The 57127-nt window shown below is 45.5% G+C and carries 61 protein-coding genes (1 of these 61 cut by a window edge); 35 read left to right on the top strand and 26 right to left on the bottom strand.

Features of this window, described 5'->3' with window-relative positions:
* The 3 genes in view from M3I01_RS00305 to M3I01_RS00295 are tightly spaced (at most 56 nt apart) and all read left to right on the top strand, a layout consistent with a single transcriptional unit that may run on beyond the window.
* Window positions 1–340: the 3' end of a putative 2-aminoethylphosphonate ABC transporter permease subunit gene (locus tag M3I01_RS00305; RefSeq protein WP_255893531.1), read on the top strand. The gene continues 1376 nt to the left of window position 1, outside the view; 340 of the gene's 1716 nt are visible here — the last part of the coding sequence; the start codon falls outside the window, past its left edge; it ends in the stop codon at window positions 338–340.
* A gap of 13 nt (window positions 341–353) precedes the next feature.
* On the top strand, window positions 354–1274 hold the full coding sequence (locus M3I01_RS00300) for an EamA family transporter (protein ID WP_255893529.1): 921 nt from the start codon (window positions 354–356) through the stop codon (window positions 1272–1274).
* A gap of 56 nt (window positions 1275–1330) precedes the next feature.
* A complete protein-coding gene (locus tag M3I01_RS00295; protein ID WP_255893528.1) occupies window positions 1331–1984 on the top strand; it encodes an HAD family hydrolase in 654 nt (217 codons plus the stop codon).
* A 50-nt stretch (window positions 1985–2034) separates the two neighbouring features.
* Here the strand turns inward: M3I01_RS00295 and M3I01_RS00290 are convergent, their stop codons facing one another.
* Window positions 2035–2898: a LysR family transcriptional regulator gene (locus tag M3I01_RS00290; protein WP_255893527.1), complete on the bottom strand. Its 864-nt coding sequence runs from the start codon at window positions 2896–2898 to the stop codon at window positions 2035–2037.
* A 141-nt stretch (window positions 2899–3039) separates the two neighbouring features.
* Here M3I01_RS00290 and M3I01_RS00285 point away from each other — a divergent pair, with 141 nt between their 5' ends.
* Window positions 3040–3693: a glutathione S-transferase family protein gene (locus M3I01_RS00285; protein ID WP_255893526.1), complete on the top strand. Its 654-nt coding sequence runs from the start codon at window positions 3040–3042 to the stop codon at window positions 3691–3693.
* A 105-nt stretch (window positions 3694–3798) separates the two neighbouring features.
* Window positions 3799–4137, top strand: coding sequence for a hypothetical protein (locus M3I01_RS00280; protein WP_255893525.1), 339 nt, complete (start codon window positions 3799–3801; stop codon window positions 4135–4137).
* Here M3I01_RS00280 and M3I01_RS00275 read toward each other — a convergent pair.
* From M3I01_RS00275 to M3I01_RS00260, 4 genes are all read right to left on the bottom strand, one after another.
* Entirely contained in the window at window positions 4134–4925 is a 792-nt protein-coding gene (locus M3I01_RS00275; RefSeq protein ID WP_255893524.1) for a DODA-type extradiol aromatic ring-opening family dioxygenase, read from the bottom strand. The genes M3I01_RS00280 and M3I01_RS00275 overlap by 4 nt on opposite strands.
* A gap of 226 nt (window positions 4926–5151) precedes the next feature.
* A complete protein-coding gene (locus M3I01_RS00270; protein WP_255893522.1) occupies window positions 5152–5529 on the bottom strand; it encodes a VOC family protein in 378 nt (125 codons plus the stop codon).
* A gap of 112 nt (window positions 5530–5641) precedes the next feature.
* Window positions 5642–6343, bottom strand: a complete 702-nt coding sequence (locus M3I01_RS00265) for a helix-turn-helix transcriptional regulator (protein ID WP_255893521.1) — start codon at window positions 6341–6343, stop codon at window positions 5642–5644.
* Window positions 6344–6347: 4 nt separating this feature from the next.
* Window positions 6348–6794 carry an RrF2 family transcriptional regulator gene (locus M3I01_RS00260; RefSeq protein WP_255893520.1) on the bottom strand — a complete coding sequence of 149 codons (447 nt, stop codon included), beginning with the start codon at window positions 6792–6794 and terminating at the stop codon, window positions 6348–6350.
* Window positions 6795–6942: 148 nt separating this feature from the next.
* Here M3I01_RS00260 and M3I01_RS00255 point away from each other — a divergent pair, with 148 nt between their 5' ends.
* The 4 genes from M3I01_RS00255 to M3I01_RS00240 all read left to right on the top strand — a co-directional run bounded on the left by M3I01_RS00255 (window position 6943) and on the right by M3I01_RS00240 (window position 11627).
* Window positions 6943–7839, top strand: coding sequence for an NAD(P)/FAD-dependent oxidoreductase (locus M3I01_RS00255; RefSeq protein ID WP_275564852.1), 897 nt, complete (start codon window positions 6943–6945; stop codon window positions 7837–7839).
* Between the two features lie 300 nt (window positions 7840–8139).
* Window positions 8140–9258: an OmpA family protein gene (locus M3I01_RS00250; RefSeq protein ID WP_255893517.1), complete on the top strand. Its 1119-nt coding sequence runs from the start codon at window positions 8140–8142 to the stop codon at window positions 9256–9258.
* A gap of 278 nt (window positions 9259–9536) precedes the next feature.
* Window positions 9537–10739, top strand: coding sequence for an OmpA family protein (locus tag M3I01_RS00245; protein WP_255893516.1), 1203 nt, complete (start codon window positions 9537–9539; stop codon window positions 10737–10739).
* Window positions 10740–11081: 342 nt separating this feature from the next.
* The gene (locus M3I01_RS00240; protein ID WP_255893515.1) at window positions 11082–11627 is read left to right on the top strand and encodes a porin family protein; all 546 of its coding nucleotides are present in this window, start codon (window positions 11082–11084) and stop codon (window positions 11625–11627) included.
* A gap of 102 nt (window positions 11628–11729) precedes the next feature.
* Here M3I01_RS00240 and M3I01_RS00235 read toward each other — a convergent pair whose 3' ends face one another.
* Both M3I01_RS00235 and M3I01_RS00230 read right to left on the bottom strand, forming a co-directional pair.
* On the bottom strand, window positions 11730–12980 hold the full coding sequence (locus M3I01_RS00235; RefSeq protein ID WP_255893514.1) for a TIGR03862 family flavoprotein: 1251 nt from the start codon (window positions 12978–12980) through the stop codon (window positions 11730–11732).
* Window positions 12981–13062: 82 nt separating this feature from the next.
* Window positions 13063–13647, bottom strand: a complete 585-nt coding sequence (locus tag M3I01_RS00230; RefSeq protein ID WP_255893512.1) for a DUF502 domain-containing protein — start codon at window positions 13645–13647, stop codon at window positions 13063–13065.
* 167 nt (window positions 13648–13814) lie between these two features.
* On the opposite strand from M3I01_RS00230, the gene M3I01_RS00225 reads away from it, so the two are divergent.
* A complete protein-coding gene (locus tag M3I01_RS00225) occupies window positions 13815–14723 on the top strand; it encodes a LysR family transcriptional regulator (RefSeq protein WP_255893511.1) in 909 nt (302 codons plus the stop codon).
* A 79-nt stretch (window positions 14724–14802) separates the two neighbouring features.
* Here the strand turns inward: M3I01_RS00225 and M3I01_RS00220 are convergent, their stop codons facing one another.
* A complete protein-coding gene (locus M3I01_RS00220; RefSeq protein ID WP_275564851.1) occupies window positions 14803–16098 on the bottom strand; it encodes an amidase family protein in 1296 nt (431 codons plus the stop codon).
* 233 nt (window positions 16099–16331) lie between these two features.
* On the opposite strand from M3I01_RS00220, the gene M3I01_RS00215 reads away from it, so the two are divergent.
* The 10 genes from M3I01_RS00215 to M3I01_RS00170 all read left to right on the top strand — a co-directional run bounded on the left by M3I01_RS00215 (window position 16332) and on the right by M3I01_RS00170 (window position 26539).
* On the top strand, window positions 16332–17132 hold the full coding sequence (locus tag M3I01_RS00215) for a putative hydro-lyase (RefSeq protein ID WP_255893510.1): 801 nt from the start codon (window positions 16332–16334) through the stop codon (window positions 17130–17132).
* Window positions 17133–17223: 91 nt separating this feature from the next.
* Window positions 17224–18192: a TRAP transporter substrate-binding protein gene (locus tag M3I01_RS00210; protein ID WP_255893509.1), complete on the top strand. Its 969-nt coding sequence runs from the start codon at window positions 17224–17226 to the stop codon at window positions 18190–18192.
* Window positions 18193–18372: 180 nt separating this feature from the next.
* Window positions 18373–18891 carry a TRAP transporter small permease gene (locus M3I01_RS00205; RefSeq protein ID WP_255893508.1) on the top strand — a complete coding sequence of 173 codons (519 nt, stop codon included), beginning with the start codon at window positions 18373–18375 and terminating at the stop codon, window positions 18889–18891.
* Window positions 18891–20198 carry a TRAP transporter large permease gene (locus tag M3I01_RS00200; protein WP_255893507.1) on the top strand — a complete coding sequence of 436 codons (1308 nt, stop codon included), beginning with the start codon at window positions 18891–18893 and terminating at the stop codon, window positions 20196–20198. The genes M3I01_RS00205 and M3I01_RS00200 overlap by 1 nt, the downstream gene beginning before the upstream one ends.
* 36 nt (window positions 20199–20234) lie before the next feature.
* Complete coding sequence (locus M3I01_RS00195; RefSeq protein WP_255893506.1) at window positions 20235–21002, top strand: 5-oxoprolinase subunit PxpA; 768 nt, start codon at window positions 20235–20237, stop codon at window positions 21000–21002.
* A gap of 3 nt (window positions 21003–21005) precedes the next feature.
* A complete protein-coding gene (gene pxpB, locus M3I01_RS00190; RefSeq protein ID WP_255893505.1) occupies window positions 21006–21710 on the top strand; it encodes a 5-oxoprolinase subunit PxpB in 705 nt (234 codons plus the stop codon).
* Window positions 21700–22623, top strand: coding sequence for a 5-oxoprolinase subunit C family protein (locus M3I01_RS00185; protein WP_255893504.1), 924 nt, complete (start codon window positions 21700–21702; stop codon window positions 22621–22623). Before pxpB ends, M3I01_RS00185 begins: the two co-directional genes overlap by 11 nt.
* A gap of 224 nt (window positions 22624–22847) precedes the next feature.
* Window positions 22848–23405, top strand: coding sequence for an alkyl hydroperoxide reductase subunit C (ahpC, locus tag M3I01_RS00180; protein WP_255893503.1), 558 nt, complete (start codon window positions 22848–22850; stop codon window positions 23403–23405).
* Window positions 23406–23531: 126 nt separating this feature from the next.
* On the top strand, window positions 23532–25079 hold the full coding sequence (gene ahpF / locus M3I01_RS00175; RefSeq protein ID WP_255893502.1) for an alkyl hydroperoxide reductase subunit F: 1548 nt from the start codon (window positions 23532–23534) through the stop codon (window positions 25077–25079).
* Between the two features lie 329 nt (window positions 25080–25408).
* A complete protein-coding gene (locus tag M3I01_RS00170; RefSeq protein ID WP_255893501.1) occupies window positions 25409–26539 on the top strand; it encodes an ankyrin repeat domain-containing protein in 1131 nt (376 codons plus the stop codon).
* Window positions 26540–26758: 219 nt separating this feature from the next.
* Here M3I01_RS00170 and M3I01_RS00165 read toward each other — a convergent pair whose 3' ends face one another.
* The 3 genes from M3I01_RS00165 to M3I01_RS00155 form a co-directional block, all read right to left on the bottom strand.
* Window positions 26759–27100 carry a zinc ribbon domain-containing protein YjdM gene (locus M3I01_RS00165; RefSeq protein WP_112135616.1) on the bottom strand — a complete coding sequence of 114 codons (342 nt, stop codon included), beginning with the start codon at window positions 27098–27100 and terminating at the stop codon, window positions 26759–26761.
* A gap of 113 nt (window positions 27101–27213) precedes the next feature.
* Complete coding sequence (locus M3I01_RS00160) at window positions 27214–27639, bottom strand: VOC family protein (protein WP_255893500.1); 426 nt, start codon at window positions 27637–27639, stop codon at window positions 27214–27216.
* A gap of 87 nt (window positions 27640–27726) precedes the next feature.
* A complete protein-coding gene (locus M3I01_RS00155) occupies window positions 27727–28917 on the bottom strand; it encodes an FAD-dependent monooxygenase (RefSeq protein WP_275564850.1) in 1191 nt (396 codons plus the stop codon).
* 104 nt (window positions 28918–29021) lie between these two features.
* On the opposite strand from M3I01_RS00155, the gene M3I01_RS00150 reads away from it, so the two are divergent.
* From M3I01_RS00150 to M3I01_RS00140, 3 genes are all read left to right on the top strand, one after another.
* On the top strand, window positions 29022–29918 hold the full coding sequence (locus tag M3I01_RS00150; protein ID WP_255893497.1) for a LysR family transcriptional regulator: 897 nt from the start codon (window positions 29022–29024) through the stop codon (window positions 29916–29918).
* A 69-nt stretch (window positions 29919–29987) separates the two neighbouring features.
* The gene (locus M3I01_RS00145) at window positions 29988–31334 is read left to right on the top strand and encodes a DASH family cryptochrome (RefSeq protein WP_255893496.1); all 1347 of its coding nucleotides are present in this window, start codon (window positions 29988–29990) and stop codon (window positions 31332–31334) included.
* Window positions 31331–32896, top strand: a complete 1566-nt coding sequence (locus M3I01_RS00140) for a cryptochrome/photolyase family protein (RefSeq protein WP_255893495.1) — start codon at window positions 31331–31333, stop codon at window positions 32894–32896. The genes M3I01_RS00145 and M3I01_RS00140 overlap by 4 nt, the downstream gene beginning before the upstream one ends.
* 12 nt (window positions 32897–32908) lie before the next feature.
* Here the strand turns inward: M3I01_RS00140 and M3I01_RS00135 are convergent, their stop codons facing one another.
* Window positions 32909–33850 (bottom strand): DMT family transporter, encoded by a 942-nt coding sequence (locus M3I01_RS00135; RefSeq protein WP_255893494.1) that lies wholly within the window; start codon window positions 33848–33850, stop codon window positions 32909–32911.
* 98 nt (window positions 33851–33948) lie between these two features.
* Between M3I01_RS00135 and M3I01_RS00130 the strand changes: the two genes are divergently transcribed.
* Entirely contained in the window at window positions 33949–34854 is a 906-nt protein-coding gene (locus M3I01_RS00130; RefSeq protein WP_255893493.1) for a LysR family transcriptional regulator, read from the top strand.
* Window positions 34855–34882: 28 nt separating this feature from the next.
* On the opposite strand, the gene M3I01_RS00125 is transcribed toward M3I01_RS00130, so the two are convergent.
* Both M3I01_RS00125 and M3I01_RS00120 read right to left on the bottom strand, forming a co-directional pair.
* A complete protein-coding gene (locus M3I01_RS00125; protein ID WP_255893492.1) occupies window positions 34883–35401 on the bottom strand; it encodes a glycine cleavage system protein R in 519 nt (172 codons plus the stop codon).
* Window positions 35402–35514: 113 nt separating this feature from the next.
* A complete protein-coding gene (locus M3I01_RS00120; RefSeq protein WP_255893491.1) occupies window positions 35515–36753 on the bottom strand; it encodes an MFS transporter in 1239 nt (412 codons plus the stop codon).
* Window positions 36754–36966: 213 nt separating this feature from the next.
* Between M3I01_RS00120 and M3I01_RS00115 the strand changes: the two genes are divergently transcribed.
* Entirely contained in the window at window positions 36967–38616 is a 1650-nt protein-coding gene (locus M3I01_RS00115; protein ID WP_255893489.1) for a methyl-accepting chemotaxis protein, read from the top strand.
* Between the two features lie 75 nt (window positions 38617–38691).
* Here M3I01_RS00115 and sstT read toward each other — a convergent pair whose 3' ends face one another.
* A complete protein-coding gene (gene sstT, locus M3I01_RS00110; RefSeq protein ID WP_255893488.1) occupies window positions 38692–39921 on the bottom strand; it encodes a serine/threonine transporter SstT in 1230 nt (409 codons plus the stop codon).
* 268 nt (window positions 39922–40189) lie between these two features.
* On the opposite strand from sstT, the gene M3I01_RS00105 reads away from it, so the two are divergent.
* On the top strand, window positions 40190–40828 hold the full coding sequence (locus M3I01_RS00105) for an NAD(P)H-dependent oxidoreductase (RefSeq protein WP_255893487.1): 639 nt from the start codon (window positions 40190–40192) through the stop codon (window positions 40826–40828).
* A gap of 112 nt (window positions 40829–40940) precedes the next feature.
* Window positions 40941–41480, top strand: coding sequence for a DUF3750 domain-containing protein (locus M3I01_RS00100; RefSeq protein ID WP_255893486.1), 540 nt, complete (start codon window positions 40941–40943; stop codon window positions 41478–41480).
* A gap of 60 nt (window positions 41481–41540) precedes the next feature.
* On the opposite strand, the gene M3I01_RS00095 is transcribed toward M3I01_RS00100, so the two are convergent.
* Window positions 41541–41801, bottom strand: a complete 261-nt coding sequence (locus M3I01_RS00095) for a YheV family putative zinc ribbon protein (protein ID WP_112135639.1) — start codon at window positions 41799–41801, stop codon at window positions 41541–41543.
* Window positions 41802–41822: 21 nt separating this feature from the next.
* Complete coding sequence (gene prlC / locus M3I01_RS00090; RefSeq protein ID WP_255893485.1) at window positions 41823–43853, bottom strand: oligopeptidase A; 2031 nt, start codon at window positions 43851–43853, stop codon at window positions 41823–41825.
* A gap of 210 nt (window positions 43854–44063) precedes the next feature.
* Between prlC and M3I01_RS00085 the strand changes: the two genes are divergently transcribed.
* The 7 genes from M3I01_RS00085 (at window position 44064) to M3I01_RS00055 (ending at window position 48068) form a co-directional block, all read left to right on the top strand.
* Window positions 44064–44621 carry a gamma carbonic anhydrase family protein gene (locus M3I01_RS00085; RefSeq protein ID WP_112135646.1) on the top strand — a complete coding sequence of 186 codons (558 nt, stop codon included), beginning with the start codon at window positions 44064–44066 and terminating at the stop codon, window positions 44619–44621.
* A gap of 86 nt (window positions 44622–44707) precedes the next feature.
* A complete protein-coding gene (locus M3I01_RS00080; RefSeq protein ID WP_255893484.1) occupies window positions 44708–45337 on the top strand; it encodes an RNA polymerase factor sigma-70 in 630 nt (209 codons plus the stop codon).
* Window position 45338: 1 nt separating this feature from the next.
* Window positions 45339–45530 (top strand): zf-HC2 domain-containing protein, encoded by a 192-nt coding sequence (locus tag M3I01_RS00075; RefSeq protein WP_112135649.1) that lies wholly within the window; start codon window positions 45339–45341, stop codon window positions 45528–45530.
* A 98-nt stretch (window positions 45531–45628) separates the two neighbouring features.
* The gene (locus tag M3I01_RS00070) at window positions 45629–45904 is read left to right on the top strand and encodes a BufA1 family periplasmic bufferin-type metallophore (RefSeq protein WP_112135650.1); all 276 of its coding nucleotides are present in this window, start codon (window positions 45629–45631) and stop codon (window positions 45902–45904) included.
* Between the two features lie 16 nt (window positions 45905–45920).
* A complete protein-coding gene (gene bufB, locus M3I01_RS00065; protein WP_255893481.1) occupies window positions 45921–46847 on the top strand; it encodes an MNIO family bufferin maturase in 927 nt (308 codons plus the stop codon).
* The gene (locus M3I01_RS00060; RefSeq protein ID WP_255893479.1) at window positions 46831–47574 is read left to right on the top strand and encodes an HvfC/BufC N-terminal domain-containing protein; all 744 of its coding nucleotides are present in this window, start codon (window positions 46831–46833) and stop codon (window positions 47572–47574) included. The genes bufB and M3I01_RS00060 overlap by 17 nt, the downstream gene beginning before the upstream one ends.
* 23 nt (window positions 47575–47597) lie before the next feature.
* The gene (locus M3I01_RS00055) at window positions 47598–48068 is read left to right on the top strand and encodes a DoxX family protein (RefSeq protein WP_255893478.1); all 471 of its coding nucleotides are present in this window, start codon (window positions 47598–47600) and stop codon (window positions 48066–48068) included.
* A gap of 46 nt (window positions 48069–48114) precedes the next feature.
* On the opposite strand, the gene M3I01_RS00050 is transcribed toward M3I01_RS00055, so the two are convergent.
* The 9 genes from M3I01_RS00050 to M3I01_RS00010 all read right to left on the bottom strand — a co-directional run bounded on the left by M3I01_RS00050 (window position 48115) and on the right by M3I01_RS00010 (window position 55988).
* Window positions 48115–49746, bottom strand: coding sequence for a methyl-accepting chemotaxis protein (locus M3I01_RS00050; protein WP_275564849.1), 1632 nt, complete (start codon window positions 49744–49746; stop codon window positions 48115–48117).
* Window positions 49747–49915: 169 nt separating this feature from the next.
* A complete protein-coding gene (gene znuB, locus M3I01_RS00045) occupies window positions 49916–50707 on the bottom strand; it encodes a zinc ABC transporter permease subunit ZnuB (protein ID WP_255893474.1) in 792 nt (263 codons plus the stop codon).
* A 39-nt stretch (window positions 50708–50746) separates the two neighbouring features.
* The gene (gene znuC, locus M3I01_RS00040) at window positions 50747–51526 is read right to left on the bottom strand and encodes a zinc ABC transporter ATP-binding protein ZnuC (protein WP_255893472.1); all 780 of its coding nucleotides are present in this window, start codon (window positions 51524–51526) and stop codon (window positions 50747–50749) included.
* A complete protein-coding gene (locus M3I01_RS00035) occupies window positions 51523–52029 on the bottom strand; it encodes a Fur family transcriptional regulator (RefSeq protein WP_255893471.1) in 507 nt (168 codons plus the stop codon). Before M3I01_RS00035 ends, znuC begins: the two co-directional genes overlap by 4 nt.
* Window positions 52029–52988: a nickel/cobalt transporter gene (locus M3I01_RS00030; protein WP_255893469.1), complete on the bottom strand. Its 960-nt coding sequence runs from the start codon at window positions 52986–52988 to the stop codon at window positions 52029–52031. The genes M3I01_RS00035 and M3I01_RS00030 overlap by 1 nt, the downstream gene beginning before the upstream one ends.
* 122 nt (window positions 52989–53110) lie before the next feature.
* The gene (locus M3I01_RS00025; RefSeq protein ID WP_255893468.1) at window positions 53111–53722 is read right to left on the bottom strand and encodes a MarC family protein; all 612 of its coding nucleotides are present in this window, start codon (window positions 53720–53722) and stop codon (window positions 53111–53113) included.
* Window positions 53723–53757: 35 nt separating this feature from the next.
* The gene (locus M3I01_RS00020; protein WP_255893467.1) at window positions 53758–54393 is read right to left on the bottom strand and encodes a LysE family translocator; all 636 of its coding nucleotides are present in this window, start codon (window positions 54391–54393) and stop codon (window positions 53758–53760) included.
* Window positions 54394–54448: 55 nt separating this feature from the next.
* Entirely contained in the window at window positions 54449–55030 is a 582-nt protein-coding gene (locus tag M3I01_RS00015; RefSeq protein ID WP_255893466.1) for a DUF1007 family protein, read from the bottom strand.
* Between the two features lie 4 nt (window positions 55031–55034).
* The gene (locus tag M3I01_RS00010; RefSeq protein ID WP_255893465.1) at window positions 55035–55988 is read right to left on the bottom strand and encodes a homoserine kinase; all 954 of its coding nucleotides are present in this window, start codon (window positions 55986–55988) and stop codon (window positions 55035–55037) included.
* Window positions 55989–56233: 245 nt separating this feature from the next.
* Between M3I01_RS00010 and M3I01_RS00005 the strand changes: the two genes are divergently transcribed.
* Window positions 56234–57127 (top strand): GGDEF domain-containing protein (locus M3I01_RS00005; RefSeq protein WP_255893464.1); only part of this gene is annotated, 894 nt, incomplete at its 3' end.

Below are 57127 nucleotides of genomic sequence, written 5' to 3'. Positions count from 1 at the left end.
AATTGATTCCGAATTTGAATCGGTCTCGGCGTCGTTAAAAGTCCCACAAATCATTACCTTCTGGCGTGTATCATTGCCCGTTTGTATGCCTGCGGTGTTAGACATTGCCAGTTATTTGTTTGTGAATGCCATGACCACTGTTTCTGCCGTCGTTTTTTTGTATTCTTATAACACCACCTTGGCCTCGGTAGCGGTATTGAATATGGACGATGCCGGTGATATCGCACCCGCCGCCGCTATGGCGGTCATGATCATGGCGACCTGTATGGTCGCGCGCTTTGTTCATTGGTTATTAGGCAATGTCATCTTAAAACACACCCAACATTGGCGTCAGTGCTAGGAGCCTACACTCGATGAGCCTCACCGCCATTGTTCTCATACTCATGTCCGCCGTCATGCACGCGGGTTGGAACTTCTTTGGTAAGAAAACCAGCCCAACCTTAGGGTTTTTCTTCCTAACCATGGTGGCAGGCGCGGTATTATTTTCGCCCTTTGTATTCTGGCATTGGAATTTGGTTCAAGCCCTTAATCGCGATATTTTTCTTCTTCTGCTGATGACAGGGTTTTTCCAGTCGGTGTATTTATGGGGGTTGGCAGAAGCCTATCGCGCTGGTGACATGTCTATTGCGTACCCCATTGCACGCTCGTCACCGTTGATAATAGTGTGTCTATCAAGCATTTTACTTGGGCAACAAGGCGATGTTTCGACACAAGCCGTGGTCGGTATTGTGATGATTGTTTTAGGCTGCTTGTTTATTCCCTTACAAAGCTTCCGAGACTTTAAATTTGCCAACTACCATAATCGCACCACCACCTTTGCCATCGTGGCCGCCTTTGCGACGGCGGGTTATTCCTTGGTAGACGACCAAGCCACACAGCTCATGCGAGCGCTAACCGATCACTCAGGAAAATCCATTGCCAGCGCGGGGGAAGTAGCACTGGTTTATGTGGCGTTGCAAAGTGCTTTCGCTGTGATTTGGATGAGTTGGTTTGTTTTAAGCACAAATCAACTAAGGCATGACTTTACATCGCTGTTCCAAAAACAATGGCGTATTGGATTGCTCACTGCCGCACTGATGCTCGGCACCTATTCACTGGTGATCTTGAGCATGGCCTTTGTGGATAATGTCAGTTATGTGGTGGCGCTGCGTCAATTCAGCATTCCACTCGGCGTTTTATTTGCCGTCATAGGATTCGGAGAGTCCTTAAAAGCCCCCAAAATATTTGGGGTTAGTATCACCTTTATTGGATTAATCGCTGTGGCTCTAGGATGAGTTTCAATCGATTTTTCACATTGATTATCTATTCTTTTTTTAGGTAAGGAGCCTTCATGGCACTGGCATTTTTTGATCTTGATAACACCTTAGTCGCAGGTGATACCGCACACGCATTTTCTGAATACATGGCAGCAAACGCATTACCCACACCCACCGACTTCCTTGCGGTCAATCAGGCTCACATGGAAGACTACGACAACGGCGTGATGGATTTAGATGTTTACATGCGATACACCTTGTCACCATTGTTTGACCTAAACGAAACGCAAATAGACGCCTTCATTCACCAGTTTATTGACGATATCATCGTTTCCATGACATTGCCCAAAGCCAATACACTGCTGAAAAAACATCATGATGCCGGCGATGAAGTGGTGATTATTTCCGCCACAGGCATACATTTGGTCGCGCCGATTGCGCGCTATCTTGGCGTAAAACACGCGCTTGGCATCGATATAGAAATAAAAGAAGGACATATTACAGGCGAGTTAATCGGCATACCCACCTTCCGTGAAGGCAAGGTAATCCGAGCCGAACAATGGGCCAAAGAAAACGGCTTTCCAATAGAGGGCAGCTACTTTTACAGCGACTCACACAACGATTTGCCACTGCTCGAAAAAGTCCAATACCCAATTGCCGTTGACCCAGATTCTGTCTTGGAAAAAACCGCCAAAAGTAACGGCTGGCCGATTATCAGCTTGCGTTAAGCACTCAGAAAAACGAAAGCCTACCATGGCTTTCGTGATTCGATTCTCTGTTAAAGATTTTTGCTTTTCTGAAAAAAACGCTGGCTCAATTTGGCCGCCAAATGCGATCCAAATACAGGATGAGGAACAGGTGCCACCGCGAGCACGATATCGACAGACGGTAAGGCTGGCAGGTTCGAGCTTTCAATAATGTCCAAACCATAGGAAACACTGGAAACCGCCATCGCGCTGATACCTTGACCACGTCGTAATAAACTTTTTATTGCCGTTGCGCTGGAACTGCTGCACACCAACCGATATTCTCGACCTTGTTTTTCCAAACCATCAATGGCCGTGCTGTGGAACTTGCAATCCGGCTCGTACAAGAGCAACGAAAGCGGCGTTTGGTTTTCTATTTCTGCGTAGGTTGCATCGTCTCCTTTCACCCAAACGCCTGTATCATGCTTGAGTAAATACCCTTCTTCAGCGTCTGGTGAACGAGTCAAAATTGCGATGTCTATCTTTCCTTGATCCAACATCAAACGCAATTGTGTGCTGCAATCACAAATAACGCGCAGACTTTGTTGAGGAAGCTCCTGTCGAATGAAATCTACCATAGACGGTAAAATCGATTCGGCGTAGTCGTCTGGGCAACCAATGGTTAAAGGCGGATGCTGTAAATGCGCCGAAAAATGCCCGAGCGCTTCATCGTGCAATGACACAAGCCGTCTGGCATAGCTCACCAACTGCTGACCTTGCTCCGTCAACGCGAGGTTTCGCCCTTCCTTCACAAACAAACTATGGCCGGTGTCTTCTTCGAGCCGTTTCATTTGCATGCTGATGGCGCTTTGAGTACGAAAAGTTTGCTTGGCCGCACGCGTAAAACTGCCCGTGTCGACAAACGCAATGAAACTACGAAGTGCATCAATATCCATGACAAAAACCATTTATCACTATTTAGAATGGGAACCATCAAAACTATTCGTTAGTCATCACAAAAACAAGCTGTAACAATGACTCCATCAAAAAAACATCGAACAGAAACTTTAGAAAGACATCAAAAAGGAGCACGGCGAATGCAACTCATCATCGGCAACAAAAATTATTCCTCTTGGTCGCTACGCGGTTGGCTGGCGCTAAAAGCCTTCAACCTTCCATTTGAAGAGATCAAACTGGTGCTTTTCAGCGACACATTCCACAGCGAACTCGCCAAATATTCGCCCGTAGGCAAAGTACCCGTCTTGGTCGATAGCGACTTGAGCGTGTGGGATTCGCTGTCCATTTGTGAATATCTGAACGAAAACTATCTTGATGGAAAAGGCTGGCCAGCGGACAAGAGCAAACGCGCCGTAGCACGCTCTGTTGTGGCGGATATGCATTCTGGACTGTTTGGTATTCGTAATGAAATGCCGATGAATTGCCGAGCCCGACGTCATGTCGAACTGAGTAATCAAGCCAAAAAAGAAGTCGCCACGCTGGATGCGCTTTGGACAAAATTACGCGCCGAAAACGCACAAAACGGCGGCTATTTGTTTGGCGAGTTCAGCTTAGCCGATGCCTTCTTCGCGCCTGTTATCTTTCGTTTTAAAACGTATGGCATCGCCTTGTCAGCAGCGGCAAGTGACTACCAAACTACCATGCTCGCGCACCCAGCGATGCAAGAATGGCTGAACGATGCCATCGCTGAAACAGACGTCTACGCCGCAAGTGAAACAGGCGAAGCCGTTTAACCTCCTCTACACTGCATCTTTATTCAGACGATGAATAAAGATGCAGTCACTGTAATTTCCCCGTAAAATCAGCCGTCATTCAACTCCACCCTTCCTAAGGTTTTCATGACGACACTGACACGCAACGACGAACAGACAGATCAACCCGATGAGACATTAGACAATGCGAGAAACGCGTTTGAAATCAGCTTGTCCAACTTTGCGACAGATCACACAGAAGTCGTTGCTGATATGCAAAAAGTGGTTGAAGTATTGCTGACTAAAAAGCAGTTCGCTGAGGCATTAAAAGAGATAGAGCAATTAAAAAAGTTAGCCGCTTCGAATAAGAAGATCAAAATCGCGATGCTAGAAATGAAAAGCCGTATCAAACAAGTGGGCGCTAGATCTGGTTTTCGATCTAGAGCCACAAAGAAGTTTACAACACGAAAACCTAAAAACGTCTAATCAAACCGAAAGCTTGATGCGGTCGTGCCACCAAAGAGGCCTTTTTCATGATAAACACAGGTGGCTTGTGCGTTTTCTGCGGCACCAACCGCGACCATAAGCGGTATTAAGTGATCTTCTCTTGGATGACAAACTCGCGCGTAAGGCGCCTGTTCCCAGTCAACTAATAATTGTGTTCGTTGCTCTGGCGCCGTGTGTATCAAGGCGTTTTGTAACCAGGCATCAAATGCTGTCGATGGTACTTTGGCTTGCGGCCCCATCATGCGTAGGTTGTGATAACTCAAACCGCTACCGACGATCAATACACCTTCTTCACGCAATGGTGCCAGTGCACGACCAAGTGCCAAATGCTCCTCTGGATCAAGGTTAGATTTGAGCGACAATTGCACCAAAGGGACATCCGCTTTTGGGTACATGACTTCCATCGGCGTGAACGCACCATGGTCAAAGCCTTTCTCATCATCAAGGTCCACTGCAAAGCCAGCGTTCTTTATCAACTCAGCCACTCTCGAAGCCACTTGTGGCGAACCCGCTGCTGCGTATTTAATCTCGTAAGTATGTGCCGGAAAACCGGAATAATCGTATTCCATACTCGGCGCTGGATTGGATTGAACACCAAAGGTTTTACGTTCCCAATGACCAGAAATCATCAGAACGGCTTTGGGTTTTTCTTTCAGCTGGTTGGGCATATCCGCGAGCGCCGTTTCAAGATTAGCAAACATGGCACGCATGTCTGGAATGTAAGGCCAAGGGCCGCCGCCGTGGGAAATAAAGTAAGTCGGTAACATCGTGGTAAACCTCTGAAATAGCATGATTGGCCGTCGAGCAAATCGCTCCATCGGCTCAAGGTAATGCCATTCAGTCTAGGCTTGCCTCTACCCTTGATCAATACGCATCCGGTTAATCTACTGTTTCTAAATACGAAATAAAATCCACCAACCTATTACTTACATTTCTTTTTAGTGCGATAAAAAAGAACTCATTAGTCACCTAATAAGTTCTTAATATGGTCAGTTATTGGCTTTTTTCATTACAAAAAACACGCAGTCGATGACCGTCTGGATCAAGTGCCGTAAAGGTAGTTCCAAAGTCTAACTCTGTGGGTTCTTGAATAATTTGCACACCTAATTCACGCCATTTGGCGTAATGAACTTCTAACGTACTAATAGCATCAACGGTTAACGCCACCTCCATGGCTCCTGCTTTCACATTTTCTACTTTAGGGATCACGTCATCTTTCGCCCACAGCGCAAATTTGTTGCCTGTTTCGGAGACAAACATGGCAAAACCGTCCATAGATTCCACTGGCTCACGATCGAATAATGGACGATAAAAGTCCACGCTACGCTGAACATTGTCGACATACAAAATAATAAAATTTGAAAGATCCATGCTGTTTTCCTATTCAATGTTTTGCTTATAAAAAAGCGTCGTTGCTGTCACCGAGTTTTGCCTCGATGACGATAGAATAAACAGCAGGCGTGTCAGTTTCTGTCAGCAGTAATCAGTTGGTTTTTGTGGTGCTGGTGTCATGAAGTGTCGTTCGCCAACGCTTTAACAAAGCATGACGAGGTGTTGGATAACGCGTCTTTTCTAGCTCACACGTCAGGAGTCGATCGGTACGAAAATTTCGAATTTCTTGTCGTAATTCACACCATGCCACCAGCACACGGACTTCATCAAAATAACCCAATGCAAACGGCCAAATACGGCGCGTGGTTTTGTTGTCTTTTAAATCACGATAAGTAATAGAAAGAATTTTTTCATCTCGGATCGCTAGGCGAACTTCAGGCATATTAACCGAATCAATCACGGTATCTTTACTAGGGCCAATCAGCAAAGAAGTGTCGTCCAGTGTGTTCCTGAGTTCTGGTGGTAACACAGCAGCGATTTTATTCAGCGCGTTTTTTGCACCGTCGCTTAATTGGCTGTCAGTACGTTGCGCCACCCAACGAGCGCCTAATACCAAGGCCTCTATTTCCTCATCGTTGAACATCAAAGGCGGCAATAAAAAACCGGGTCGCAAGACATACCCCATTCCCGCTTCGCCTTCAATATTAGCACCTTGCTCTTGTAAGGTAGCAATATCGCGGTACAAGGTTCTTAAGCTAATGCCGAGGGTTTCAGCAAGCAGTTTACCTGCCACCGGATAACGATGGCTGCGCAATAAATCAATCAAAGTCAGTAAGCGTTGGGAGCGAGACAAGTCGTTACTCTCCTAAAGAGGTCTTCATATTAGGCGGATAATCGGTAAATCCGAGTGCCAACACATCCAAGGTAACGTCTTTAAAGCGCGCTAATAACAATGCTTCCGCTTCAACTAACACATCGCTGATCGCTTTATTAACCGCAATTTCAATCGGGCACGAGGTGTGTTCATCAGACAGTCCTATGGTGAAAACTGAACTGTCTCCCAGCGCATCATGAATGTCGAATAAGGTAATCTTGGATAGAGCGATCTCCAGCGACCAACCACCGCCGTGACCTTTAACCGAAGTAACGTAACCTTTATCTCTCAAACCTGCCATGGTACGGCGCACCACCACGGGATTGGTATTCAACATACTGGCAATTTTGTCGGACGTTGCCGGAGCATCAAGCTGATCCATGTGAATCAATACGTGCAACATACGCGATAAACGACTGTCTTTTCTCATCAAACATCTCATCAACCTTGGTGGTGCCGTTATTCTAACTCAGTTTTTCACGAAACATTTAAAGTGTCGTGAGTTGACTTTATTATTTCACGTAACTTATGATGTTTCTTAATATGATTATTCAAACTTACAAATGAGGAACGAGAGAATGCAACAAGATGTCATCGTAATCGGCGGGAGTTTTGCAGGCTTATCCGCCGCTATGCAGCTAGTAAGAGGACAAAGAAGCGTGACGGTGATTGACGCGGGCGAACCCAGAAACCGCTTTGCCGACCAGTCACACGGATTTTTTGGATTAGATGGCGCATCACCGCTGGCTATTCAGCAGGAAACATACCGCCAATTACTAAAATATCCAACGGCCAGCATTGTTGAAGACAAAGCGAGCGCAGTAGAAAAAAGTGCGGCAGGGTTCAATGTCAAACTGGAAGACGGTAGTACGCTTCACAGTAAAAAACTCATTTTAGCCACGGGTCTAAGAGACGAACTGCCCAATATTCCGGGGTTAAAAGAGCGCTGGGGGACGACCGTCATTCATTGCCCTTATTGCCATGGTTATGAAGTGCGTAATCAACCACTTGGTGTCATCGCAAGCAGTGTGTTATCCGCTCATCAGGCGGGCATGATTCCTGATTGGGGGCCGACCACTTACTTTACTCAAGGTCTATACGAACCGGATGACGAACAACGTGCGTTTCTAATGAAACGCGGTGTGACCATTGAAAGCACGCCGGTATTAGAAGTGCTCGGAAGGCCACCAAAAATTTCCAGTGTGTATCTTGCCGATGGCCGAACCCTTTATATGGCGGCATTGTTTGTCGCTCCCAAAACACACATGTCGAGTCCCTTTGCAGAACAACTAGGCTGTGAGTTTGAAGAGGGTCCGCTGGGGCTTGTCATTAAGACGGATGACTTTAAACAAACCAGTGTAGAAGGCCTTTTTGCCGCTGGCGATGTGTCTAATCCGATGCAGAATGCCACGCTCGCGTCGGCGTCTGGCGTTATGGCTGGTGTCGGAGCTCATAGATCATTAATGCACGATTAAAAAACACCACCATCACCTTTATCATGCCATTCAGAGGTAGAAAGCCAATATTCACCTCTGTTTTGGCTCACTGGAATGCAAAACTCGTGTAATTAATATCTCCTTTGCTACGCTTTTTTTCGCCTCTACGCTGCCCACTCTGTGTTGAAAGCGCTTGTTAAGTAAACTCTACGTCATGAATATGAAATCCCAGATGACATAAGGGTTTCAGCGTATTTTCATGGAATTTTTAAGGCCCATAAAACAGGCTATGATGGGGAAAAGAACGACACAACACAGATATTTATCAGGAGATAAAACATGTCTTTCAACATAGCAAAGCGCACTATTTTAAGCAGCATTATTGCTGCATCATCGGTTTCAACCTTGGCGCTAGCGCAACAAGAAGAAGGTTTCACCGTAACGCCAAGCATTGGCTACTACAACATGGATAGCGACCGAGACGTCAAGGATGACAAAGCCTACTCATTGGGCCTAGGTTACCAATTCAATAACCCTTGGGCGGTGGAGTTTGTTTACCTAAACGCCGATACAGAACAATCAAGCAGTGGCAGTAACGTCGATGTAGATCAGTATCGACTAGACGGTTTGTACCACTTACCAACGATCCGTTCGGCCAATCTCACACCGTATTTGGCCGCTGGGGTGGGAACGACTGATTTTGGCAATTCGTCGAGCCATAACAACGTACAATTAAACGCCGGTGGCGGCTTGAAATACGCGGTCAATGACACGGTTTCCCTTCGTGCTGATTTCCGTTTGGTTGATGATGTAGAAGATCATCACCTCGATAACATCACCTCGCTTGGTGTTCAAATGACCTTTGGTCGACCCGCGACAAGAACGACTTCCGACGACAGCGGCTACACGCCGGTTGAAGCAACAACCTACACACAAGCCGAGCCGGAACCTGTTCCCGTCGCTGAATCACAGCAAGCCATTGAGCCAGAAGTCGTCAATGCGGAACCTATGCCAGCCGAAGACGCCATGCAAGACGAACCTGTGATGATAGCGCCCGTTGTGGCTCAAAACGAAGAACCAGAACTAACGGAGCAAGCACCAAAAGTTGCTGCATTACCTCCGGTTAAATTAAACGTTCTATTCGGTAACAACAAAACCGATGTGGAGCAAAAGTACTACCCTGAAATAGAGAAGCTTGCCATGTTCCTTAAAGAACACCCACAAAGCACCGTATTAATCGAAGGTCATACCGACGACACAGGTGCCGCAAGCTACAATCAAACGGTTTCTGAAAAACGCGCGAAAGCCATTGCGGATGTGTTGATTAGAACTTTTGAAGTATCCGAAGAACGTGTCAGCGCCATTGGTTACGGTGAAGATACGCCTTTGTTTGACAATGACACCGCAGAACACCGCAAAGCCAACCGCCGTGTTGTTGCGGTAATCTCTTCACAATAAAAGACGTTACCTATACGTTTTAAAAAATGCTCAGGAACTTGGTTCCTGAGCATTTTTTTTGCTTTTTTTCGCGCCCCCTCCCTCTAAAAAATCGCTACGCTTCATTACCTAACACCACCTTTACGTAACTAATTTGTAACGCATTTTATATATGTTTTGAATTGTATCCCTTTGCGTTTTTTCCTTTCACATTACGTCATAATCCACACTTTCTAGCGTGACTGAATGTATTAACTATACTCAGGTAGCAATGTCTCAAACTTACCAGGGAATCACCCATGTCTTTTTTATTGAATAAACGCGCCCTTTTTGTTGGCCTAATCGCAGCGTCTTCTGTCGCACAAGCGACGCCAGAAGAAGGTTTTACTATTGCACCGAGCATCGGTTACTACAACATGGACAACCACCGAGGTGTTGATAACACTACTGCCTTGTCACTTGGCTTAGGCTATCAGTTTGGCAACCCGTGGGCAGTTGAATTTGTTTACCTAAATGCAGACAGTGAAGCATCTGTTGGCGGTAGCGATGTCGACGCTGATCAATATCGTCTAGATGCGTTGTATCACTTAGCAGAGCAAGGTAATTGGACGCCGTACTTGGCTGCGGGTGTTGGCACAACAGATTTTAGTCCTGGCGAAAACAATGCCCTTATCAACGCAGGCGGCGGTGTGAAATACGCCTTAAACCAAGATTTGTCACTGCGCGCTGATTTTCGCCTAATCAACGACGTTGAAGATCACGAATTAGACAACCTAACCATGGTTGGTCTTCATTATGTCTTCGGTGCAAAATCTGCACCTGCAGAAGCCGAAGAAGAACCAGTAAAAGCCATAGCTCAGCCAGCAAAGCCCACTGATGCCGACAACGACGGTGTGATCGATGCGAACGACCTATGTCAAAACACGCCAGCAGGTGTTTCTGTCGACATAAAAGGTTGTGCGTTGGATTCTGATAAAGACGGCGTTGCGGATCACAAAGACCAGTGTTTGAACACACCGATGGGCGTTTCTGTCGACATGAAAGGTTGTGCATTGGATTCTGACAAAGACGGCGTAGCCGATCACCTTGATGCTTGTGCAAATTCAGCCGCAGGATCAAAAGTGAACGCGAAAGGTTGTTACCTTGTATTAAAAGAAGCGAAGTCCATTCGTTTAGACGTTCAGTTTGCAAGCAACTCTTCTGTTGTTAACGCGAAATACTTTCCTCAAATCAAGAAAGTGGCCGCGTTCCTAAAAGAGTACCCTAAAACAAGCGTCGTGATTGAAGGCCACACAGACGACAGCGGTTCTGCAGCATACAACCAAGCGTTATCTGAAAAACGTGCGAAAGCCATCGCGACGGTTTTGACAAAGGAGCTTGGCGTCGCGGCTAACCGTGTTACTGCAATTGGTTACGGCGAAGAAAAACCAATGGTTAACAATAATACTGCGGCAAATCGCGAAGCGAACCGCCGTGTTGTGGCCATTATTTCATCAAAATAAAACCGCTCTAAAACCACACAACGCCCGCTGGAAACATCGGGCGTTTTTTTTGCGAAATTGCCACTTTATGAACGCCTTGTACTTACTTCCACCACAATCAAATTTCGTCATTCTCAAGTGAAAATTTACTGTAATAAGAAACGTATTTCCTACACTTTTTTACGCACTTTTTTAGCGTCTAATCGCTCCAAAACAACCTCGTTGGTAAAGCTTACGTCATGATTGAGTAGCGGTGGTTCACGTCCTATTTTTTGCGCTTTTTAGCGGGGCTTTTCAATGAAAATATTTGGCGTAACCTAAGTAGCGAACAACATAACACTATGTTCATTAGGAGAAATTTACATGTCTACCTCTTTTAAAAAACGTACTCTTTTTAGTGGTGTCCTGATTGCTTCATCCATCGCGACCATGACCTATGCAGCAACGCCAAAAGAAGGCATCACAGTAACGCCAAGCATCGGCTATTACAATACAGATGGCGATAGACAAGCTGGCAATGATACGTCTTACTCCATTGGTGTCGGTTATCAAACTAATAGTCCGCTGGCTCTAGAAGCCGTGTATCTTCATTCTGATGCCAATAAGCATGGTCGCAACAACGATTTAGACCAGTACCGAGTTGATGGCCTATACAGCCTACCTGAGTTCACCACAGTGAACTTAACGCCTTACGTGGCCGCTGGTGTTGGTATAACCGATGTTGATGGCGACTCAAACAACTTATTGGTCAACGCGGGCGGTGGCGTAAAATACGCCATTAATAGCGATGTCGATCTTCGTGCCGACTTCCGCTTAGTGAAAGACATAGAAGACAACCATTTGGATAACGTCACCTCGGTTGGTGTGCAATACAGTTTCGGTATGCCAGGCCAAAAAGCGTCTAACTAAACGCTCGTAAGAACACGACTAGCCGAAAAAAAACCCATCAAAACAAAAATGCCCAATGTTTCCATTGGGCATTTTTTATGCGTACTGTCCGTAAGCCAAATCTTATGTCGCGCCGCGATCCGCTAAAAAATCGCACACGCCTTTGGCCGCTAAACGCCCTGTGGCAAAACACGCCGTTAGCAAATACCCACCGGTTGGCGCTTCCCAATCTAACATTTCACCGGCACAAAAAACGCCCGGAACAGCGTTCAACATCAAGACGGAATCGACGCTGCTTTCGCACACGCCACCGGCACTGGAAATCGCCTCATCAATCGACTTGGTTTTATAAAAACTCACCGGTACCGCTTTCAAACAACGCGCTAACGTTTCCGGCGTATGAAACGCTTCTTTCGGGAAAAACTCATGCAGTAAAGCCGCTTTTACACCACTAATACCTAGCGTACGTTTTAAATATTTACCAAATGATTCCTTCGGTTTGGTATTACGCAGTTTTTTAATCACTTGCTCTTCGCTTTGCAGAGGCAAAAAGTCCATCAACAAAGACGATTGTCCGGAATCATTAATACCATCACGTAAGTACTTAGAAAAAGCATAAACCAGACTGCCTTCCATGCCGTCTTTGGTGACAATGCATTCGCCTTTTTTCGTCACCACGTGACCATCGTTTAAGGTGAAAGAAAACGCGACGTCTTTCAGAGGACTGCCTGCGAACTTCGTTTGTAAATGCTCACTCCACTCACTGTAAAAACCACAGTTAGCACTTTGCAGTGGTGCAAGCACAACACCGTTATTATGTAGAGTAGACTGCCAAGCACCGTCAGAACCCAGCTTAGGCCAGCTGGCTCCACCCATTGCCAGCACAATCGCATCCGCCTGAACGACAACGTCCTCGCCATTGTGATCAAACGTCACTCGATTATTCTCCAATGCAGTCATTTTATGACGCATATGGAATACCACACCCGACTCACGCAAACGCGTCAACCAATGACGCAGCAACGGCGCGGCTTTCATGTCTTTAGGAAACACTCGACCAGACGTGCCCACAAAAGTGTCAATGCCCAAACCATGAATCCAGTCACATAACGCATCGGCGTCAAACTGACTAATCGCCGAATCGAGCCAATTGGCTTTGTCGTAATAACGTTGAATAAACTCAGGGTATGCTTCGGAATGAGTAATGTTCATGCCACCCACACCAGCCAATAAAAACTTACGGCACGCGCTGGGTTTAGCATCGTAGACATGAACCTGATGACCGGCGGCACAAATACCTTCAGCCGCCATCAAGCCCGCTGGGCCTGCACCGACAACAATAACTGTTTTTTGCGTTTGCACCACTTCTCGCATACTGACCAACACTGCCTAAAAAAGAGAATGATAAAGAAAATTGCTCCGACCACCAATGGCTTGAAGCAAAATAGTCACGATCTTATGCTTTAGGCTTAGTGCTTTGCACCCCTGCCGTTACCGCAAGTCGCATCGCCTCTTCAACGCCAATGTCGAGCGTCGTTAAACGATCTCGAGAAATATACAAAGTAATGCCGCCAATTTGATAACTTAACGGCACATACACGCCGACCAAATCCTGCTCACCAAACAGCCGTTTTCCCGTTTGTTCTCCAGTCACAAAGCCAATCACTTGAGCGCCGTTCCATTCCAGCGAGACCACGTTTTTCATTTCTTTCTTTTCAGCCAGATTAAACACCATCATCATGTCTTTAATCGCACCATAAATGGACTTCACCAAAGGAATGCGTTCAAAAATATTATGACTGAGCTTCACCAAATAACGCACACCATAAAGATTGACTAAGAAACCAATCAACACCAAGGTGCCTAATGTGGCAAGAAGCCCCAATCCAGGGAAATACAAAATATCGGGGATCAGAAACAGCAAAATCGGCTGAGCAAGCTCTTCTCCTGTGGCCAATAACCAATAAATCAAATACACCGTCAAGCCTATCGGCAAAACCGCAACCAAGCCTTTTAACAATAAAGAAATCAGTTTGTTCATTTTATGAATGATCCTATGAATTTGTTCACAGCATAACGCAAGCTTTGTGCCACACCTATGACTCTCGCACCACTTAACGAAAAGATTGCCGAAACCTCATAGGCCTTATACTCTTTTGCTCAATATCTACTTATTTACTGTCTCTTATTACTCAACGGAGTAAAAACGTGAATTACAAACGTCTAGAAACCTTTGTTTGGGTTGCCTCATTAGGTAATTTTCGCAAAGCAGCAGAACGACTTCACACCACACAACCCGCGATTTCGGCTCGAATTGCGGGATTAGAAGCAGAATTAGGCGTCAAACTCTTTGAACGAGAAGGTGGCTCCAGTCCAATAATGCTGACGTCAAAAGGCAAAGAACTGTTGCCCTATATTGAAAAAATTCTCTATCAAACGGAACAATTACGAAAACGTGCGGGCATTTCCAACGCATACTCTGGCGTACTCCGTTTAGGCGTATCAGAAACCATCGTCAACACGTGGCTGCCCGATTTTCTATCGCGTCTGCACAAAGACATGCCCAACCTAGATGTTGAAATGACCGTGGATGTCACTGCGAACCTAACCACGGGCATTAAAGATAGAAGCTTGGATTTGGGGCTATTAATGGGGCCGATTTCTGAGCCTAATATCGTCAATCAGGAACTGTGTACGTTTTCACTCTCGTGGGCCGCCAGCCCAAAGCTGGACTTACCAGATCGACTGCTTTACTTGGAAGAGTTGGCGAAGTGGCCGATTATTACCTATGCACGAGCCACCAAACCTTATGTTGAAATAAACCAAAAGTTCCGTGAATTAGATGGTCCACCAGCGCATTTTTTTGCCTCAACATCCTTAGCGGCTTGTCGCAGTTTAGCGATTGACGCGGTTGGCATTTCTACCTTACCGAACATTATGATCGCTAAAGAATTAGCAGCCGGAAGTTTACGCAAAATTCGAGCGGTCTGGACGCCGAGCGACCTCACCTTTACCGCGTCCTATTCCGATGTTCCCTTTAATCCGTTAGCAGAAATAGCGACCAATATCGCGGTTATTGCTGCTAAGGAATACAATAAACAGCAGAATTTAGCCTGATCTTTTTTAATAAGCACATCATAAAAAAAGCGTGACGCGTTAAGCGCCACGCTTCCAATGCATCAGGCAAAAACACGTTTTATGCTTTCACAATGGACGCCAGCGTTTTCGCTAAATCGAGTATCTGCTGATCCATGCCATTGCCTGCAGTGAGCATGAAGCCCATTGGCTCGTTTTGAAAACGAAACGGCAGCGATACGCTACAACCATCTAACACATTCGCTAAAGACGTATTACGCAGACACAGTAGATTTACACGATCATATTCTGCATTTTCTTCAAGATCGGTCAATTTGGGCGCGACAACCGCCACCGTCGGCAATAAGAAAATAGTGTTAGGTTCATCGGCGGCCATTCGTTGAATAAATGCCTTTCGAGCTAATTTTGTTTGCTCGAAATCTTCGACGCTGATGGTTTTGGCGCGTGCGATACGAGACGCAACTCTTGGGTCTAAATCCTCCTTTGCCAAGTCGTATTGCTCACCATACGAGTTTTTTGTGAAGTAATAGTCCCGACATTCAAACGCTGAGAACTGCCAGACAGGCAGTGCTTTGTAGTCTTCTAACGCGTCAATAATACGTCGCTCAACGATAACACCAGCAGCCTCTAGACGCGCTAATGCTGCTGTAAAACCTTGTTCAACCAGCGCATCCAGACCATTCATACCAAAATTGCTTGGTACGACTAACGTCAATTGAGGAAAAATTTGCTTAGCTGGCGACACAGACGTTTCAGACGACGATCCTGCCGATAAAATATGCCAAAGCAATTCACATTCTTCTACCGTATTAGCAATCGCTCCAATCGAATCTAACGACACCGACAAAGGCAGACACCCTTTCCTTGATACCGTTTGCTGAGATGGTTTAAACCCTACCAAATAACAAAACGCCGCAGGAATACGCAATGAACCTCCCGTGTCCGTACCCAACGCGGCATCGGCCACGCCTAACGCAACGGATGCTGCACCACCGCTGGTCGAACCTCCGGTAATACGACCCGGGTTTAGCGGATTATCCGGCGTACCATAATGCGGATTTAAGCCCAATCCAGAATAGGCCAACGCCGTCATATTAGTGTGGCCCAAGAAACTCGCTCCGGCTTTTCTTAACAAGGCAACAGCCGCTGCGTCATGCTCAGCCGGTTGCTTGTTAATAAAAACCGATCCCGCTTGGGTTTTATAGCCTTCCACTTGAAACAGGTCTTTTATCGAAATAATCGCACCGGTCAATGGCCCTTGCTGAGGCGCCACATAATCAAAAAGCTCTGTGAAAACGCTGTGACCTTTTACGTCCAATATTTCCTGCGCTTGTTTCCACTGGGTCATCAACTCTCGGCCTTGCCAAGCAAAGTTCGATTGCTTTGATTTCGTCATACATTCGCTCACTATTGACCATAATTTGGTGATGCCTTCATACAGAATAACACCACACATTTGTCTGGAAAATTACCGCTATTAAGCCATTCCGTCAAAGAGAGAATAACTGACATCACCCTCTTGATAGAAAAAATTGATCAAATAGGTCAAAAAAACACGATTAGACTTTTAAGGTAAGCTAGATCTACTCTTAGTAACACCAAATTGTGGCAAGAATAAGGAAAACGTTAATGAAGCAAGCACCATTACCCTTACTGCAACAAACCTCTGATTTACGCTATGCAATCCGCAATAAAACACACACTGGCGTGACTAGTGGCCTAGCACAAGGCGCGATGCAAGGTAATGTAGTGATTTTGCCTGCGGATTGGGCAAGTGAGTTCTTGCTTTATTGCCAGAAAAACCCTGTCTCTTGCCCTTTGATTGGCGTGTCTGAGGTCGGCAGTTTCGCTATGCCAGAACTTGGTCATGACATCGATATGCGCCATGATATTCCAGAGTATTATGTTTATCGCAATGGCGTGAAAGTCGAAAGCCGCTCCGATATTGAAGATTTATGGCAAGATGACATGGTGGCATTTGTATTAGGCTGCTCTTTTTCTTTTGAACATGCCTTGTCACAAGCAGGTCTTACGCCTAGAAATATACAAGAAGATGTCAACGTTTCTATGTTTGAAACCTCGATTGCTACCGTACCAGCAGGACGTTTTTTTGGTAACACCGTAGTAACCATGCGCCCATACACACCAAAAGATGCAATCCGAGCGATTCAAATCACCACACGCTTTCCAAAAGCACACGGTGCACCACTACACTTTGGTTCACCACAAGACATTGGCATTACAGACTTAAACAAACCCGAATACGGTGACGCCGTCACAGTAAAAGAAGGCGAAGTCCCTGTTTTTTGGGCGTGTGGGGTTACGCCGCAAGTGGCAATCCGTAACGCTAAACCCCCGATTTGCATTACGCATGCTCCAGGCAAAATGCTTGTGACAGATATTTTAGATACCGATCTCGCTGTTCTTTAGTGGATAAAAAGCGAAAGAACAGTGCCTCCACACAGGGCTTAAAACTGTGTAATACATAACAACAACGACATGTAAAAAAGGAACGAGAACTATGTTGAAATTAACCAGCGCGTTACTTATTGGTGGGCTTGCGTCTACTGCCAGCTTTGCAGAGAAATGGCATATGCCAACGCCTTACGGAGACGGCAATCTGCCAACTCAAATCGCTTATACTTTTGCTCAAGAAATCAAAGACAACACCAAAGGTGAACTTGATATTACGGTTCACTCCGGTGGTTCATTGGTCAAACACACTGAAATTCCTCGCTCTGTTAAATCAGGACAAGTACAAATAGGTGAAGTGTTTCTTGGTATTCTAGGCAATGAAAACCCTGTTTATAAACATGACAACATTCCCTTTCTAGCCACGTCTTTTGAAGACGCAAAAAGACTGTGGGAAGCCGCTAAACCAGAAGTGTCAAAACAACTGGATAAAGACGGCATGATGCTACTTTACGCCGTAGCGTGGCCAGCCCAAAGCCTTTACAGCAAAGAGCCCGTTAATACCTTAGCCGATTTAGCAGGCACGAAAATGCGTGCTTACAGCCCATCCACATCACGCCTTGCGGACTTGATGGGGACGACGCCAACAACAATTCAAGTGCCAGACATTCCTCAAGCGTTTAGCACAGGCATCATTCAAGCAATGATCACGTCACCGTCTACTGGTGTCGACAGCCAAGCATGGGATTATGTTAATAACTACACGGATATCCAAGCTTGGATTCCGAAAAACATCGTTGTGGTGAACAAACGCTCTTTTCGTCGTTTAGATAAAGCCACTCAGCAAGTCATACTGGATGCAGCAAAACACGCAGAAGCAGCAGGTTGGACCAAAGTGGCGGCACGTGCAGCGAAAGACAAAGCAACCTTGATTGAAAACGGCATCATGGCATCAGATCCTTCTCCTGCGTTGCTAAAAGAGCTGCAAGCCATTGGTAAAACCATGACAGAAGAATGGAAAGCAGAAGCGCCTAAAGACGTCGGCGCGATTTTGTCTCGTTACCAGAACGGAATGTAAAGAGAACAACCCCTCCCTAGCCCTCTCCTTCCAAGACATAAGGGAAGGGGGCAAGTACTAAAGCCTGACCCTTTGAAATATGAAAGGTGGAGGCAAAGCACTAAGCTCCTCCCCCTGACAAGGGGGAGGTTGGGAGGGGTTCCATAAACCTGCCTCAATTCTCTTCAAAAAGTGAACACTATGAGCCAAATAAAAGAAAAACTTTACCAATGCTCTGGCCTGTTGTCCGGTTTGTGTATCGTCATCATCACCTTGTTATTGTTAGCACAAATCGTTGGCCGCTTATTCGGTTTCATTGTGCCGTCTGCAGAGGATTTTGCAGGCTATGCTCTGGCATCCTCTACCTTTTTAGGGCTGGCTTATACCTTCCGTGAAGGTGGGCATATTCGTGTCACTCTGCTGATACAACGCTTCTCACCTGTGCCTCGTAAAATACAGGAAGGTATTATCCTCCTATTGTCTCTCGGATTGCTGTGTTACTTGTCTTACGCTTGTTCTTATATGGTGTACGAATCTTATATTTATGACGAAGTCTCTTACGGCTACGTCCCTGTTCCACTGTGGATACCACAAATGCCCGTTGCTATTGGGGTGATCGCTCTCACTCTCGCTATTTTAGATGCACTCGTCATGGTACTTCGTGGCAAAAAACCGACTTACAGTGAACAAGAAGACGCGCTGTCTTTGGAGGAAATCTAATGGATATGATGTGGATTTCTATCCTGCTGGCATTTGCCATGCTCGCTCTTTTATCTCTTGGGGTTTGGGTCTCGTTTACCCTTATCGCGATTGGCGGTTTAGGCTTAATTCTTTCTGAAAATTATCAAGTCGATTTGCTCTTTGCGACGTCTAGTTGGGGCGCCAGTACGGCGTGGTCGCTGACAGCGTTACCGTTATTCATTTGGATGGGGGAAGTGCTTTTTAGGACCCGTCTGTCAGAAGATTTATTCAAAGGTTTGTCACCTTGGTTGGGGAATGTACCGGGTAAATTGTTGCACGTGAATATTCTTAGCTGCGGTATTTTTGCAGCGGTGTCTGGCTCCTCTGCGGCCACTGCCGCGACGATTGGACGCATGACCTTGCCCGAACTTCGTAAGCAAGGTTACAGTGATCGTATGGCCATCGGCACGTTGGCTGGATCGGGAACGTTAGGATTACTCATACCGCCGTCAATCATCTTGATTGTGTATGGCGTTGCCGCTGAAGTGTCTATCGCTCGCTTGTTTATCGCTGGTGCGCTACCGGGCTTACTTTTAGTGACACTGTTTATGGGCTTCACCATGATTTGGGGTCATCTACACAAAGACGAATTGCCCAAAACAACAGGACATGAAACTAGCTGGTCTGCACGTATCAAAGGCTTGCGTAAACTCTTGCCCGTGGTTGGATTGATTGGTTTTGTCTTGGGCTCTATTTACGGAGGGATTACCACACCGACCGAAGCCGCCGCAATTGGCGTAACCGGCGCGTTGATCCTTGCCGCTTGTACTGGCTCGCTGAGCCGTCATAGCTTTATGGAAAGTTTATTAGGCGCGGTAAAAAGCTCCTGCATGATCGGTTTTATCTTGGTTGGGGCGCACTTTCTAACGCTCGCTATGGGCTTCTTAGGCATTCCTAAAGCCTTGGCGGTGTGGATTGCGGGCATGTCGCTTTCACCGATGGAACTGATTTTATATCTGACGGTTTTATTTGTGATATTGGGCTGTTTCTTGGATGGTATTTCTGTGGTGGTACTTACCGTTGCCGTGATATTGCCGATGGTACAAGCGGCGAATATCGATCTATTGTGGTTTGGTATCTTCATCGTGTTGGTGGTAGAAATGTCGCAAATAACGCCGCCCGTGGGCTTCAATCTATTTGTGATTCAAGCCCTGACAGGGAAAAACATTCTCTATGTCGCAAAAGCCGCGTTGCCGTTCTTCTTGCTCATTGGCGTCGCGATTCTTTTGATCAGTATCTTTCCTGAAATTGTGACGTATTTACCGACCACCATGTCGCAAAACTAAACAGTCTCAATATTAAACAGGCATGAGGAATCAAACATGAACTTAAATTGCGATATGGGCGAAGCATTTGGTGCTTGGACAATGGGCTTAGACGATCAAATTATGCCCTTTGTGGATCAAGCCAACGTTGCCTGCGGCTTTCACGCGTCAGACCCATTAACCATGGCGAAAACCATTGCCTTAGCCAAACAACACAATGTCACTATTGGCGCGCACCCAGCGTATCCAGATTTGGTCGGCTTTGGCCGCCGTAATATGGACATCGCACCGGCTGAGTTGAAGGCCATCATTCAATACCAAATTGGCGCGTTAAAAGGCCTTTGTGAAAGCCAAAACACCCAAGTGGATTACGTGAAACCTCATGGTGCTTTATACAACACCATGATGGCGGATTTCACGGTATTGGAAACGGTAATGCAGGCGGTAAGCGAGCTAGATGCCACGTTAACCTTGATGGTAATGGCCGTTCCAGAAGCGCCTGAGATTAAAAAAATGGCGAAGATATACGGCCTTACCATTTGGTTTGAAGCCTTCTCTGATCGTTTGTATACAGACGAAGGTCGACTCATGCCACGCAAAGAACCCAACGCGGTTCATGCCAGCTTTGACCTGATTGAAAGACAAGTCGAGCAGCTATGCGAAACGGGCACACTCACCACGGTATCGGGTAAACAGCTTGCCATTCATGCGGATACCATCTGCGTACACGGCGACGGCGCTCATGCTTTGGATGCTGTCACGCGCATTCGCACACTGGTTGATCGGCTTAAACTTAATCCTCCAAGAAAGACAAGCGCGAAATAAACCATGAGCCATGCAGATTTTCCGAACATTGACATGGTCAGTAATCAAGCTTGCTTACTGACCTTTAGCCAAGTGATTAGCGAGGCGACCTCAAACTACATTGCCCAAGTGACACAGAACCTAAAAAACCTTGCTGGCATTGTGGATTTGGTGCCGTCTTACACGACTTTGCTGGTGGTTTTTGATGATGATCATTACGATCGTTTTGCCATTTTTAAAGCCATTCGCCAGACCATAGAAGCCATTGATCCAAACAACGTTTCCCTAATCGACAGCCGTGAAGTCGTGATTCCAGTGTATTACGGTCAAGAAGTTGGCCCAGATATGGAAGACGTAGCAAAGCATTGTCAGCTCAGCGTAGAAGAGATCATTAAGCGCCACAGTGACACGGTTTATCGCGCCTACGCAATTGGCTTCACGCCGGGATTCGCCTTTTTGGGCAATACCCCCGATGAACTGCATGTGCCAAGAAAAACCACACCACGTTTAAAGGTGCCTATTGGCAGTGTTGCGATTGCGGAAAATCAAACAGCGGTTTACCCCAGCGTGACACCGGGCGGTTGGCAAATTATTGGTCGTACCCCCATTAACTTGATTGATTGGGGCAGTAAAAACCTTGCCCTAATTGCGATGGGTGATTCTGTACGATTCGAGCCAATTTCTCGAGATGAGTTCTTAGTACAAGGAGGTCAGCTCGATGGCTTTTAACGTAATCAAACCCGGTTTATTGGCCTTAGTTCAAGATTTAGGCCGTCATGGTCATCAGTCTATTGGCTTAACCACGGGCGGCCCGATGGACGAAGTGGCGTTTCGCTGGGGCAATGCACTACTCGATAACGACCCCAATAGCGCGCAGATTGAAATCACCTTCGGTATGTTCACCTTAGAAGCGCAAGCCGATACCAGCATCGCCATCACGGGTGCAGATCTTGGCGCAACATTGAACGATAAGAGTGTTCCACCTTGGCAAACCTACGCCATCAAAAAAGGCGATATTCTGGCGTTTCACCAACCCGTTTGGGGGTTACGCGCCTATCTCGCGGTAAAAAGCGGTTTTCTTTGTGAACCCACATTAGGCAGCGTAGCGACCGTCATGCGTGAAAAAATTGGCGGCTTAACAAGTAAAGGCGACAAGCTGAAAAAAGGCGATTTACTTAGCTATCATACGAGCCATGATCACCAACAACGCGCCGTCCCTCGTTTGGCCATTCCAAACTATGGCAATAAAGAAATTCCAGTGATTTTGGGTTATCAATATCAATCCTTCTCGTCTTTAGAACGCGCCAACTTCTTTTCCAACGACTACACGGTGTCATCAAATTCGGATCGAATGGGTTATCGGCTGGAAGGCAAAGCCGTTCACACGGAGCTTAAAGGCATTATTTCGGAAGGCATTGCTTATGGCGCCATTCAAATCCCGAAAGACGGCCAGCCGATTGTATTACTACGCGACAGACAAACCATTGGAGGTTACCCAAAAATGGGCTGCGTGACACGTGTCGGCGGTGGCATTCTGGCGCAACAAAAGCCAGGGGATATTATTCAATTCACGCCAATTACGGTGGATCAAGCCGAACAAGAGCGTCATTTGCAAATGGCTCGCCTCGCTCAGTGGCGTTAGCCGCTTAGATAAACTTTTTATATTTACGATCAAAAACCATAAGCCCCAACAGCACTTCAATCGCTGTTGGGGCTTTTTGCATTGAAGAAGCATATCGGCTCTAAAAGACACATATAGTTTTTAACAATCGAAACGCTAGTAAATAACAATTTTATCAATAAATAAAAACACCCTAATATGACTCCTGTTGCTAACGCACTCAAACACACATCAGGAGATACACAATGATCAATACTCAAATCAAACCATTCAACGCCTCTGCTTTTAAATCTGGCGAATTCGTAGAGATTTCTGAAAAAGACGTATTAGGCAAATGGTCTATCTTTTTCTTCTACCCAGCTGATTTCACTTTTGTTTGCCCGACTGAACTGGGTGATGTTGCAGACCATTACGAAGAGCTTCAGAAACGTGGCGTTGAAGTCTTCTCTGTTTCGACTGACACGCATTTCACTCATAAAGCGTGGCATGACAGCTCTGAAACGATCGGCAAAATCAACTACTTCATGGTAGGCGATCAATCAGGCAAGATCACCAACAACTTTGGTGTAATGCGTGAAGGGCAAGGCCTAGCTGACCGTGCCACCTTCTTGGTCGATCCAGAAGGCATTATCCAAGCAATGGAAATCACCGCGGAAGGTATTGGTCGTGATGCAGAAGACCTAATGCGTAAAGTGAAAGCAGCACAATATGTAGCGGCTCATCCAGGTGAAGTTTGCCCAGCGAAATGGAAAGAAGGCGAAGCAACGCTTGCCCCTTCTTTAGACCTAGTCGGCAAAATCTAAACAGACTGTTGGCTAGACTCAAAAAGAGTCTCGGCTCCTTCTTAATAGGAGGAGCCAATCCATCACCTCGCACAGCACAACCTTTAAACACAGTACATTACTCAATCAGAAAGCGGGTTTTACATCATGTTAGAAGCAAACATCAAACAACAGTTGGGCACATACCTACAAAATATCGTTAATCCGATTGAGATCACTGTGTCCACTAACGGTTCTGCAAAAGCAGAAGAATTACTTAGCTTAGCTCGTGAAATCACCGAGATGAAAAGCGACAAAATCACCTTATCTGTCAACGAAAATGCAGCGGGTCGAGCACCACAAATGGCGATTGGTCCACTAGGGCAAGTGCCTCGTGTTCGCTTTGCTGGCATTCCAATGGGCCACGAATTTACCTCTTTGGTATTGGCATTATTGCAAGCAGGTGGTCACCCATCCAAAGCCGCTCCAGCAACGCTTGAGCAAATCAAAGGCTTGGACACAGAATTAAACTTTGAGGTGTACATTTCCCTCTCTTGCCACAACTGTCCAGACGTTGTGCAAGCCGTCAACTTAATGGCGGTGCTTAATCCCAAAATCACCGCCACCATGATCGATGGCGCCTTGTTCCAAGACGAAGTCGAAAAACGCGAAATCATGGCGGTGCCATCTGTTTATTTAAACGGCGAATTATTCGGCCAAGGTCGGATGACCCTAGATGAAATTCTCAACAAAGTAGACACAGGCGCGGCCAAAAAACAGGCATCTGCCTTATCTGAAAAAGCCCCATACGACGTACTCGTTGTAGGAGGTGGTCCCGCTGGCGCAGCGGCAGCTATTTATGCGGCGCGTAAAGGCATCCGTACGGGTGTCGTAGCAGAACGTTTTGGTGGTCAAGTGGCTGACACCATGGCAATTGAAAACTTCGTTTCCGTAAAAGCCACCGACGGTCCAAAATTAGTCGCAGGTCTTGAACAACACGTTTTAGATTACGACGTCGAGCTGATGAAAACGCAAAAAGCGGTTCGTCTTGAAAAGAAAGAGTTTGTTGAAATCGAACTCGAAAATGGTGCCATACTGAAAAGCAAAACGGTTATCTTAGCCACTGGCGCACGCTGGAGAGAAATGAACGTACCCGGCGAACAAGAATACCGAGGCAAAGGTGTCGCTTACTGCCCACACTGCGATGGTCCATTGTTCAAAGGCAAGAAAACTGCCGTTATCGGTGGTGGTAATTCCGGTATTGAAGCCGCGATAGACCTTGCCGGTATCGTAGAACATGTGACCGTTTTTGAATTCGCTGATACCTTGCGCGCCGATGCGGTATTGATTAAAAAAGCCAATTCTTTACCGAACGTCACCATCATCAAAAATGCCATGACGACCGAAGTGATCGGCGATGGTCAACGGGTTATCGGCCTGAAATACACAGACCGTACCACTGACGAATCCCACCTTGTGGATGTGGCAGGTATCTTCGTGCAAATCGGCTTGGTGCCAAACAGCGAGTTCTTAAAAGACACGTTGGAACTGACGAATCGAGGCGAAATCGTCATCAACGCTCACGGACAAACATCGATTCCAGGTGTGTTTGCCGCCGGTGATGTCACCACCGCACCGTACAAACAAATCATCATCTCCATGGGATCTGGCGCAACGGCCGCCCTTGGCGCGTTTGATTACTTGATTCGTAATTAAATAGCAGGGATAACCCGCCTTCAGCAACACCCGAACCGACCAACGCCCCTTGCTCCACGAGCAAGCGCGAAAAGTCGCTGTAGGGCGTAATTGGTTCGCAACTAAGCAAACAATTAGAGTCATATAAACCGCCCTCTGGCTTAGCGAGATGGCGGTTTTTTATATTCTAGACCAGTAGAAACACCGCGCTATCTTTATAAGCAGCAGATAAGAAAAAATAATATCGGATGGAACACCCTCAAATGAGGGTAGAAGAAGTAAGTATCGAAACCTATACTGATGAAAAACTTGTTCACATTTAGTCCATATAGCTTACAAAGGTATTCGTTATGATTCGCTTATTTAGCATCAGTGTATTACTGATAGTGTTATCAGGCTGCGCCAGTCAAGCCTCAAAAGAAGCTGACATCCTCATCCATGGAATAGAAAACCAAGACATAACAGTACTAGAAAACAATAAAGACAATCCTTATATTACTACCACCAAAAATGTTGAGCCTGATTTTGTTGAGTATTCCAATGCGATGGAAGCCGCTATTTATAATAGAAATTTAGACGCTGTGAAGTATTTATCTAGTATCGATGCGGCCCATAAAGTCTCGGTACGATTTAATGCCTTGACTGGTCAATGGCAAAGAACAGAGGTAAATATTCCCCCTGCAGAACTTGCTTGTGGTGTTGCTGACTTCGAGACTATGGCGTTTTTACTAGAACGTTACCCTGATGAGAAACCGAACTACACCAATTGCTTACACTACTTAGTTGCCTCTCTTTCATATTACCCAAGCGGCCACTTCTTTCTCCTTAAAAATCCAGCACCAACTTTTCGCAATGGTGAAAATACAGCAGTAGCCGTACAAAAGATCATTGATCTAGGTGGCGAACCTAATACTCTGCCCAAATATGGCGTGCCTATGTACAATTCGGTACTCTCATCAAATACTAATGATTTACTCGTGACCTTGCTTAAAAATGGCATGGACGCCAACACGCAATTTTCTTGTCTTTACGGAAAATGCATGTTTCTTACCAAGCTAGGAAACTACCTTGATGAAATACAGTCTTCTGAGAGAGCGAAAATACTCGTTAAATATGGCGCTGACGTCAATGTAACTCATGATACCCCTGTCATTATTGGCCTTGACGCTTCTGGTTCATATTTATACGAAAAAAGAAGTATGACCCCTTTGCATGACGCCGAGTTTTTTGACCGAAAAATATTAGCCGCAACTTTGATTGATCTGGGTGCAGATCCCGCACTCAAAAATGCAGATGGTTATACCGCTGACGGTTATGCAGGAAAATTTGCTAAAATTAAAGCCCTACGAGAAAAGCAAGTTGCCATTAATCAACAAAGAGCAGCGCAGCAGCAGGCACAGAAAAACCAAGACAATGGCGGCTCCTTCGGTGGCTCGGTACTGGATGTAATGGGTGCCATTGGCGCTGGCGGTCTCTATTAGAGATAGAAAAAACGGTTGGTAGAACCCCCTTTTTCGGACCAACATGAACAGAACTTGAACCGTCTTCCGGCATGACTGGAAGGCGGTTTTTTTGCTTTATACATTGCAAAACTACCGTTCAACTATTTCTTTTTAAAATAAAAAAACAGAGTGTTTGCGCCATGATTGTCACCTCGCAAGCACTCTGTTTTATGGGTAGCAATAAGCTATTTGTCCGCGTTAAGCAGAGGCTTTTTTAACGAACTGAGATTTCAGCATCATGTCGCCCGCGCCGTCGACTTTACAGTCAATATCATGGTCGCCATCAACGAGACGTTTAATGGTCGCTTTGGTGCCGATTTTTAACACTTGAGAAGAGCCTTTTACTTTTAGGTCTTTCGCCAAGGTCACTTTATCGCCTTCTTGTAATAGTTTGCCGCTCATGTCTTTGATAATCAAAGCATCTTCGTCAACAACGACTTCGTTGGGGTTCCACTCGTGTGCGCACTCTGGGCAAATCAACATGGTTTGATCTTCATACACATAAGTGGAGTTACATTGTGGGCAATTAGGAAGACTCATAGTTATCACTACCTTTGGCGTAAATGGGAAAATTTCGCGCATTATACCCTTATTTTCACTGTGGTTTTTGATCCGCGATAAAAAATACTTTATGCCCACGTTTCTAAACCTTGTTACGCGTCGATTCTGATCGCCATTGGGTGATCTGGATTAAGCTGTAACAAATCCCACAGGTTGCCATATAAGTCTTCAAACACAGCAACCCAGCCGTAATCCTGTTCTGTTGGCTCACGTACAAAGTGGATACCGACGCCAATCATGCGTTCATAGTCTCGCCAAAAATCATCCGTATTGAGAAACAGAAAGACTCGTCCACCCGCTTGATTACCAATGAAATTGTGTTGTTCAGGTTTAGAGGCGCGTGCTAATAAGATCGAAGCGCCGGTGGAATTTGGCGGTGCAACCACGACCCAGCGTTTGTCCTGTTCTGGCTGATACGTGTCTTCAACTAAGTCAAATTTTAGCTTATTGACGTAAAAATCAATGGCGTCGTCGTAATCTTTCACAACCAATGCGATATGAACAATATTTTGCTTCATGGTATTTTCCATTTCTTATAATAGGCACTGCCCAATTATGGAGGAACAGAGGCGCTTTAAACACGCTTCTATCGAAAAACAATGACGTCATACGTTAGAAGGAATCAGTCCCGACATCCAAAAATTCGCAATGGCATGACTTGGCGTTTGAGAAATAGAACCATCAACGGCTCTATCTGACGGTTTGGTATGGAAAATAGTCTGCGCAATATGACGGCCAGTGCGCTGTATGGCTGTGGTTTTATCAATACGTTTAGCTTGAAACTGCTGGAGCACAACATCAATATCATCGTGTTCTGGTAATAACTGAGCTAACGTCCATGCGTCTTCCAACGCTTGGCATGCGCCTTGTCCTGATGTGGGTAATGCCGCGTGGGCGGCGTCACCGATTAGTAACACATTGTCGTTGTGCCAAGAAGTAATAGGGTTTACGTCGTGAACATAAATGGTGTTAATTGACGCACCTTGTGCGTGTTGTAACACGTCGATCACAGGTTTAGGCCAATGCTGAAATCGGTGCATCAGGTCTTTTTGAGTAAAAAATGGGTGACTTTTTCTTTTCGGCAAAGACACCCAGCCCGCGGCCCAATAACAGGTTTGATCGTCTATGGGCACAATTCCAAAGCGCTCACCGTCGCCCCAATAATCCTGAATAACGGTTTTGTCGACAAGCGTAAAAGGAGATTGGCTAATACCAATAACATTGATAAATCCCTGATAAACCGCTTCGTTATCAACACTTGATTCTGCGCTCAGTGCGCTAGTAATGTTCTGACGAGCAGCGGAGTTCATACGTCCGTCAGCGCCGATCACAAGGTCGTATTCGGTTTTCAATTGAGCCAACGCTTCCGCCTGAACAGGATGAGAAAAATGAATATGTGCCTGCGTTTTTTGCAAGGCATCAAACAGGATTGCCATCAAATCCCGACGTAAAATACTGTAGGTTTCGTTCTGAGCCTGCCGATTAATATCGTGGATCGCCAGCCGACTTTTTTCGCTGAACGCTTGATTGAGCGGATCACTAGAGTGCTGATCGTACCGCACCATGCTTTTTGGCTTGCCTGATACTTTGGCAATCTCATCTAACAAGCCCATTTGCTTCAGCACGAAGCTGGCATTTGGCCATAAGGTCACACCCGCCCCCAATTCACTGCCTGTCTGTGGCCGGCGCTCAAACACGTGAACAAAATGGCCTTGCCTTGCGGCGAGTATAGCGAACGCCATGCCCGCAACACCCGCACCGATAATCGCGATTCGTTTTTTTGCCGTCATATTCATACTCAAGTCATCTCATTGATTAGAAGAGGACTCAGTATTCATCAATCGCATCATGTGATAAATATGGGACTATTGATTTTATTAACCCATTAATTGAGCGAATCATGATTGAAAAAATAGAACTTCCTTGGCTGCTCAGTTTTCAATCGGTATTTGAGAGTCGTAGTTTTAAACAGGCGGCCGAAACGCTCGGTTTGCCGTCGTCCAATGTCAGTCGACATGTTGCTTTACTAGAAAAAGTGCTCAACGTACGTTTATTAGAACGAACCACTCGGCGTATGTCGCCAACGGAAGCAGGACAAACGTTATACGATCAAATCCTACCGCTGTTGGCCACATTGGATAAAGGCTTAGAAGACATTGCTCAGCAGAGCCAAGAAGTATCCGGCCGCCTTCGAATTCTTATGCCGGACTTGCCTATTTTAGCAAAACAATTGGCTTCTTTTTGTTCTCGTTATCCCGATCTTACTTTAAGTTGCGACACCGGTTTGGTGCCTACAAAAGGGCTGCTCGACGGCTTCGATTTGGTGCTGCAATTCGGGCGTGGTGGTCTTGATGATTCGGACTGGGTCGCCACCGAGCTAATGCGTTGGCCCAGTGTCGTTGTCGCGACACCAGAATTAGTGACGCGTTATGAAGGTAACTTATCGTTAGAAAATCTGGTCAATTTACCTTGTATCACCAGTTTAAGCGCACTGAATGGCTCGCCTTGGGTGTTTAAAAATGGCAAACAAACCAGCACAATTCAGGTCACATCACAGTACCGAGTAAACAGCGCACACATGGCAAAAGAAGCCGCATTGTCTGGACTTGGCTTTGCCATTCTTCCTCAACAAACCTGCCTCGCGGATATTCAGCAAGGTAAGCTCGTCGCTTTAACCTTTGATAAAACACCAGAAGACCTTGTGCTGTACGCGTATTCGGGACGACTCAAACACTCGGCTAGAAAAGTTAAAGCCCTGCTCGATCATTTGCATTTCGAGAAAATACAAACACGTTAGTAAACGATCTAAACCAATATCCTTTTCAATGCGTATCAGTATTAATTGAAGCAATAGTAATGAAGAGGTATGGCAATGAAATTGGGGCTCATTTGGTTTGGTAACGATCTGCGCAGTACAGACCAAAAAATGCTGTGGAGAGCAGCACAAGAGGTCGACCAGTTGGTGTGTTTGTACTGTAACGAGCCACACACAAAACGCCCCAGTCGTTACGCCACTCAGGGTATATCGACAATTCGTCGTGACTTTCTATTAGAAGGGCTTGATGATTTAGCCATGCATTTGGAAAGCCTAGAGCAAACTTTGTTTGTCAGTCAACATAACGCGGCCACCAGTATTACATTACTTTTAAATGCGTTGCCGATTTCCCATATTTATCGCAATCATCATGGCGGTTGGGATGAGCAACAAACATTAAGACAAGTTGCTCATGACTTTCCGGATGTGCATTTTCACATCGACCATGGCTTAACGTTATTTGAACCATGGCAGTTACCTTTTCAGGTAACAGAGTTGCCCACGTCTTTTTCGACCTTTCGACGTTTGGTCGAGAACGTTGATATTGCATCACCAATGCCCATTGTCCGTGAGCTGCCACCTGCCCCTAATCTAAATTTACCCCTTATTCGTTCTTGGCAAATAGAGCCTATTCAGGGATTCCATACTTTTGTAGGCGGTGAAGAAGCCGCACAACAACAACTCAACGATTATTTTGCAACCGATTTACCCAGCTATTACAAAGACGTACGCAATGCCTTAGATGGTTGGGAAAACTCGACAAAGCTGTCTCCTTGGCTCGCGCAAGGCAGCCTATCAGCCAAGCAAATTAAAGCCTGTTTAGACGTTTACGAACGCGACCACGGTGCTAATGAATCAACCTACTGGATTTCTTTTGAACTGTTGTGGCGTGAGTATTTTCACTGGTATGCAACCTGTTATGGGAAAAAGCTTTTCTTACCCGGTGGTTTGTCTAACAAGCAGACACAAACCACCTTCTACGCTGAACGCTTTCGTAAATGGTGCCAAGGCAATACGCCCTATCCGATCGTAAACGCCTGCATGAAACAGTTAAACCAAACCGGTTTTATGAGTAATCGGGGGCGTCAGATTGTCGCAAGTTGTTTGATCTACGAATTAGGCATCGACTGGCGCTATGGCGCCGCCTATTTTGAAGAACAGTTGATTGATTATGACGTAGGTTCAAACTGGGGAAACTGGCAATACATTGCAGGCGTTGGTGCAGACCCTAGAGGCGGGCGTCACTTCAACCTAGAAAAACAAACCGAGCAGTATGATCCGAATCAGCATTTTGTTCAAAAATGGCGAGGCCATGAATTCGATAAACAACTGGACTCGGTCGATGCGGCAGATTGGCCAATTTCTCCAGCTTATCACAGCCATAAAGAGCAACCATGAAAAACAGCCATCACCACTACCATACGCTACGTGTGATTCTTGGCGATCAACTAAACGCGGCGCATTCTTGGTTTCGTGAACACGATCAGGGGATTTTATATTTGATCGCCGAATTGCATCCCGAAGCAACGTACGTAAAACATCATATTCAAAAGCTGTGTGCTTTTTTTCTCGCCATGGAGCATTTTGCTACCGCGCTTAAAAACGCAAACCACCCAGTGTGTTACCTCACGCTAGACGAGACAAAAAACCAAAGCTTAGAAACGGTCATTCTTACGCTGGCCGCCAAACACAAAGTGGTAAATATTGAATTGCAACGGCCGGATGAATATCGTGTTTTACAACAGTATCGTTCACTTGAATCCGATGCGACAGAGCACAGCGTCCGCATGGTCGACAGCGAACATTTTTTATTGTCGTTTGATGATATTCCGCAACACTTTAAACCCAAGCACAGCGTACGCATGGAAAATTTTTATCGAAAAATGCGCCAGCGTTTCAATATATTGATGGACAACGATGGCCAGCCAGAAGGAGGTCAATGGAACTACGACAGCGCCAACCGGAATAAATTAAAAGCGACAGACCTAAACGTCATTCCCGCGCCTTTGTGCTTTCAACACGATGTGCGTCATTTACTCGAACGTATTGAGCGTCACGATATTGCGTCTATGGGTCGTGCAGAGCCTGACTTACTTTGGCCCGTAACACGCCAAGATGCGCTAAATTTATTGGCGCATTTTTGCGAGCATTTATTGCCGAACTTTGGACGCTTTCAAGATTCAATGACAAGCCAAACACCACACAGTTGGAGCCTGTACCATTCGCGTCTGTCTTTTGCATTGAACAGTAAACTAATCAACCCGAAGCACGTCATAAAATCCGCCATCACCGCTTATCACGAAAACGACGACATCGACATCGCTCAGATAGAAGGCTTTGTTCGTCAAATACTGGGGTGGCGCGAATACGTTCGCGGCATGTATTGGATCAACATGCCCGATTATAAAGAACAAAATGCGTTACAAGCAGGGCGAGATTTACCCGCGTTTTTTTGGAACGGTGACACCAAGATGCATTGTCTTTCCAACGCCATTGGACAATCTCTCGATTACGCCTACGCGCATCATATTCAGCGACTTATGGTGACAGGTAACTTTTGTTTATTAACCGAGATTCAGCCAGAGCAAGTCGATGAATGGTATTTGGGGATTTATATTGATGCGTTGGAATGGGTGGAGTTACCCAATACACGCGGTATGAGTCAATTTTCCGATGGCGGTTGGATCGCCTCCAAACCCTACACAGCCAGTGGAAGCTATATTCATAAAATGAGCGACTATTGCAGCTCGTGCCATTATAAGGTGAAAGAAAAAACCAGTGAGCAAGCTTGTCCTCTGAACAGTCTTTACTGGCACTTCATGGTCAAACATCGCGAACGCCTCGCAGAGAACCCGCGTATTGGTATGATTTATGGAAACTGGGACAAACAAGACGACGCACAAAAGCACGCCGTTTTACAAAGAGCAGAATGGTGTTTGGACAACATAGAAACGCTCTGAACCAATAAGAGTTTAATCAACCGACCTAGCTTCTTGGCGATTAAGTAGTTGTTGCTGCCATTTAACGATTCTTGGTAGTAACAGGCCAGCAATCACAATCGCCATGCCTAACAGCTGCAAACTTGTCACGGTTTGACCGTAAGCAAATGCCGTCAATGCTGCAAAGACAGGTACAAAATTAAAGAACAGCGAAGCATTCGCCGCACCAAGCTGCTTCACGCCTGAAATCCACAACAAATAACCACCAACGGTGCCAAACACACCGATGAACAATAAATCTCCTAACACGCTGCCACTAATAGACAAGCTTTCTTGCAGAGGATGAACCTCTGAACTAAATGCCGTGACCAAAGAGATAACACCCAAACCTGATAGCATGCCGACCAAGGTATAAGGAATCATCGGCATCCAGCGGCTCACACCTTGCGTTAAATAGGTATAAAGGCTCCAGCACAACATGCCCAGAAAGATCATCTGATCACCATGATTAAACTCAAAACCCAGCAAGCGTTTTAGCTCTCCATTAGTTAACACCAACAACACACCAGATAAACATACGACCAAACTAAAAACCGCACCGCGAGTTGGCAGTTTGCGTTGCAACAAAGAACCAATCAAAGACGTGGCCAATGGGCTGAGCGCCATAATCAAGGCACCATTGCTGGCATCCGTTTGCGCCAAGCCGGTAAACAAACCAAGGTTTAAACCGCCGACACCAATAATAGAAACACCAACAGCCCACGCCCATTGCTTTGCCGTTAAGCTAGGCATTGGTATGTTTTTCCATTTGGCATAAATAAACAGGCAAAGAGCAGCGATACCAAAGCGCCAAATAACCAAAGTCAGCGCGTGCACTTCTCCCAACGCATGTTTACCAACGGGGAAACACGCTCCCCAGAAAAACGTGCATAGCAATAATAGTAATACGGCATTCATGTTCACCGAACGGTTCATATCCTTCTCCACTAAAAGAAAACTTGAAACTATAAGGCGCAGTGTATAGATTTTAAATACGGAATAAATAGACAAAACCGAGATGGTAAATCCCAAATATGAAATTTAACTATTCACTTGATGATATGCGTTGCTTTTGCGCGGTTGCTCAACATGGCAGTTTTAAACAAGCTTCGGTTGCGTTGGAAATTCCTCTTTCAACATTGAGTCGGCGAGTCGCTAAATTAGAAGAAAACTTGGCAATACGATTGCTAAACCGTGACGCCCACAGAATACAGCTCACTCATTCAGGGCAACGATATTACGAAAGAAGTTTGCCCCTGTTTGAAGAATTAAACGATGTGGCAGTCTGTCTTTTTCAGGACACAACCCAAGCAAAAGGCACGATTAGAATTTCTGCTCCGGTGAATTTTGGCGTACATGTTTTAGCTCAGCACTTTAATGCCTTCTTGGACGAATACCCCGATATCCATTTGGATTTGCGTCTTTCAAATCAAAAAATCGATATTGAAGAAGAAGCCATCGATATCGCGTTTCGCATCGGTGACCATAATGCCGATCATTGGATCGGTAGGCATTTAACGAACATTCGCTTTGTGATTTGTGGCTCCGTCAATTTAGACATATCTAATCTAAAAACACCCTGCGATTTGGAAGGGTTTCCCACTGTATTATGTGCGCCTATGTCCACGTGGAAGCTGCAACACACTACCTCTGGAGAAATGCAAAACCATAAACCAAGTAATAATATTCGCCTAAAAGTAGACGACATAAGTTTGCTAACACGCGCTATACAAGATGGCTTAGGTATTGGGTTTATGCCTGATTATCATGCGCAGCCATTGATCGATTCGGGAGAGCTTAGACAAGTTTTACCTGAGTGGAGTAACCAACCGCGAGGTTGCCAAATGCTCTATCGAGATCGTGACAACATGCCCTTTCGATTACGCTTGTTAATCGATTTCATGATCAAGCGGTTTAACGACAATCCACTGTATCAATAACTCAAAAGGGCATACTGATTTTAAGCGCCTACGCAAATTGATTAACGGACAATTCGACAATCAAATCACTGCTGATGTTTTCTAACGCGGCTTCCAACTCAGGCAATGGCAGGTTTTTTGGCACCGATAAGACCATCTCAGTTTTGAACAGCATGTCAGAGCTCATCGGCGCAGGTTCACATGAAGTGGTGAGCTCTTTCACGTTAACCATAAGAGAGTGCAGTACTTGAGACACTTCTTTAACAATGCCTGATCGGTCATTTCCAACCACAGACAAAGACAATGTTGACCCTTCCGAAACACTCTGGTTCGCCACTTCTACCGTGACATGTAAACCCAGTTTTTCGAAATTTCGTAGCGCATTGATCAAGGCATCTTGCTGATCTAATGGAACCGAAACGGTTAGAATACCGGCGAATTTATCCGCCAAATGCGCCATACGACTTTCTAGCCAATTTCCATGATGGCGGGCAATGGTATCGGATAGGCGTTCGACAAGACCTGGGCGGTCTTCTCCAATAAAGCTCAAGACAAGATGTTGCGACATAGGATTCTCCATCAATATTTTTAGAATGTTGTAAAAGAATTAACCGCTTCATGCGACAATAAAATCAGCGTTGTATCAAATCTAGACTACTGCAATTCATCTAGAGAACCAAGCTAAGAGACGCTCTCTTTTCGCTCAGCTTTTGCCTGCGTATGAAGAAACCAAAAACCCAACGCCGTCGCAATAAGACCAGACACGCCACCCATGCCAATTGACCATCGCGCCCCAAGAGTATCCGCTACCCAACCCACTAATGGCGCGCCTAATGCAGTACTGCCCATTGCTGTGGCCAAGACTACTGCCATCACTCGTCCACGATAGCGCTTTTCTGTGGCCACTTGCATGTAAGATACGGTGGAGGTTGTGAACAGCTGCAAACTCAATCCAAGTAAAATCAATAAAACAGCAAACGACCAAAATGATGCGCTAATAGACACGAAAAAGCAGCTTACTGAAAACAGTGCGGCGACATAGATCATCGAACGAAAAGAAGGGGAAGACCGTCGGCTTGCGGTGACCATCGCACCCGAAATAGAACCAATGGCCATCATGGAAATCAAGAAACCATATTGATCTGCATGACCTTGGAATACGTGCACTGTCATAGCAGACAAATACACCGAGAAGTTCATCCCTAAACTGCAAATTAGAAATGACATAACGAGAATCACTGCCATTTCTTTATGCTGCCAAATATAACGAAAACCATCTAAGAATTTTGCAACGTCCGGCGCTGCCTTACTGCTGTCGGGTGACGCGACAGACAACCGCTTTTTAAACAAATGCAAAGCAAACAATAATGGAATAAAAGACAGCACATTGATCATGAATACCCAGCCGGTTCCGATCAAGGCAATCAATATCCCTGCGATTGCAGGCCCAACTAACCGAGCACTATTAAACGCCACAGAATTTAAGCCGACCGCATTCGACAGTTCTTTTTCACTCACAATATCGGAAACAAAAGCATGGCGAGCCGGAGCATCAAATGCAGCAACACACCCTAAAGCGAAGGCGCAAACACATACTTGCCAATACACCACATGACCACTTAGTACCAGAAGGCCCAATATCAAGGCCAACATGGCCATCAAGGATTGAGTAATAAAAAGCAGTTTACGACGTTCCATGCGATCCGCCGCCCAGCCAGTGATAGGCAGAAGAAGAATTTGGGGGGCAAATTGCAAAAAGACCACAAAACCAACCGCCGATGCATTTTGATCAGACAACTCGGCAATCACGATCCAATCTTGCGCGGTACGCTGTAGCCAAGCGCCAATATTAGAAATAAATGCACCACCAAACCAAAGCCGATAGTTCGGATTTGATAAAGATCGAAATGGTCGACTCAACTTAAACTCCTTCGATTATTCAGCGAAATATACTCTATCTCCTAAAAACGTCATTTATCAGGTGTAATATAGTTCTAGTACAGGATAAAAAAGAGCGTTTTAAATAAACTTTCTTGTACAATCAATAAACTCGCTTGTATATATGTAAAAATATAGGCTTTAAAAAAACCATCTAAATTAGATAACCAAATCATCACCAGTAGGTAACCAACCTTGATATTCAACAAAATGTCTCTGAAAGCACAATTTTTGTCCGTTATTGCATTGCCATGTTTTGTATTAGTACTGGTCGGTTGGGCTGGCCTGTACGGTCTTTCTAATGCACAAGAACAAACCAAAAATCTTGCTGAAAACACCAGTGCACCAATGCGATCCCTTGCCGAAGTTGCGTCTCGCATACCGCGTATGCGGGTTGGTATCGATATAATGCTGCTACAAGAAATTCCAGCCATGCAGGATAAAAAAGGCGTATTAACTCGCGTAAAAGAAACGCGTGCAGAAGACATTCCTGAAATGGATGCAGCTTTGAAACAAGCTCTAAATGCTCAAGTAAACCCAAAAATACGCGCTGATGTACAAAAGATCATCGATATTTTTGCGAAAGTTAAAAGAGATGAACTAACGCCAATGCTTGCCGCTCTAGAGAAAAATGATCTAGCTACAGCGCAAGAAATATACAAATCAAAATACGCTGCCAGCTACGGCGTTATGCGTAAAGCAGTTAACGCCATTCTTGATGACCTATTAATTCAAGGTGAGCAGAGCTTCGCGAAAAGTCAGAAAAGTTATGAAGCCAGCCGAACAGAAATGTTTACGTTGATCATCATTGCACTGTCGCTTTCTATTTTCTTAGCGTGGTTAATGTTACGTCGTCTTAATCAACGTGTCTCCTACCTACAACAACATATTTCAAGCGCCAGCGACAAACTAGACCTTGGCACTGTAATGACGTTGAATGGTCAAGATGAGTTGGGGGATATTGCTCAGCACTTTAACCAATTTATAACCAAAATACGCACGGCCATTGAAAACGTGGCAGAGCACTCTCGTCAGCTTGCTCACACAGCAAATGATGTTGCGGCGAAAGCAAAAGCGACTCACAACAACTGCCTAAACGAACGCGATCGCACCACTCAGATCGCAACAGCCATTCATGAAATGGGTGTAACAGTTGAAAACATCGCGGAAAACGCGTCTCAAGCAGCAAAAGCCGCCCAAGAAGCCGATAAGCAAGCTCATCACGGGGCAGAATTGGTTGCGCGAGCTCGTAAAGGCGTCACTGGGCTTTCTTCTGAAATACAAAATATCAGCACTGATATTGATTCACTAGCCACACAAACCAATTCAATCGGTAGTATTTTGGACACGATACGCAGTATTTCAGAGCAAACGAACTTACTCGCACTAAACGCCGCCATTGAAGCGGCCCGTGCTGGCGAACAAGGTCGAGGATTTGCTGTCGTTGCAGATGAAGTACGTAACCTTGCAAGTCGCTCTGCTGAATCCACCAACGAAATTCAGAAAATGATCGACAAGCTACAAGAGCAATCATCAAAAACAGTGGCCACCATTCAAACGGGCCAAGACCAGAGCAACGCGGTTGTAACACAAGCGAACGAAGCCAACACATCGCTTGAGCAAATCACAGCGCACATTGGTCAGATTAGTGACATGAACATTCAAGTGGCAACGGCGACCGAAGAACAGTCCCTTGTGGTGAACGACATGAGCAAAAATGTCGAAGAGATTAATCAACTGACGACCGAAACGTCTGAAATCGCGGATGAACTAACGGCCTCTAGTACTAACTTACAAAAACTGTCTTCTCAACTAGATAAGCTGGTTACTCAGTTCAAACTGTAAATCCATCGCTAGATGATCGTTAAAAACAAAAAAGGGAAGCGCATGCTTCCCTTTTCTTTTACCAATGTTACGATCCTAGATTAACTTATTTTTATCGTCTGCAAGACAAGCCGCCGCCGTAAACAATACATCCGTCGAGCTATTCAGCGCGGTTTCAGCCGAATCCTGCAAGACACCAATGATAAAACCAACCGCAACAACCTGCATCGCGATCTCATTAGGAATATTAAATAAGCTACACGCCAATGGAATCAACAACAAAGAACCACCAGCAACACCAGACGCACCACATGCCGATACCGCCGCAATCACACTAAGCAATACCGCTGTGCCAAAATCCAGTGAAATACCTAATGTGTGCACCGCCGCTAAGGTTAAAACGGTAATGGTGATCGCCGCACCCGCCATATTAATCGTGGCACCAAGCGGAATAGAAACAGAATAGGTATCTTCATCCAACTCTAAACGCTTACACAAATCTAAGTTAACCGGAATGTTTGCCGCAGAACTGCGTGTGAAAAACGCCGTTACGCCACTTTCTTTTAGACACTTAAACACCAAAGGATAAGGATTACGGCGAATTTTCCAGAAAACCAATAAGGGATTAGTAACGAGCGCAATGAACAACATCGCACCGATCAATACCGCCAACAAGTGAGAATAACCAAGTAAAGCGTCAAAACCTGTTTCGGCTATCGTGCTGGCAACCAATCCAAAAATACCAAATGGCGCTAAACGAATAATCACCGACACAATACTAGTCACACTGCTCGCAAGGTTCTGCAGCACGGCTTTCGTTGCTTCAGAAGCATGGCGTAAACCCAAGCCAAAGCCGACTGCCCACGTTAAAATGCCAACATAGTTTCCCTGCACAAGTGCATTGACCGGATTGTCGACCATTTTGAATACCAAGGTGCGCAACACTTCACCAATACCCTGTGGGGCGCTTTGACTTAAGTCAGGCGCAACCAAACTCAGTTGCGTAGGGAACACAAAACTAAATACCACAGCCGTTAAAGCAGCCACAAAAGTACCGACTATATACAAAGTGAGCACCGGGCGAATATGACTTTGCTGAGCTTGTTTATGATTCGCAATAGAGGCGATCACCAATAAAAACACTAAAATCGGCGCTATCGCTTTAAGTGCTTTAACAAAAAAACCGCCCAGTAAATTAGTAGACAACGCAACACTCGGAGAAACATAGGCCAACACGACACCACAGAGGATACCAATGGCAATTTGTAGCACTAAGCTACCACGCATATAGCGCTGCAATAACGATGGTTTTGGATGAAACGTCATGAGAACAGGGTCCATTGAAATTTAAAAAAAACACCTTACTGCATACCGCCGCAAAAATGAACCATTTTGGGGCATTATTGATTCGGTTATTAAGAATAGGAGTAAATAAACTGAACACCCATTTTCTGATGTCGTAACCGTCTAGGCTTCCCTATCTCACCTTAATTTTTTGTTCCACTTCCACACTTTGTTCTTAAAGCAACGCTTGAAGTTAGTTGTGGTTAGACCCATATTGTCTGCATATATAAACCCTTATTAAGGAATTGAAATGTCGAATTTGTTGGACAAGCTAAGCTGGCGTTATGCCACGAAAAAAATGGATTCAGGCAAAGCGGTTGAGCAAGAAAAAGTGGACCGTATACTAGAAGCCATTCGTCTGACAGCGACGTCAAGCGGCTTACAGCCGTACGAAGTGATTGTGGTAACGAATAAAGAATTACGTGAAAAAATTGTCCCCCATGCTTGGAATCAAGCGCAAATCACCGACGGCTCTCACCTTTTGGTTTTTGCAGCGTGGAACAACTACACAGAAGATCGCATTAATGAGATGTTCGACCTAGTCAATGATGAACGTGGTTTTAAGAACGAAGGCTGGGAAAACTATCGCCAAATGATATTAGGCGCTTACCCTCCTCGCGATGCAGAGGTCAATTACCAACACGCGGCTCGTCAAGCTTACATTGGCCTTGGTACGGCATTGATTGCAGCGGCAGAAGAAGGCGTTGACAGTACACCAATGGAAGGGTTTGATCCTGCTAAAGTAGACGAAATTCTAGGGTTAACAGAACGAGGCCTTCGTTCAGTTGTTCTATTACCTCTAGGCTACCGTGCCGAAGAAGGTGATTGGCTAAAAGGCATGAAAAAAGTACGTCGTTCTACCGCGCAATTCATTACAGAAATGAAATAACACACTCAATTGTATTATTTTTAATAATGAAAAACGCCAATTGTCTTTGGCGTTTTTTTTATTTATACCGTATAAAAAAATATTTTAGTCTGCGCAAAAAAGGATCGACAAGATGACAAAGTACATTGGATTACTCTTCATTACTATATTACTGAGCGCTTGTTCGACAAATGACAGCTGGCGCACAGCAAGCCGTGAACCTGCTGGTATTGCGCCCGCACCGGAAATAGAAAAAGAGGCTGTCATTGAATTCTATGCCGCAGATGCCTACAGCTGGCGCGGCTGGTTTGCGGTTCATACCTGGGTTGCCACAAAAGAAAAAAACGCGACTGAGTACACAGTATATGAAGTCGTTGGCTGGCGAGTTAATCGCGGATTACCTGCATTATCAGAATACAAAACAGCCACACCCGATCGTTATTGGTTTGGAGCAAAGCCGAGTAAAGTACTGTCTATAACCGGCCAAAAAGCCGAAGCCCTCATTCCAAAAATTAGCGACGCCGTAAAACGCTATCCTTGGGCAAACGAATACACTGTATTCCCAGGCCCAAACAGTAATACCTTCCCAACGTGGATAGGACAGCAAGTCCCTGAACTTGACCTTGATATGCCGTTCAACGCCATTGGCAGTGGTTACGCTAACAAAAAATAAACCAAAAAAAGCGGATTCACTTTGCAGTGAATCCGCTTTTTAGTTCATAAATGTTCTGTATTAGTGTTTTGTCATTCCGGGGTTTGGGATGAAGTTGATTACGACTTCTTCCGCCTCCGGCGCGCTGCTGTGCGGTTGGTTCACCCGTGTAACGATTTCAGTCGGCTGGGCCTGTACCACTGTCGACTGAACATCTTCATAGCCACAGGAAATACACTCTCGATACTGTTTTTCAGCGTCATCATCACGCCACGCACGAATCTTATCCATCTCACTACAGCGTGGGCACACGGCCCCCGCGATAAAACGTTTTACTGTCATAATTTCAATTACCTTTTAACGCTACGCCGCGATGCCACTGTGTCTCAATAACGCATCAGTACTAGGCTCACGACCACGAAATTCAGCGAACAATTGAGCGGCTGGACGAGAACCACCATTGGCTAATATGGTATCACGGAAGTGCGCACCCGTATCCGCATTGAAGATGCCGTCTTCCTCGAATTTAGAGAACGCATCCGCCGACAAAACCTCCGCCCATTTGTAGCTGTAGTAACCCGCGGCATAACCGCCAGCAAAGACATGCGAGAAGCTTGTTTGGAAACGGTTAAACTCTGGTGGTGTTGTAACCGCCACCTTGCTACGGACATCGTCAATAACCGATTGAACAGAGATACCTTTTTTGTATTCCATGTGCAGACGGAAATCAAATAATGAGATCTCCAGCTGACGCATCATTTGCATACCCGATTGGAAATTTTTCGCCGCGAGCATTTTGTCGAGTAAGTCCTGAGGTAATGGCTCACCGGTTTCGTAATGTCCTGCGATATGCGCCAAGGCTTCTGGTTCGTAACACCAGTTTTCCATGAATTGACTCGGTAATTCAACCGCGTCCCACGCTACACCATTAATGCCTGATACGGATGAAACCTCTACTTGGGTCAACATATGATGCAAGCCGTGACCAAATTCATGGAACAAGGTTGTTACTTCGTCATGCGTTAACAAAGCGGGTTTATCGCCAATTGGTGGTGTGAAATTACACACAAGATAAGCAATTGGTAATTGTAGGCGATTGTCGCTTAAACGACGACGTGTACGACAAGAGTCCATCCAAGCGCCACCGCGTTTTGCTTCCCGTGAATAAGGGTCTAAATAGAAACGAGAAATATCTTCGCCGTCTTTACTGATCGTAAATAACTTCAAGTCATTGTTATAGCTATCAAATTCTTTTTCTTCACGAATATCCACACCGAACAAAGTTTGTGCCACGTGAAACAATCCGGACAATACTTTGTTCATTGGGAAGTAAGGACGAAGCTCTTCCTGAGAAATGCTGTACTTATGTTGGCGCAGTTTTTCCGCGTAATAAGCCATGTCCCAAGCATTGAGTTTTTCGACGCCATTTTCGTCTTTTGCGAAAGCCGTTAACTGCGCAAGATCTTGTTCTGCCGAGCTTTTAGACTTCTCCGCAAGGTCTTGTAAGAAGTCGATAACCTGCTGGCCGTTCTCAGCCATTTTGGTGGCGACCGACAATTCAGCGTAATTATCAAAACCCAATATCTGTGCCATTTCATGACGCAATGACAAAATCTCATCGATCAACGGCGCATTGTTGTATTTGATATCACCGCCCTGATCCGAAGCGCGAGTCACAAACGCGCGATACATTTCTTCGCGTAGTTCCGCATTGTCAGCGTAATTCATCACCGGAATGTAAGAAGGGAAATCCAACGTAAATAACCAACCTGGTTGCGATTTAGCCTCCGCCATTTGTTTGGCTTGAGCAAGCGCAGACTCTGGTAAGCCGGCCAATTCATTTTCATCTGTAATCAACTTGCTCCACGCTTGTGTTGCATCCAAAACGTTTTCACCAAATTGGCTGCCCAACTCAGACAAACGCTGACTCATTTCGCCGTAGCGTTTTTTAGCGTCGCCTTCTAAGCCAACACCTGATAATTCAAAGTCACGAATCGTTTGAGTTAACGCTTCCGTTTGCGCTGGCGTTAGGTCTTTTGCGACGTCACTGTCAGCCAATGTTTTATAGGCCTGATAAAGCGCTTTGTTCTGACCAAGATCCGTATAGAACTGAGTCAATTTTGGCAAACACGCATTGTAAGCAGCTCGAAGCGCAGGCGTATCTTTTACCGAGTTTAAATGACCAATCGGCGACCAAAAATTATTAAGGTCATCGTGTAATTGATCCAGTGGTAAAACAAGGCTTTCCCACGTTGGGTTCGCGTTTTCGCTCACACAAGTGTCAATGGCTTTTTTGTTAACCTCAAGAAGCGCGTCCAAGTCGGATTCGATGCTTGCAACATCGACGCCGGTAAAATTTGGCAAGCTGGTCGCAGCCCATACAGACTCTGACATATCGTGGTATCCTTTTATGAAATTTAAGGCCGTTTAATTCGGCGTTTTCGCATTCTCACACCGTCGTCTTAAAACGACACCGTAAGAATGTATTAATGATCACTATGCTTAATAAGATAGGTGGTCTTTGTCGTTTTTCAATGCGTCTATCGCTATTGTATTAATAGTTCCTTCATTTATAACGCAAAACATTCTGTATAGAGAGGATTTATGGTGATGAAATCTTTCCGTGGCAAAATGCCACAACTCGGAGACCGAGTTTGGGTCGATGAAAACGCGGTTATCATTGGCGATGTCACCATTGGTGATGACAGTTCAGTTTGGCCTTTAGTCGCCATTCGTGGCGACATGCACAGCATCACTATTGGCGCTCGCACCAGCATTCAAGACAATTCATGTTTACACATCACTCACGCCAGCACTTACAAGCCTGAAGGCTACCCGTTGTCGATTGGTGATGATGTGACGGTCGGGCACATGGCCATGCTGCACGGTTGCACCGTCGGCAGTAGAGTCTTAGTCGGCATGGGCACAACCATTTTAGATGGTGCTGTCATTGAAGACGAAATCATTATCGGTGCGGGCTCATTAGTACCACCCGGTAAACGTTTAGAGTCTGGTTTTATGTACATGGGGTCGCCAGTAAAAAAGATTCGTCCGTTAAACGAAAAGGAAATTGAATACTTTCAATACGCTGGCCTGAATTACGTCAAACTAAAAGATGAATACCTCGCGGAAGCCGAACTTTTGTCAGAAAAAACAGACTAAAAGACGAGGTCGAGAAAAACATCGACTATTTTGTAATAAAGCGAATCCTAACATCGTCTAACCATTGCACATGATCCGAGGCTTAAATGACTAATGTGAACCTATCTCAAGAGATAGACAATTCAGCAATGACGAACGCATTTCATGATGCCGCGTTTATAGCAGAACTGCGTATACAAATGCTGAAATTCGCAACATTGCAAGTTCGAGATAGCCAATTAGCAGAAGATGCAGTGCAAGAAGCCATGCTATCGGCGTATCAACATATTGATCGTTTTGCACGGCAATCGGCCTTTAAAACGTGGGTTTTTTCTATCTTAAAAAATAAGGTAATTGATCTGTTACGCAAAGAAAAGCGCCACACCGCCGTCAGTCAGTTAGAAGACGGTCCAAACCTAAACGGTGAAGAACTAATGGACCAATTATTCAAAGACAACGGTCACTGGCAAAAGCATGAACGTCCACAAAAATGGGATCAGCCAGATCACGACGTTGAAAATGTCCATTTTTGGCGTGTGTTTGATGCTTGTTTGAATGCGTTACCAGAAAAATATGGTCGATTCTTTATGATGCGTGAATTTCTAGAAATGGAAACGCCGGAAATTTGCCATAATGAAGACGTATCGGTTAGCAATCTTAACGTCACCTTGTATCGTGCTCGACTACGTTTACGAGAGTGTCTAGAAGACAATTGGTATCAAGCTAAGGTGTCCTAACATGTTGAACTGCAAACAAGCGACCCAAATGCTCTCTGAAAAACTTGACCGGCCGCTTTCGACAAAGGAAAAGCTGAGTCTAGGAATACATACTTCTATGTGCTTACCTTGTCGTCAATTTGGTAAGCAAATGCAAGAATTACGTTTTATTTCAAAGCGTTATACAAAAGGCGAAAACGAAAGTGAAAAATAATGTGTTTCTTGTGTAATAGACATAAACTTTACTACGTCAAAGCAATGTAACCAAAAGACTTCCCTGTCTTTCCCTTTATATCGAATGAGGATCTACCCATGAAAAACAAAACAGCATCATTAGCACTTGCACTTGGTACTGCCGTCGCTATCTCTGCGGTATCTGTTCCTGCACAAGCTGCAAGCAAAGAAAAATGTTACGGCGTTGCACTTGCTGGACAAAACGATTGCGCTGCTGGCCCTGGCACCTCTTGCGCTGGTACATCCAAAACTGACTACCAAGCAAATGCGTGGAAATTAGTTCCAGCTGGTTCTTGTGTCGACATGGAATCTAAAACGTCTTCAACTGGCCACGGCCAACTGAAAGCGTTCTAAGAGACGGATACACAAAATGTCTCCTGTTCTTTCTGAACAAGCACTTACGCAAGCCGAAGATGCTCCCCTTTCTTCGCGCTTTGCGGAGCGTTTTTTTTCTCGTTCTGGCATCAGCCTAAAACCCGCATACTACAAACTTATCTTAGCCGAATTACCTGACGTCGGTTTCTTTGAAATTCACGCCGAAAACTATTTGAGCAAAGGCGGGCCTGCACGTCATTATTTATCACTAATTCGTCAGCATTATCCAATAACGATACACGGCGTCGGATTGTCTATCGGCGGTGAGCATTCCATTAATACGCAACATCTTGATCGGGTTGCGCGATTAGTCGATGAAATTGAACCTGAAGTCTTTTCAGAGCATTTAGCTTGGTCTTCGCACGACAACGCCTTTTTAAACGATTTACTACCCGTTGCCTATGATGAGGCGACATTACGCAGAGTGTGCGAGCACATCGAGCAAATACAGGCGCGCCTAAAACGCCAAGTATTAATCGAAAATCCATCGACCTATTTTGAATTTAACCGTAGCGAAATGAGCGAAATCGCCTTTCTGACAGAAATGAGCAAACGTACCGGCTGCGGCTTGCTTCTAGACATCAACAACGTGGAAGTGTCTTGTTTTAATCACGGGCAAAACCCTTACCATTATATGGACGCGTTTCCTGTTCATGCTGTGAGTCAAATGCATTTAGCAGGTCACACCACAGACAGTAACCTTGTTGTTCCATTAAAAATAGACAGTCATGACGAACCCGTATCGCAAGACGTTTGGTCTCTTTACCAATATACCTTAGCATTGACTGGCGACTGCCCAACATTGATTGAACGTGATGGTAACCTGCCGCCAATGTCGATATTGCTTGAAGAAGCGAACATGGCAAACCGCATACGAGAGTCTATCCCACCATTGGAGATACGCCGTGAACACGTCATTTAAAAACGCCTTACTCACGGAAGACACTCGCTTTTATAACGAAATCAAAGCTGAAAATAGGCAACAGCAGGAAGTCAGACTAAACGTTTACCGTAATAACGTAGTGGTCTCACTGATTGACACCTTATGCGATATTTTTCCTGTTACGGAAACACTAGTGGGAGAGGTGTTCTTCCGCGCGATGGCACGAATATATTTATTAGAAAACCCACCTAGTTCACCCATTATTAGTGAATATGGTGTGAATTTTTCAGATTTTATCCGCACTTTCGAACCAGCAGAAAACCTTCCTTTTCTGGCCGATGTCGCCGCACTCGAACATGAAATGTTAACGCTCACTCACAGCGAAGAATACAAGACCCTTGATCATGATGCTGTTTCTACTGCGTTCTCATCGGTAGAAGACCCTAGTGCTTTATTGCTGAACGTTCCACCAACCACAAAAATCTTAGCATCACCTTTTGCCATTGGTTCTTTATACCAAGCGCATTTCAGCGATGGGCACCAACGCCTTAACAAGGTCGATATAAAAAAAAGTGAATACTTACTACTAATAAAATCTCATCTCTACGCTCAACTGCATGTCATCCAAAAAGAAGAAGCGGTTTTTATTAAAAACCTAATACAACAAAAATCGCTCGAAGACGCTGTGCCGGATTCAGATTTGTTTGATTTAGGAAAAACACTGGCAAAACTGATTGAATGGAAAGTACTAACTCAAATCAAATAACACCTAAAAATAAGGAATGAACCATGCTGTCTTTTATCAATAGCAAAAGCGAGGCAATATTTAAAATAATCCCCGAATCTCTGATTCTTTTTGTTGCCCGATTTTCTATCGCGGCGGTTTTTTGGCGTTCAGGGCAAACCAAAATAGAAGGGTTTTCTCTCGATTTAATTGCGATGAAAGTAGAGCTTGGTTTACCAAGATTGGCCGAATCAACTGGCTACTTGTTTGAATATGAATACGACCTACCTCTTATTCCACCGATGATCGCGGCGGTACTCGCCACGGTGGCAGAACACCTTTTACCCATTCTGATTCTGAGTGGGCTTTTCACTCGTCTTGCGGGGTTTGGTATTGCGATGATGACACTGGTGATTCAGCTTTTTGTTTACCCAGATGCTTATCCAACGCATGCTACTTGGTTGGCCATCGCACTGTTATTAATGTATCGAGGAGCGGGCGTTTTCTCTTTGGACCATTGGCTAGCAAAACGCTAACCAATGGTACTCTCAAGTCGCCATTATTAAGATTTACTTTTTGGCATTAGTTCTTTGGTAGAGTAAACGTAGAGGTCGCTTGCTGCGTTTGCTCTGCCGCACCAGACAAGGTATCGGTGAGTTGACTCAATCGCTTCGATGTCGCCTCATTGCTCGCAGTCACTTCAACAATACGAGTCACATGCTGCGTAATATCATTGGCTTCTCTCGCTTGTTGCTGGGCCAATTGAGACAAGTCATCTAAGCTATGTAATGACTTAGCAGAATCCGCTTCTAACTGACTTAACGGCGCGATAACATCTTGAATTTGCGCGACACCTTGGCGCATCTTTTCTTGGCCTACTACCATTTCATCAGAAATTTGTACCGATAGATTGCCAATCGTAGTGATGACTGTATCGATGGATGCCGTAACGTCAGCAGTATTGGTTGCTAAGTTGCGCACTTCGTCTGCAACAACCGCAAATCCTCGACCACTTTCACCCGCACGCGCGGCTTCAATTGACGCGTTTAATGCCAATAAATTTGTCTGTTCCGCAATACTGCGAATACTGTTTACAAAATCTGTAACCGTACTCGCGCTTTCATTCAGTTTCGCCACCGCATGAGACGTTTCTTCAATGTAAGCAGCAACGGCGTTTATATCGGTTGATGCAGAAGTGATCACTTGTTTACCGTGCTTCGCTAAATCATGCGCCGCTTCGGCTTGATTTCGAGACACACTAACATGCTCAGCCATCACGTTGGCAGCACTGGACAATTCGCCAACCGAACGTTGAATGTCACCCGCCATAGCAGACTGCGTATTCGACCCTTGTTGAACATCCGTCACGCTAGTGTGTATTTCACCCACTACACCCACGACCGTTTTGGCGCTTTTATCAATTTTTTCAATCACGCCAGCCAAACTGACACGCATGCGCTTAACGCTATCCAATAATTGTCCGATTTCGCCTTTTTGATTGGTGGTAATGGCTTGCGAAAGATCCCCACGAGCAAATTTGTCCAGCAACGTCATCACATAATTCAATGGATTAACAATACTACGAGTGATCAACACCGACATCACCAGACCAATCAAGATGGCCAAAAGGCCCACGCCGACGATCAACCAAATCGCCATTTCAGACGCCGTCAACACTTCTTGCTGACGCGCTTGCATCATCTCGCGCTCAGACTTGGCTAAAGCGTATGTTTGCTTTAAAAATGTTTGTAGTTCATCACGAGTAGAACCCGCCATGAGCTTTTTTGCATCCTCCAGTTCACCAAACTCTAATGCTTCAACCGTCGATTGCAGTGCGGCCTGATAGACTTTTCGCTGCGTTTTCAGGTCTTCAATGGCCGTCTTGTCTTTTGCGGTCTGAACCAAACCGGCCATCGCTTCTAAACTGTCGTCCAAGTTTTTGTTACGCTCATCAATCTCTTTGTATATCGCAACACGAGCATCACGCTCTTCGAGCACAAACAGTAATAATAAACGGCTGGCTAAGCTTTCCGCGTTAACATTTAGCTCACCCGTTAGTTCAACCAAGGCCGCATTTTCATCAACGATGCCGCGAATATTGCCAGACAAAAGCTGAAAACGAGAAACAGACAACACCATCACCAGCACTAACATGACCAGCAATACTAAATAACTCGTCCTAAGACGACCTCGAATACTCGTAAAACCTAGCATGGACAAACCTCTTCGATGGATTATGTAGATCAGACAAACACGTTTTATATTAGACGTAAAAAGCCTTCCTTTTGTTACAGACTATACGATTTAGCATAATAAAAAAGCCACTTTAATTTCTAAACGAAGAAATCAAAGTGGCTTCTATTCTGTATGGAAAACTGAATACTTAGCGTTTACGCTTAAACGGCAGGGTATAAGCGATTAAAAACAGCATCGCGGCGCAGACCACCACGCTTGGGCCCGTTGGTGTATCCCAACGATAAGACGCCCACAAACCGCCACAAACCGCCACACAGCCAATCAAACTGGCGAAAGATGCCATTTGCACCGGCGTATTAGACAGTTTTCGCGCCGTCGCGGCGGGAATGATCATCAAAGAAGTAATCAGCAACACGCCAACAATCTTCATTGCCACCGCAATCACCAAGGCCACCAGCAACATAAGCAATAAGCGAATCGCCTCAACCGGATAGCCTTCTACTTTTGCCAGTTCTTCGTTCACCGTTACCGCCAACAGTGGTTTCCAAAAAGTGATCAGCAAAGCAATAACAGCAAAGCCGCCCGCGTAAATCCAATACACGTCTGCTTGATTAATCGCCAGTAAATCGCCAAACAAATAAGCCATCAAGTCAATGCGCACATTATCGAGAAAACTCACCGCGACCAATCCGAGCGACAACGCAGAATGCGCCAAAATACCTAACAAAGTATCCGTGGCGATAATGTGTTTCTTCTGCAATGTCACTAGCACTAAAGCCAAACCAACACACAACACAATAATAGCGAGGTTCAAATTGATGTCGAACAAAAAGCCCAGCGCGACACCCAGTAACGCCGAATGCGCCAAGGTATCGCCGAAATACGCCATGCGTCGCCAAACAACAAACGCGCCCAGCGGCCCAGCAACGGCCGCCACACCCAACCCACCTAACAAGGCTCTGAGTAAAAGATCTAACATGGTATTACTGACTCCAAACTTAGCAAAACAAAATTAGTGTTAATGATGTCGACAATCGGTATGAGTATGGGTGTCACTATCCGATAAAATACCACCGTGTTCGTCATGAACATGGTCATGTTGATGGGCATAAATCGCGATGGACTCATCCGCACCAGGCACACCAAACAACGCTTGATAGGCTGGATGGCCAGTCACGTGCTGCGGACTACCAGAACAACAAACATGCTGGTTAATGCACACCACCGTATCGGTTTTCGCCATCACCAAATGCAAATCATGCGACACCATCAAAACACCACAACCAAGCTCGTTTCGAATGCCTTCAATCAGGTTATAAAGCTCTACTTGGCCGTTCACATCCACGCCTTGTACCGGTTCATCCAACACCAATAGATTAGGTCGATTCAACAAAGCCCGTGCCAATAGAACGCGTTGCGTTTCGCCTCCAGACAACACATGCACTTGGGAATGAATAAGATGCGCAATGCCTAGTTTTTTAAGCGTCGGAAGAATTTGATGTTTATCGACACCACGCACCAGCGCCAAGAAATGCTTCACCGTTAACGGCAACGTCGGATCAATATGAAGCTTTTGTGGCATGTAACCAATACGCAACGCTTTATGACGCACTACCTGTCCTGACGTTGCTTCTTGCAACCCCAGTAAGATGCGAATCAGCGTACTTTTTCCGCTGCCATTGGGGCCAATTAAGGTGACAATTTCACCTTCACTGATGCTCATATCAATACTTTCGAGCAACACGCGGCCATCAAACGCAATGCCAATTTTCTCAAACGCCACTAGCTGTTTAGTCATGCACTTGCTCCAGCTACTTTGGTTTTGCACTTCGCACACAAGCCCGTCAGTTCAATGGTTTCAGCGCGCAGCTCAAAGCCTTGCTGGGCGGCTTTAGCAATCAGCGCAGCATGAATATCTTGGTAGTTAAATTCCATGACATTGTGACAATCGTCACAAATCAGAAAATAGCCTTTATGGGCTTTATCTGCATGAGCGCAACCAAGGTAGGCGTTCATTGATTCCACCTTGTGAATCAACCCCGCCGCCAATAAAAAGTCCAATGCACGGTACACAGTGGGTGGCGCAGAGTTAAACCCTTCCTCTGCCAATTTTGCCAATAACTGATACGCGCCCAACGGACGATGGCTTTCCCAAATCAGTTCCAATGCGCGGCGGCGAACTTTCGTCAGACGCTGACCTTGTTGCACACACAAGGTTTCTGCCGTGGCAAGTGCGCTATCAATACAGTCGCTGTGATTATGGCCTGAACCTTGATGATCCTGTGGCTCTATGTGTTTCATTAAAACGCCCTTCCTGCATTGCTTAAATAGCTCCAAATCATGGAGCCACTGATGATGATCAAAGCGAAAGCCGCCACAAAGCCAAAAGCCCGCGATACTCTTTGTCGCCAAACTTTATGTTCGTGGCTTAACGCTAATCCGGTATCTCGTACAAACACACTTACGCCCGCCAGCGCAGCCACCGTAATGGCAGTACCAAGTGCCATCGCGAACGTCGCCACCAGCCCCCACACAAAAATGTCTGCGCTCAATGAGAACAACAACACCAACACCGCGCCTGTACAAGGACGAATCCCTACTGCGGCCACCATCGCCCAAATACTACGGCGCGCGATTTTCGCTTCCTCTTCATGCTGAGCACAACAAGCGTGACTGTCATGTTCGTGCGACTGGTCGTGTGTATGAGAGTGGTCTGATTCATGATGATGGCTTTCAAGGTGATCATTGGAATGGTCATGTCCGCAACTCGATTGACCGCGCAACAAACGCACCAAAATCCACACACCGATCAAGCCCACCGCAGCAAAGCTCGCAATCTCAAAAAAACGGCTAATCTGCATGGCTTTGCCCGCTAAGGAAAACACTTGGCTAAGCACCAAAATAACCGCAACAGCCATCACCGCCTGAACGCCAGCACATAAAAAGGCCAAGCTTATTCCACGACGCAATGGCGCTTTGCTCGCTAGCATATAGGCTGAAATAACCGCTTTACCATGACCCGGCCCTGCGGCATGAAACACACCATAAAAAAAGCTGGTGCTGATCAACCCCCACAACAAAATAGGGCTGCCTTCTTTGCTAATAGAACGCACCAGTGACACCAATTCACGATGAAACCCAGCCTGCTGAGAGAGGACCCATTGAATAAAATTTTGATACCCCGGAAAGTCTATCGCGGCGTAAAGTGGTGAGTGTAAAAATAGAAAGGATAGAAATAAAAAAGCGATGTTCTTCGCCATGATTGGCTCTCACTCAATATTGGGTTTAAATTGTTATGATATAACACTTCAAACCCAAGGAGAAGCCAAAGCCCAGAAACACCGCATTTAAAGCGAATTTAACTTAGCACCAATATTAGACGTTAGCTGGCAATAGGATTTAAAAATCCCATTACACCACTCATAAATATTTGAGCCGCCATCGCCGCCAAAACCAAACCTGTAATTTTAGACAACACATTCAGTCCAGTGCGACCCAACAATTTTTCGATAAAGGAAGCAGAATACAAAATCAGTGCCAAGGAACCCAACGCCAACAACAGGCCGCCAATACCAATGAGCAAATCCCAACCCTGCAGTTCAGCACCATAAACCAGAATTGTCCCTATGGTTGCCGGCCCAATAATAGTCGGCACCGCCAACGGCACAACCGAGACATCATCACGCTCTTCACTCGGCATACCAACAGCATGATTACGCGTACCGTCTTTCACCAAACTCAACGCCGACATAAACAGCAAAATCCCTGAGCCGATACGAAAAGAATCCAGCGTAATACCCAACACCGAAAACAACGCACCACCGAAAAACAACAACACTAACGCAATCGCCACCGACGCGATAATCGCTTTATTGGCAACGTGCTTACGTGATGCCGCTGACTCACCGCGCGTTAACGCAAGAAACATCGACAACACAAAAAATGGTGCGAACAAAAAGAAAAATTTAATCCAAGTCGAGATCAATAAGCTCATTTAGAGAATTACCTAAGAAGCATCCAGCAACGCGATCAGCGTTGGCTCAATGCGAGTTTTACACCAAAGCCCACCAGCAATATGCCCGTTAAGCTATCCAAGACCTGCGCCACTTTTGGTCGCGCCAGCCATACTCGCGCTTTATGAACCATTAGCGCCAGAAACGTTTGCCACACCATCGCGATAATAAAGTGAAGAGAGGCCATAAAGAGTGACTGAACCAAGGCGGAATGACTCGGATCAATAAACTGTGGCAAAAATGCCATGTAAAAAATAATCGGTTTCGGATTCAGTACATTCGACAAAAGTCCCTGACGAAAACTGCCCCAAGCGGTTAACGTCTTAGAATGGCTCACTTCCTTAAACGTCATGCCAACCGGTTTTAGCGCACTGCGAATGGCTTGTACGCCCAAATACACAAGATACGCCGCGCCAATCAGTTTGAACGCCGTAAACAATCCAGCTGAACCAAGCAAAATAACCGACAACCCTAATGCCGACACAGTTGCATGAGCAAACAACCCCATGCAAATACCCAAGCTGGTCAAAAACCCTAAACGCCAACCACCAGACGCGGCATTTCGCATCACAATAATCGTATCCACCCCAGGGCTCATCGTAAGAATAGTAATCGCAGCTAAAAAGGGCAACCATTGGAAATGCTCTAACATATGCTTTCTACCTTGAAAAGAAACGCTAAAAAAGACTCAAATAAGAGAAATCAAACTAAGACCGACAGGTCAAATCCACCCAAAATGCCACTGACGTTTCGGTCGCTTCACGTTCAACCGGCGTACAAGCCTCGGATAACGCGCCAGACAAACGCACTAAGCCTTCTTCCAACGGTTCCATGGCGAAGTACAGCTCATCATCGCCAAACGCCAAGCTTAGCGTTGTAGTTTCAAGGTTTACGGGGGAAGGCAAATCAATACCCAAACGAACCCACAACATCATATCTCGAATACGCACATCCACGATACGCACGTCTTTTGGTGTCATGTCCACGCCATTTTGCTTCATCTTGATAAAGTAACCGTACTTATCAAAACTCGTCAAAATTTCAATCATATCGAGCTTTTCTTGTCCCGTTAACGCACCGTCTGCATTGATATCATATTCAGCAATAAGACTCGTTGAGGTAAAAAGATCCAAGCTCCACGTCGCTTCAAGACTGTCTATTTGTGCTCGCTCCACTGCGACGCGATATTGTGAATCCACCCAAACATGAGGGTGCGCCATTGCTTGGCTAACAAACAACGTACTGGTCAACACCGTGCTGACAAACAAACCGAGCCAAAAACGAGTCATAGGATTACACCAAAGCAGGCACGTAACGAACGCGCGCTTCTAAAATACGTTGAAACACAAACGGGTCATGTTGCTGCGCCAATCGAACCGGATCGTGCTTAGCACCATGCCACGCTTCCAAACGCGACAACCAAAAGCGCAGCGCCGCAATACGAAGCATGTAAGGCCAAGCCAATGCTTCTTCTTCACTGACATCGCGTTCATGTAAATAGGCTTTTAACAAGGCGCGGTATTTGGTCATATCCAATTCGCCCGTTGTCATATCAGAACACCAGTCGTTCACCACAATGGCTAAATCGTACATCACCCAAGAATGACAAGCGTTGTAAAAATCGATAATCGCTGACAGTTTGTCGCCTTCAAACAAGGTGTTGTTGAAGAACAAATCCCCATGAATCGTGGTTTTTGGAAGGTCTTTGTGTTCCGCCATAAATACATCAAACTCTGCAATTTGCGACATAAGTAATTGCGCTTGCTGTGGCTCTAATTCTGCCTCAATGGCACGGCTCGTTTTGTGCCACCACGCCACACCACGGTGACTATCACGATGCTCAGGAAAATCTTCACCGGCAATGTGTAACTTGGCCAAGGCTTCGCCCATCAATCGGCACGACGTCACATCGGTTTGCTTTAGCTCACTGCCTGGAAAACAATCCACAATAATCGCCGGACGGGCATTTACTTCGCGCAGTCGCTCGCCATGAATGTCGATCAACGCCGCAGGCACATTAAACCCTTTGTGTTTCAAATGCGCGACCACATCTAAAAAGTACGGTACTTCATCTAGATCAAACTCTTCAAACAGCGTCACCACGTACTTTCCCGTGGTAGTAATCAAAAAGTAGTTGGTGTTTTCTACGCCACCGGAAATGCCCTGAAAAGACACCAGTTCACCTAAATAATAATCGGCCACCAAGGCCCGCATGTCAGAATCAGAAAGGGATGTGTAAACAGCCAAGTTGTACTACCTATTTATTATCAAAAAGAGGACGCGAGTAAGAAAGCGCCTATGCTCCACAATAAGCAATGAAAGGTCAATTCGTTCTGTCTAAATCCGTCGCTTATTCCCCATATTTGTTCTCTACTTTCGCTCTATCAGCCCCATCCATCGGGACATTTCTTCACAAAGCGACAACAGAGTTTAAAAATAAAATGTGTATACTTTGTGCAAAAGAACGGTAAATAAGATTATATGAGGCATTAATGGACGACAGAAACGATCAAAAAAACATACTGATTCCTGCAACGTATCGACTACTCATCGTCACCCTGTTAAGCAGTATTATTTACACCGTTTTATTCAATGTCTATTCGACTCCTTTTACTATCCATGCCTTTCAGCCCGGTATTATTTTCTTTCTGCACCTTACGCTGCTCATTTACTTATATAAAAACCCGATAAGAAGAGTCAACCGCGTCATCAATGCCTATGGCGCCGTCATACTTTTTACCACGGTGCCAAACACCTTGTACTTCACTATTAACGCTTGGCAAGGGGATTGGCGTTTTGTAGACACCTTTCCGCCGCTTTCAGGAATGATCATTTTAACCACCACGTTGATGATGCTGATGCTGCCTGAAAAATACAACAAACTGGCGGTCATCACTTGGATTTTAAACGCCTTTCCCGTGCTTCTGTTTTTACTGACTCATCAAGAAGAACTTCAAACCCCCAGAGGGTACGACCTACTCTTTCTCTTTGGTCCGGCCAGCCTGTTGATTTTGCTGATCGTTCCTTACCAGCGTGGCATCAATAGTCACATGCACAAAATCGTTTTTGATTTACAGCACTCACAACAAGCCGCCGAACGAGATTTTTTAACCGATGTGTACAATCGTCGAGGCTTAGAAAGCTGGCTAAACAACGTCAATCCAAGTACAAAAGCGTGCGTATTACTGATGGACATTGATCACTTTAAAACGGTTAATGATCGCTTTGGGCACTCGGTTGGCGACAGAGTCTTGATCGAATTTGCCTCTCGTTTACGCACTGTTTATCAAGGAAAATATGGGCTAGCACGATGGGGTGGCGAAGAGTTTATGATCGTAATACTCAACCCTAAAGTCAATAAAACCAAGGTTCTTGCCGAATTATTC

The sequence above is a fragment of the Marinomonas maritima genome (assembly GCF_024435075.2).
GTDB lineage: Bacteria > Pseudomonadota > Gammaproteobacteria > Pseudomonadales > Marinomonadaceae > Marinomonas > Marinomonas maritima.
This window is presented reverse-complemented; position numbering and strand designations above follow the sequence as displayed.

What these genes read in the sequence shown, in the direction of transcription:
- prlC (WP_255893485.1), bottom strand. Translation starts at nt 43,853, where the DNA reads ATGTCAGAGTCTGTATGGGCTGCGACCAGCTTGCCAAATTTTACCGGC.
- M3I01_RS00020 (WP_255893467.1), bottom strand. Translation starts at nt 54,393, where the DNA reads ATGTTAGAGCATTTCCAATGGTTGCCCTTTTTAGCTGCGATTACTATT.
- M3I01_RS00260 (WP_255893520.1), bottom strand. Translation starts at nt 6,794, where the DNA reads ATGAGAAAAGACAGTCGTTTATCGCGTATGTTGCACGTATTGATTCAC.
- M3I01_RS00270 (WP_255893522.1), bottom strand. Translation starts at nt 5,529, where the DNA reads ATGGATCTTTCAAATTTTATTATTTTGTATGTCGACAATGTTCAGCGT.
- znuC (WP_255893472.1), bottom strand. Translation starts at nt 51,526, where the DNA reads ATGACTAAACAGCTAGTGGCGTTTGAGAAAATTGGCATTGCGTTTGAT.
- M3I01_RS00015 (WP_255893466.1), bottom strand. Translation starts at nt 55,030, where the DNA reads ATGACTCGTTTTTGGCTCGGTTTGTTTGTCAGCACGGTGTTGACCAGT.
- M3I01_RS00295 (WP_255893528.1), top strand. Translation starts at nt 1,331, where the DNA reads ATGGCACTGGCATTTTTTGATCTTGATAACACCTTAGTCGCAGGTGAT.
- ahpF (WP_255893502.1), top strand. Translation starts at nt 23,532, where the DNA reads ATGTTAGAAGCAAACATCAAACAACAGTTGGGCACATACCTACAAAAT.
- M3I01_RS00125 (WP_255893492.1), bottom strand. Translation starts at nt 35,401, where the DNA reads ATGTCGCAACATCTTGTCTTGAGCTTTATTGGAGAAGACCGCCCAGGT.
- M3I01_RS00070 (WP_112135650.1), top strand. Translation starts at nt 45,629, where the DNA reads ATGAAAAACAAAACAGCATCATTAGCACTTGCACTTGGTACTGCCGTC.
- M3I01_RS00145 (WP_255893496.1), top strand. Translation starts at nt 29,988, where the DNA reads ATGGCAATGAAATTGGGGCTCATTTGGTTTGGTAACGATCTGCGCAGT.
- M3I01_RS00150 (WP_255893497.1), top strand. Translation starts at nt 29,022, where the DNA reads ATGATTGAAAAAATAGAACTTCCTTGGCTGCTCAGTTTTCAATCGGTA.
- M3I01_RS00300 (WP_255893529.1), top strand. Translation starts at nt 354, where the DNA reads ATGAGCCTCACCGCCATTGTTCTCATACTCATGTCCGCCGTCATGCAC.
- M3I01_RS00160 (WP_255893500.1), bottom strand. Translation starts at nt 27,639, where the DNA reads ATGAAGCAAAATATTGTTCATATCGCATTGGTTGTGAAAGATTACGAC.
- M3I01_RS00205 (WP_255893508.1), top strand. Translation starts at nt 18,373, where the DNA reads ATGAGCCAAATAAAAGAAAAACTTTACCAATGCTCTGGCCTGTTGTCC.
- M3I01_RS00130 (WP_255893493.1), top strand. Translation starts at nt 33,949, where the DNA reads ATGAAATTTAACTATTCACTTGATGATATGCGTTGCTTTTGCGCGGTT.
- M3I01_RS00025 (WP_255893468.1), bottom strand. Translation starts at nt 53,722, where the DNA reads ATGAGCTTATTGATCTCGACTTGGATTAAATTTTTCTTTTTGTTCGCA.
- ahpC (WP_255893503.1), top strand. Translation starts at nt 22,848, where the DNA reads ATGATCAATACTCAAATCAAACCATTCAACGCCTCTGCTTTTAAATCT.
- M3I01_RS00030 (WP_255893469.1), bottom strand. Translation starts at nt 52,988, where the DNA reads ATGGCGAAGAACATCGCTTTTTTATTTCTATCCTTTCTATTTTTACAC.
- M3I01_RS00290 (WP_255893527.1), bottom strand. Translation starts at nt 2,898, where the DNA reads ATGGATATTGATGCACTTCGTAGTTTCATTGCGTTTGTCGACACGGGC.
- M3I01_RS00275 (WP_255893524.1), bottom strand. Translation starts at nt 4,925, where the DNA reads ATGTTACCGACTTACTTTATTTCCCACGGCGGCGGCCCTTGGCCTTAC.
- M3I01_RS00240 (WP_255893515.1), top strand. Translation starts at nt 11,082, where the DNA reads ATGTCTACCTCTTTTAAAAAACGTACTCTTTTTAGTGGTGTCCTGATT.
- M3I01_RS00170 (WP_255893501.1), top strand. Translation starts at nt 25,409, where the DNA reads ATGATTCGCTTATTTAGCATCAGTGTATTACTGATAGTGTTATCAGGC.
- M3I01_RS00235 (WP_255893514.1), bottom strand. Translation starts at nt 12,980, where the DNA reads ATGCGAGAAGTGGTGCAAACGCAAAAAACAGTTATTGTTGTCGGTGCA.
- M3I01_RS00245 (WP_255893516.1), top strand. Translation starts at nt 9,537, where the DNA reads ATGTCTTTTTTATTGAATAAACGCGCCCTTTTTGTTGGCCTAATCGCA.
- bufB (WP_255893481.1), top strand. Translation starts at nt 45,921, where the DNA reads ATGTCTCCTGTTCTTTCTGAACAAGCACTTACGCAAGCCGAAGATGCT.
- znuB (WP_255893474.1), bottom strand. Translation starts at nt 50,707, where the DNA reads ATGTTAGATCTTTTACTCAGAGCCTTGTTAGGTGGGTTGGGTGTGGCG.
- M3I01_RS00255 (WP_275564852.1), top strand. Translation starts at nt 6,943, where the DNA reads ATGCAACAAGATGTCATCGTAATCGGCGGGAGTTTTGCAGGCTTATCC.
- M3I01_RS00215 (WP_255893510.1), top strand. Translation starts at nt 16,332, where the DNA reads ATGAAGCAAGCACCATTACCCTTACTGCAACAAACCTCTGATTTACGC.
- M3I01_RS00220 (WP_275564851.1), bottom strand. Translation starts at nt 16,098, where the DNA reads ATGACGAAATCAAAGCAATCGAACTTTGCTTGGCAAGGCCGAGAGTTG.
- M3I01_RS00210 (WP_255893509.1), top strand. Translation starts at nt 17,224, where the DNA reads ATGTTGAAATTAACCAGCGCGTTACTTATTGGTGGGCTTGCGTCTACT.
- M3I01_RS00165 (WP_112135616.1), bottom strand. Translation starts at nt 27,100, where the DNA reads ATGAGTCTTCCTAATTGCCCACAATGTAACTCCACTTATGTGTATGAA.
- M3I01_RS00230 (WP_255893512.1), bottom strand. Translation starts at nt 13,647, where the DNA reads ATGAACAAACTGATTTCTTTATTGTTAAAAGGCTTGGTTGCGGTTTTG.
- M3I01_RS00155 (WP_275564850.1), bottom strand. Translation starts at nt 28,917, where the DNA reads ATGAATATGACGGCAAAAAAACGAATCGCGATTATCGGTGCGGGTGTT.
- M3I01_RS00075 (WP_112135649.1), top strand. Translation starts at nt 45,339, where the DNA reads ATGTTGAACTGCAAACAAGCGACCCAAATGCTCTCTGAAAAACTTGAC.
- sstT (WP_255893488.1), bottom strand. Translation starts at nt 39,921, where the DNA reads ATGACGTTTCATCCAAAACCATCGTTATTGCAGCGCTATATGCGTGGT.
- M3I01_RS00085 (WP_112135646.1), top strand. Translation starts at nt 44,064, where the DNA reads ATGGTGATGAAATCTTTCCGTGGCAAAATGCCACAACTCGGAGACCGA.
- M3I01_RS00250 (WP_255893517.1), top strand. Translation starts at nt 8,140, where the DNA reads ATGTCTTTCAACATAGCAAAGCGCACTATTTTAAGCAGCATTATTGCT.
- pxpB (WP_255893505.1), top strand. Translation starts at nt 21,006, where the DNA reads ATGAGCCATGCAGATTTTCCGAACATTGACATGGTCAGTAATCAAGCT.
- M3I01_RS00050 (WP_275564849.1), bottom strand. Translation starts at nt 49,746, where the DNA reads ATGCTAGGTTTTACGAGTATTCGAGGTCGTCTTAGGACGAGTTATTTA.
- M3I01_RS00280 (WP_255893525.1), top strand. Translation starts at nt 3,799, where the DNA reads ATGACGACACTGACACGCAACGACGAACAGACAGATCAACCCGATGAG.
- M3I01_RS00140 (WP_255893495.1), top strand. Translation starts at nt 31,331, where the DNA reads ATGAAAAACAGCCATCACCACTACCATACGCTACGTGTGATTCTTGGC.
- M3I01_RS00105 (WP_255893487.1), top strand. Translation starts at nt 40,190, where the DNA reads ATGTCGAATTTGTTGGACAAGCTAAGCTGGCGTTATGCCACGAAAAAA.
- M3I01_RS00285 (WP_255893526.1), top strand. Translation starts at nt 3,040, where the DNA reads ATGCAACTCATCATCGGCAACAAAAATTATTCCTCTTGGTCGCTACGC.
- M3I01_RS00200 (WP_255893507.1), top strand. Translation starts at nt 18,891, where the DNA reads ATGGATATGATGTGGATTTCTATCCTGCTGGCATTTGCCATGCTCGCT.
- M3I01_RS00035 (WP_255893471.1), bottom strand. Translation starts at nt 52,029, where the DNA reads ATGAAACACATAGAGCCACAGGATCATCAAGGTTCAGGCCATAATCAC.
- M3I01_RS00095 (WP_112135639.1), bottom strand. Translation starts at nt 41,801, where the DNA reads ATGACAGTAAAACGTTTTATCGCGGGGGCCGTGTGCCCACGCTGTAGT.
- M3I01_RS00100 (WP_255893486.1), top strand. Translation starts at nt 40,941, where the DNA reads ATGACAAAGTACATTGGATTACTCTTCATTACTATATTACTGAGCGCT.
- M3I01_RS00080 (WP_255893484.1), top strand. Translation starts at nt 44,708, where the DNA reads ATGACTAATGTGAACCTATCTCAAGAGATAGACAATTCAGCAATGACG.
- M3I01_RS00185 (WP_255893504.1), top strand. Translation starts at nt 21,700, where the DNA reads ATGGCTTTTAACGTAATCAAACCCGGTTTATTGGCCTTAGTTCAAGAT.
- M3I01_RS00195 (WP_255893506.1), top strand. Translation starts at nt 20,235, where the DNA reads ATGAACTTAAATTGCGATATGGGCGAAGCATTTGGTGCTTGGACAATG.
- M3I01_RS00055 (WP_255893478.1), top strand. Translation starts at nt 47,598, where the DNA reads ATGCTGTCTTTTATCAATAGCAAAAGCGAGGCAATATTTAAAATAATC.
- M3I01_RS00135 (WP_255893494.1), bottom strand. Translation starts at nt 33,850, where the DNA reads ATGAACCGTTCGGTGAACATGAATGCCGTATTACTATTATTGCTATGC.